This window comes from Phenylobacterium sp. (genome assembly GCF_016124325.1).
In the GTDB taxonomy this organism is placed as follows: Bacteria; Pseudomonadota; Alphaproteobacteria; order Caulobacterales; family Caulobacteraceae; genus Phenylobacterium.
Genome location: NZ_WGNY01000036.1, coordinates 1 through 54,859, shown reverse-complemented (window position 1 = coordinate 54,859; position 54,859 = coordinate 1). Strand labels below are relative to the sequence as shown.

Here is a 54,859-nt window from a genome sequence, read left to right as displayed (position 1 = left end):
GGATCAGAAGGCCTGCAAGTCGAAAGACGTGCTCCAGGCCGGGCTCAGCCCCCGCCGATCTTGGGGATCAGATAGACCTCGCTCTTCGGGCCGATCGGCGAGAACCAGGCGTCCTGGTGAATCTCGCCGTCGATGGCGAAGGCCATGCGCCGGTCGATGAACTCGCCCAGGCCGGGGAAGCGGGCGTCCAGCGCCTGGATCAGGTCGCGGACGGTGGACGCCTCGATGTCGAACTCCGAGGCGCCGCCGGTGAAGGCCCAGCATTCGCTGCCCGCGACCACGTGCGCCATCGGAACCGTCCGGTCAGCCCGCCTTGGCGCCATCCAGGGCGGCCAGCACCTTGGGCGGCGACAGCGGCAGCGCCGGGATGCGCACGCCGGTCGCCCCGCGCAGCGCATTGGCGACGGCCGCCAGCGGCGGCACGATCGGCACCTCGCCCACGCCCTTGGCGCCGTAGGGGTGCCGCGGGTTCGGCACCTCGACGAGGATGGCGTCCAGCATCGGCAGGTCCGAGGCCACGGGCATCCGGTAATCGAGGAAGCCGGGGTTCTCCATCTGGCCCTGGGCGTCGAAGATGTATTCCTCGTTCAGCGCCCAGCCGACGCCCTGGGCGACGCCGCCCTGCACCTGGCCTTCGACGTAGCTGGGGTGGATGGCCCGGCCCACGTCCTGGGCGGCGGTGTAGCGCACGACGCTGACCTGCCCGGTCTCGGGATCGACCTCGACGTCGCACAGGTGCACGCCGAAGCCGGGGCCGGCGCCCTGGGCGTTGATCGAGACCTGGGCCGCGATCGGGCCGCCGGTGCGCGCCGACTGGGCCGCCAGGGTTTCGAGCGTCAGCGGCTTCTTGTCGGCCTTGGGGTCGAGGCAGATGGCCTCGCCGCCGCGCCATTCCACCTGGTCGGCCGGCACGTCCCACAGCTTGGCGGCGCGGGCCTTCAGGTCGGCGATGACCTTCTCCGCCGCCTGGACGACGGCCATGCCGGTGGCGAAGGTCGTGCGGCTGCCGCCGGTCAGCATCGAGTAGCCGATGGAGGCGGTGTCGGCGACCATCGGGCGGACCCGCTCGACCGGGATGCCGAGCGTCTCGGCGGCCATCATGGCCATGGAGGCGCGGCTGCCGCCGATGTCGGGGTTGCCGGTGACGACCACGGCGCTGCCGTCCTCGGCGATGTTGACCGCCGCCGTGCTTTCGCCGCCCACGTTGAACCAGAAGCCCACCGCGACGCCGCGGCCCTGGTTGGGCCCGAGCGGGGCCTTGTAGTGCTCGCTGTCGCGGATGGCGGCGAGCGTCTCGACATAGCCGATGTTCTGGTACGTGGGCCCGTAGGAGGCCTTGGTCCCGTCGCGCACGGCGTTCTTTTCGCGGAGCGCGATCGGGTCCATCGAAAGCGCGCGGGCGAGGTCGTCGATGGCGCTCTCCACGGCGAAGGCGGCGATCGGCGCGCCGGGGGCGCGGTAGGCGGCCACCTTGGGCGTGTTGTTGACCACGTCGTAGCCGGTGATCAGGAAGTTCGGCACGTCGTAGCAGGCGAGCGCGGTCATGCAGGCCGCGCCCACAGGCGAGCCCGGGAAGGCGCCGGCCTGGAACTTCAGCTCCACCTCGGCGGCGGTGATCGTGCCGTCCTTCTTCGCGCCGAAGCGCACGTTCATGACCGAGCCCGAGGTCGGGCCCGTGGCGCGGAACACCTCCTCGCGGGTCATCACCATCTTCACCGGATGGCCGCTGGCGCGCGACAGGGCGAGCGCCAGGGGTTCGAGGTAGACGGTGGTCTTGCCGCCGAAGCCGCCGCCGATCTCGGCGGGGGTCACGCGGATGTCGGAAATCTCGACCCCCAGCACCTTGGCGCAATAGGTGCGGACCATGAACTGGCCCTGGCTGGAGCTCCAGACGTCGCAGCGGCCGTCCTCGGCCCAGGCGGCCACGCAGGCCTGGGGCTCGATGTAGCCCTGGTGGACGGGCGGGGTCACGTAGCGGCCCTCGACCACCACGTCGGCGTCGGCGAAGGCGGCCTCGGGGTCGCCGCGCAGGTTGCGATGGCGGCGGGCGACGTTGGAGGGCTTATCGGGCCGCGCCTCCAGCCCCTCGGTGAAGAGGTGGTCGTGCAGCAGCGGGGCGTCGGGCGCCATGGCGGCCTCGACCTCGGTGACGTGCGGCAGGACCTCGTAGGTCACCTTGATCCGCGAGAGCGCCTCGTCGGCGACCTCGGACGAGATGGCGGCGACGGCGGCCACGGCGTGGCCATGGTAGAGCGCCTTGCCGCGGGCCATGACGTTCAGCGACAGATCGCGCAGGTTCGAGGCCTGTTCGCCGCCCTCCAGCACCTCGGAGGCGAGGTCGGGGAAGTCGGCGGCCGTGACAACCGCCTTCGCGCCGGGCAGGGCCTTGGCCTTGCTGGCGTCGATCGAGACGATGCGGGCGTGGGCGTGCGGGCTGCGCAGCACCTTGCCGACGAGTTGACCCGGCATGTTGAAGTCGGCGCCGTAGGCGGCGCGGCCGGTGACCTTGTCGGCGCCGTCGGGCCGGATCGGGCGGGTGCCGACAACCTGTAGATCGGCCTTGGCGGCGGGGCGTTCGAGGGTCTCGCTCATGCGGGTGTCCTCTCCTGGCGGAGTTCGGCGGCGGCGTCCAAGACGGCGCGGATGACCTTGTCGTAGCCCGTGCAGCGGCAGAGGTTTCCGGCGAGGAAGTAGCGCGCCTCGGTCTCGGTGGGGTCGGGGTTGGAATCGAGCAGGGCCTTGGCGCCCATCAGCAGGCCCGGCGTGCAGAAGCCGCATTGCAGGGCGGCGTGCTCCAGGAACTTCTGCTGCAGCGGATGCAGTTGGCCGTTCTGGGCCATGCCCTCGATGGTCTCGACCCTTTGGCCCTCGGCCTCGGCGGCGAGCATCAGGCAGGAGCAGACGAGGCGGCCGTCGACGATGACGCTGCACGCGCCGCAGTCGCCGGAACCGCAGCCCTCCTTGGCGCCGGTGAGGCCGAGCTCGTCGCGGAGCGCGTCGAGCAGGGTCATGCCCGGCGTGGCCAGGAACTCGGCCGGGTCGCCGTTGACCGTCGTGGTGACGTGGATCTTGCTCAACGCTGTCCTCCCGCCCGTTGGTAGGCGATCACTGCGGCGCGCCGGGCGAGCACGCCGGCGATCCTGGTGCGGTATTCGGCGGTGCCCCGCTTGTCGCTGATGGGTTTGCAGGCGGCCTGGGCGGCGGCGGCGAGCGCGGCCAGCGCCTCGTCCTCCAGCCGCGTTCCGACGAGCGCCGCCCCGGCGGCCTCGACGTGCAACACCGTCGGCGCGACGGCGCCCAGGGCCACATGAGCCTCGGCCACCGTCCCGTCCTCATGCAGCACCAGGTTCACGCCCGCCCCGGCGACGGCGATGTCCATCTCGGTGCGTGGGGTCAGGCGCAGGTAGGCGTCGGAGGCTCGCGGCGGACGGGCCGGCAGGCGGAACTCCAGGATGAACTCGCCGGGCGCCAGGCTGGTCTTGCCGGGGCCGGCAGGGATGGACTCGACCGGCGCCTCGCGGCGGCCGTTCGGGCCCACGATCACGCAGGTCGCGCGGGCTGCGACCAGGGCCGGCACGCCGTCGGCGGCGGGTGAGGCGTTGCAGAGGTTGCCGGCCAGGCTGGCGCGGCCCTGCACCTGGGTGGAGCCGATCAGGTTCGCGCCCTCGACCACGCCGGGCCAAGCGCGCAGCAGGCCGGCGTGTTCGCCCAGCACGGCGCCGGACGTGGAGGCGCCGATGACGAAGCCGCCGGCCTCCTCGCGGATCCCGACCGCGCCCGCGATGCGTTTGAGGTCGACGATCAGGCTGGGGCTGGTCCGGCCCGAGCGCAGCTGGACCAGGAGGTCGGTGCCGCCGGAGAGCGGACGTGCGCCGGACGCGGCCAAGGCTTTGGCGGCCTCTTCCGGACTGGACGGCGCGAGGTAGGCAAGCTGGGACAAGGGGCGCCTCCAGGTGATTGTTTTTCGAAAACCCCGTTACACCCTCAACGATGCGTCGCCGTCTCCGCGGCGGTCAACCGCGCAGATCGCGGACGGCGCCTGGGGCTGACGTGGGGGCATCTGTTGTGGACGTCCCTTAGAGATGGGCGCGGATGTGCGTCGGCGCCAGGGGGCGGCGCGAAACTCCCGGGCTTGCCGCCGGGTCGGAATCGCGATGTTCGGTGATTGTTCCCGTTCGGAGGCGGCGATGGCGCGCTTCAAGCTGATCCCCGAGGTCTATCTGGTGCTCGAGCGCGAGGGCCGGGTGCTGATGAGCCGGCGGTTCAACACCGGCTACGAGGACGGCAAGTACAGCCTGGTCGCCGGACACGTCGACGGCGGCGAGACGTTCCGCGAGGCCATGGCGCGCGAGGCGATGGAGGAGGCCGGCCTGGCCATCGACCCGGACGCGCTCTCGCTGGTCCATGTGATGCACCGCCGCTCCGAGGAGGAGCGGGCGGGCTTCTTCTTCCGCGCGGCGGCCTGGCGCGGCGAGCCGGTCAATCGCGAGCCGGACAAGTGCGACGACCTGGCGTGGTTTCCGGTCGGGGCATGGCCGGACAGCACTATCCCCTATATCCGCGCGGCGCTGGACCACCTGTTCGCCGGGCGCGGCTATTGCGAGTTCGGCTGGGGGTAGGGCGGCCGCAGGAGCCAGGCGGCGAAGGCGACGGCCAGGAGGGTTCCGGCGAGCTGGCCCAACCAGAAGCCGGGCGCGCTGGAGGGCGCGATGCCGGCGAAGGTGTCGGAAAGGCTGCGCGCCAGGGTCACCGCCGGATTGGCGAAGGACGTCGAGGCGGTGAACCAGTAGGCGCTGGTGATGTAGAGGCCCACGGCCGCGGGCGTGAAGTCGGGCCGGAACCGCAGGGTCCCCAGGATGGTCAGCACCAGGCCGAAGGTGGCGATCGCCTCGGCGAACACCTGGGCCGGCCCGCCGCGCAGCTTGGTCGAGACCTGCAGGATCGGCTCGGCGAACATGGCGTGGGCCGCGAACACGCCCAGCACCGCCCCGACGCACTGGGCCACGACATAGAGCGCCGCCGTGCGCCACGGCAGCTCGCGCCGGAGCGCGAAGGCGAGGCTGACGGCGGGGTTGAAGTGGGCGCCCGAGATCGGGCCGAAGACGGTGATCAGCACCACCAGCCCGGCGCCGGTCGATAGCGTATTGCCCAGCAGGGCGACGGCGTCGTTCCCCCCGGCCAGGCGCTCGCCCATGATCCCGGAGCCGACGACGACGGCCAGCAGCAGGGCGGTTCCCAGGGCCTCGGCGGTGATGCGATGGGCGGCGCCGAACGGCTCGAGCGGCGGCTCAAGGCTGGCGCCGGGCTCCTGGCTCACGCCGGATGGTCCGCGTTCTGCCCGATCTCCCTGAGCCGCGCCTGCAAGGTGAGACGGTCGAGCTTCTCGACCGGCAGCTCGACAAGAAGGCTGATGCGGTTGCGCAGCAGCCGGGCGGCCTCGGAGAACGCAAGCGCGATCTGCGCATCGGTTCCGGTCGCGGCGGCCGGATCGGGGATGCCCCAGTGCGCGGTGATCGGTTGGCCCGGCCAGATCGGGCAGACCTCGCCGGCGGCGGAGTCGCAGACGGTGAAGATGAAATCGAGCTGCGGCGCGTCGGGACGGGCGAATTCGTCCCAGGACTTCGAGCGGAAGTCGTCGGGGTCGAAGCCGAGGCTCCTCAGGATCGGATGGGCGTGGGGGTTCACGCGCCCGGTCGGGAAGGAGCCGGCGGAATAGGCCTGGAAACGGCCGCCGCCGAGCCGGTTGAGCAGCGCCTCGGCCATGATCGAGCGGGCGGAGTTGCCCGTGCAGAGGAAGAGCACGTTGTAGGGGCGGTCGCGCACGGTGGGGTCCTCAGCAGGTCCGGCCTTCGGCCGCGCAGGCCCGGCTGGCGACGTCGGCCAGCGGCGCGCAGATCTCGGGCTTGCCGGCGCAGCAGTCCTCCATGAGGAAGGCCAGCAGTTCGCGCATCCGGTCGTAGCCGGCGGTGTAGATGATCGACCGGCCCTCGCGGCGCGAAGCCACCAGGCCGGCGGCGGCCAGGATGCCGAGGTTGGTCGACAGGGTGTTGGCGAGCGAGCCGGTGGCCCGGGCGATATCCCCCGCGGCCATCCCCTCGGTCCCGGCCTGGACCAGCAGGCGGAACACCTCCAGCCGGCCGGGGTGGGCGAGCGCGCCCAGGGCGCTGACGGCGTTCTCCGGTTCCATAGTTCGGGAATGCCAGAAGTCTCGAACGCCGCCAAGCGATGGTTTCATGTCAGCCGCAGCAGCTCGTGGCGGTGGGCTGGGGCTCGGGCGCCGCGGCGGGCGCGCCGCAGCAGGCCGACGCCGGCCGGGTCGCCGCCTCCAGCTCGGCCAGCGCGGGGCTGTCGCCGTAGGTGGTGGCTTCGCCGAAGGTGTAGAACGTCTCCCACCGCAGGCCGGCCGGGTCGCCGACCCAACTCTTGTCCGACTTGGCGTAGCAGCAGGTGGTGGCGGCCTCGTCGAAGGTCTCGGCGCCGGCCGCCTTCAGCCGGCCCGCCAGCTCGCCGAGCTCCTCGGCGGTGTCGACCTGGATGCCCACGTGGTCGAGGCCGGGGGCGCGGTGGGTGGAGATGGCGAAGTTCACCTTCGGATCGTCCAGCATCCACTTGGCGTAGTCGTCCTTCACGACGCTGGGCGCCGCGCCGAACAGGGTTTCGTAGAAGCGGATCGACTGGGCGAGATCCGGGACGCTGACGTGGAGGTGAAGGCGCTTCATCTTGAGCTCCGTGGTTCGATATGAATTCTATATTTCCCGAAATATCGAATCGTCAAGGGGCGGCGAAGAGATTTTCGTGCGCCGGCTCAGGCGCGAGGCTTGCGCATGTTGACCCGGACGCCTCCGTTGGCCGCGTCCTCGCTCTCGATCGCGTAGCCGAGCGAGGCGTAGAGGCGGATGTTCTCGGTGAAGAGCTTGTTCGTGTAGAGCCGCAGGCCCGCAAGGCCGGCTTCGGCGGCGAGATCCTCGGCCAGCCGCAGCAGGCGCACGCCGTGGCCGCGGCCCTGCTGGTCGGGACGGACGGCGACGTTGACGATCAGCAGGTCGCCGCCCTGTGGCGTCGTCTCGATCAGGGCGGCGAGGCGATCGCCGACGAAGAGCAGGTCGAAGCGGTGGGCCTTCACCGCCACGTCGTAGTCCACCGTCATCGGCAGCGGCGGCCGGGCCGCGATCGGCAGCCATTTGGCGTAGGCCGACTGCACAAGTTCGTGGATGGCGGCCGCGTCGGCGGGGCCGGCGGTTCTCAGGGTCGTCGCATCGCTCATGCGGCGACTGTGCGGCAAGCGCGCCGGCCGGCAAGAGCCTGACCTCGCGTCACGGTTTCCAACGATAACCCACGGCGCCATGCTCGCCGAAAATCGGGAGGACGCCATGGCCCTGCACACCAAGCTCTGCGATCTGCTGGGCGTGAAGCACCCCATCATGCTGGCCGGCATGGGCGGGGTCTCGTACGCCGAACTCGCGGCCGCCGTCTCCAACGCGGGCGGCTATGGCGTGCTGGGCATGGCCGGGCGCGGGCCCGACTTCATCGCCGAGCAGATGAAGGCGGTGCGCAAGCTCACCGACAAGCCGTTCGGCGTCGACCTGCTGGCCGCCAGCCCTGAGAGCCTGACCGCCTCGGTGGACGTGATCATCGGCGAGGGAGCGTCGAGCTTCGTCGCCGGCCTGGGCGTGCCGATGCCGATCCTGGAGAAGCTGAAGAAGGCCGGGCTGAAGGTCATGGTGGTCTGCGGGGCCGTGAAGCACGCGGTGAAGGCCGAACAGGCCGGCTGCGACGCGGTGATCTGCCAGGGCGGCGAGGGCGGCGGCCATACCGGGCTGGTGGGCACCCTGCCGCTGGTGGCCCAGGCGGTGGAGCAGGTGAAGATCCCGGTGGTGGCGGCCGGTGGTCTCTACGACGGCCGCGGCCTCGCGGCGGCCTTGAGCCTGGGCGCCGTGGGCGTCTGGATAGGCACGCGCTTCATCGCCTCGGCCGAGGCGCACGCGGGCGAGATGTACCGGGAGACGATCGTCGAGGCGACCGACGAGGATACGGTCCGCACCCGCTGCTACTCCGGCAAGCCGATGCGGGTGAAGAAGAACCCCTATGTCGCCGACTGGGAGCAGCGGCCCGCCGACATCCAGCCCTTCCCGCAGCAGGCCATGCTGTCGAGCCGGGCCGGGGTGATGGGCGGCATCGGCGGCCAGATCGAAGGGCTCGACGCCGACCGTTCGTGCTTCGCCATGGGCCAGTCGGCGGGCGGCGTGAAGGATGTGCTGCCGGCCGGCGAGATCGTGGCGCGGATCATGGCCGAGGCGGAATCCGCCATCGACCGCGTGGCGGCGATCAAGAACGGCGCGGCGGTCCCGGCCTAGAGCTTCCCGGATCGGGCGGCGTGACCTGATCCGGACGAGAGGGCTCTACGATGTCCGCGCGGCCGAAAGCTGCTGGAAGACGCCCAGGCGGTCGGTCACCTGCCAGTGGCCGGTCAGCCGGTCGTCGGCGTCGAATCCGTAGACCGTCGCGCCCGACATGCGGATCTCGCGACCGCTCGCCGGGAAGCCGGGCAGGTCGCCGGCGTGGGTCGCGCGCCAGAGCCAGGTGATGACCACCCCGTCCCCGGCCTCGGACATGTGGCGGATGTCGAACGTCTGATCCGGGAACGGCGCGCGCGAGGCGGTCAGCCGCTCGCAATAGCCGTCGACATCGAGGGTCTGGCCGTCCCATGGATCGCCGGGGTCGTGGCGGATCGTGTAGCGCGGCGCGAGGTAGCCACGGACGGCCGAAACGTCGCCCCGGTTCCACACCTCTTCCATGAAGGCGGCGAGCAGGCGCTGGCGGTGGCTTTCGGGCATGGCGCGCCGCCCTACGCCCCGTCCGTGAGGCTGTCAATTATATCCGGGTAAAATTAGGCCGCTTCGGCCAGGAAGCGAACCGGATCCTTGGCGAAGTCGCGGGCGTCGGCGAGGCATCCCTGCCAGGCGGCGAGGTGCGTGACCGCGTCGGCGCGCGTGGTCGTCCCGAACAGCAGCGTCGAATAGAGGACGTGGGCGCCGCCGGCGCGCGCCTGCACGACCCGGCACATCGCCGAGGCCTGGTTGAAGCCGTTGATCTGGGCGGTGGTGGGCGCCCCCTCCAGCGCGCTGTCGAACAGCACCGCCTTGCACGCGCGGCCCCCGGCGCAGCCGACGAACTGCATGGAGAATGCGGCGACGGCGGAGGTGACCGACACCAGCACCGCGTCGTCGTCGCGCTGGCTGGTCTGGGCCTTGGCGCCGGCTGTGTCGAGGATGCTCATCAGGCCCCTGGGGTCGCGCGCGTCGAAGACCTCGACGGGCGTCTGGGCGGGCTTGGGTTCGGCCTTGGGCGGAGCCTTCGGCGCCGGGGCTGCGGCGATGGCGAGCAGGGCGAACGGCAGGAGGGCGAGGCGATGGCGGCTCATGAGGGATGGCTATCAGACGGGCGAGTGGGGCGCGAGCACGGCGCCGGTTTCGATGGCTAAGCCATCCGGGCCCGGATACTCTCGTTCGACAATTGTGGCGGGAGGGAGTGAGCCGTGGGCTTTTACGTCGCCATCGTGTTCCTGGTGCTGGCGGTCGTGGTCGCGCTGGGCGCGATCAAGATCGTTCCGCAGGGGCGCGAGTACACCGTCGAGCGGTTCGGCCGCTACACTCGCACGCTGAAGCCGGGGATCAGCTTCCTGACGCCGTTCGTCGAGGGCGTCGGCCGCCGGGTGAACATGATGGAGCAGGTGCTGGACGTGGACCGCCAGGAGGTGATCACCAAGGACAACGTCACCGTCCAGGTGGACGCCATCGTCTTCATCCAGGTGATGGACGCGGCCGCGGCGGCATATCGGGTCGACAACCTGCACTATGCGATCGGGCAGCTCACCATGACCAACCTGCGCACGGTGGTGGGCTCGATGGAGCTGGACGAGGTGCTCAGCCAGCGCGACCACATCAACTCGCGCCTGCTCAGCGTGATCGACGAGGCCACCAGCCCGTGGGGCGTCAAGGTGGCGCGGATCGAGATCAAGGACCTGCTGCCGCCGCCCGACATCACCAACGCCATGGCCCGGCAGATGAAGGCCGAGCGCGAGCGGCGCGCGGTGATCACCGAAGCCGACGGCGAGAAGCAGGCCGCCATCGCCCGCGCCGAAGGCAGCAAGCAGTCGGCCATCCTCGAGGCCGAGGGTCGGCGCGAGGCGGCGTTCCGCGACGCCGAGGCGCGCGAGCGCTCGGCGGCCGCCGAGGCCAAGGCCACCGAGATGGTCTCGGACGCCATCGCCAAGGGCGACGTCAACGCGATCAACTACTTCGTGGCCCAGAAGTACGTGGAGGCCTTCGGCAAGCTGGCCGAGAGCCCGCAGCAGAAGACCGTGATCGTGCCGGCCGAGATGGGCGCCCTGGTGGGGACGGTGGGCGGCATCGGCGAACTGGTGAAGGCGATCTCGGCCGATGGACCGCCGCCGTCCCGGCCGTCCGGGCGCGGGCGCGGCGCGGTTCCGCAAACGGGAGCCTAGGCGATGGCCTGGATCGGCGACTTCTACGGCGCCCAGCCGTTCTGGGTGTGGGCCGCTCTGGCGGCGGGCCTGCTGGCGGTGGAGGTGGTCACGGGGTCGGGCTGGCTGCTCTGGGCCGCCGCCTCCGCGGCGGTCACCGGCGTGGTCGCCGCGCTGTTCGGCCCCCCGCTCGCGGTGGCGCTGCTGGTCTATGCGGTCCTGACCATCGCCTCGACGCTGCTGGCGCGCCGCTACCTGCCGAGCAACGTTCCGGCCCATGCCGGCGACATCAACGACAACATCGCCCGCCTGGTGGGGCATCATGGTTCGGCCGCGCAGGCGTTCGTGCGCGGCGCCGGCCGCGTGTTCATCGACGGCAAGGAGTGGGCCGCCGAGCTGGACGATGGCGAGGCGCTGGAAGCCGGCGCCGAAATCCAGGTCACCGGCGTGGAAGGCGCGCGGCTGAAGGTGCGCCGCGCCTGAATCTTCGTGCCGCGAGATACCCCCAATAGGCGGAACGCGGTTCTCAAAGGTCAAGCTAAGTGACTGGAAATCCGTCACACTTTGGCCGAGTTCGACGGGTAGCTTGACCCCGTGACGGTGACAGCGCTTATCTGCGCCCAAAATCACGACCCAAGACCACGACCCAGGAGACGACAAAGGTGAAAACGCCCAGAGCCCTCGGGCTGGTGATGGCGCTGTTGGCGGCCCTCATGGTCCCCGCCGCGGCGATGTCGAAAGGCAAGGAGGAGGTGTCCGCCCAGGCCCGCAAGGCCGGGATGGAGAAGGCGCCCGCGATCGTGCAGGCCGCCGGCCTGCCCTGCCAGCTTTCCGACGCCCGCCTGATCGGCGAGGACAAGAAAGCCAAGAAGTCCTACTTCGAAGTCGCCTGCGCGGCCGGGGCCATGGGCTATGTGCTGGAGGTGCCCGCCGAGGGAACCCCCACCTCGTTCAGCTGCATCGAAGCGAACACCCCGCCCGAGCCGGGCAAGCCGCCGTCGGCGCCCTGCATGCTGCCGGGCAACTCCGATCCCAAGATGGTGCTCCAGCCGATGCTGAAGCAGGCTGGCGTCGACTGCGCGCCGACGGCCGCTCGCGGCGTCGGTCAGACCAAGACCAGCACCTATATCGAAGTCGCCTGCGAGCGCGGGTTTGGCTACATCGTCGTCGCCAGCGCGCCGTTCGACAACGCCAAGCCGATCCAGGCGCAGAACTGCCTCATGTACGACGACTCCGAGAGCAACATTAAGTGCATCCTGGCCGACAAGGCCTCGCGGCTCGCGGTGATCGACACCTACGTCCAGGCGGCGAACAACGGCTGCGTGGTCAAGGACCGGCGCTGGGTCGGCATGGCCCGCGACAACTCCAGCTTCTACGAAGCCTCCTGCCAGGACGGGAAGGGCTACATCTACAAGGTCAGCGCGACCGGACAGCTCGCCGAGACCTACGACTGCGCCAAGGCCAGCCAGATCCTGGGCGGCTGCACCCTGACCGACGCCCGCCAGGCCCAGACCGAGCAGGCTGCGCTCTACACGCGCCTCGCCAACGAAGCCGGCCAGAAGTGCGACGTGGACAAGTACGCCCTCTTCCCCGCCAAGCCGGGCGAAGAAGTGGCCGAGCTGGTCTGCAAGAACGGCAAGGGCGCGATCCTGATGTCGAAGGGCGCGGACACGACGGCCCTCGACTGCGGCCATGCGCCGATCGCCGGCTACAAGTGCTCGATGAGCGACGACAACGGCTATGCGAACCTCACGGCCGACCTGAAGAAGTACAAGCCCGACACCACCTGCGAAGTCTCGAACAGCCGGGTGGTCGGCAAGACCGACAAGGGCACGACCTACATGGAAGTCGCCTGCTCGGATGGCCTGAAGGGCTATGTGATCGAGTTCCAGAGCCAGCCCAAGATCTCCGCGATCGAGGTCGTGGGCTGCGCGCTCGCCGGCAACTGCAAGCTGCCCGGCAACACCTGATCCCGGCCATCCAAGGCTGAGATGACGAGGCCCGCGGAGCGATCCGCGGGCCTTTTCTCTGGCGGGTCCCGGGCGACGGGCCTTGCCGGACGCTACGGTAGGCTTTCCAGCTTGCCGCGCCGAACCCAGGAGAGTCTCGCGATGCCCGCCTACGCCATCTTCATCAAGAACAAGACGCTCAACGCCGACGAGCTGAAGACCTACAGCCAGAAGGCCGCAGCGGCGCGCGGCGATCACCCGATCAAGCCCTTGGCCTACTACGGTCCGCTGGAGACCCTGGAGGGGGATCCGGCCGAGGGCGTGGTCCTGATCGAGTTCCCCGACATGGCCGCGGCGAAGGCCTGGTACGACAGCCCCGCCTACCAGGAGGCCAAGCAACACCGGCTGAAGGGCGCCGACTACCGCGTGATCCTGGCGGAGGGGCTGGGGGGCTGACGGCCCCGGCGGGTCAGATCCGCGCTTCGATGAACATCGGGCCCTTCTGGGCCATCGCCCCGGCGAAGGCCTTCTCGAAGTCTTCGCCGGTGGAGCAGCTGACGGCCGGAAGGCCCAGGCCCTTGGCCAGCGGGACCCAGTCGATGTTGGGGTCGCCGAGGTCGAGCAGCTTGCGGGCCGAGGGGCCGGCCTCGCCCGCGCCGGTGCGCATCATCTCGATGTTGAGGATGCGGTAGGTGTAGTTGGCGAAGACCACGACGGTGACGTCGAGGTTCTCCCGCGCCATCGTCCACAGGGCCTGCACCGTGTACATCGCCGCCCCGTCGCCGTTCAGGCTCAGCACCTTGCGATCGGGGGCCGCGACGGCGGCGCCGATGGCCAGCGGCAGGCCGATGCCGATGGCCCCGCCGGTCAGCGCCAGCACCTCGTGCGGCCGGGCCGTGGCGGCCGCGGCGGCGACCCCGGCGCCGGAGGTGACCGCGTCGTCGCAGACGATGGCGCCTTCGGGCATGTGGCGCGCGATCGAAGCCCCCACGTGATAGGCGTTCAACTGGCCGCTGGGCGCGGCGTCGGGCAGCGTCTGGGGCTGGACGGGGCCTTCCTTGGGCGCGCCCAGCGCGTCGGCGAGGGCGTCGAGCCCGAGGGCCGAATCCTCGGAGCGCTCCGACAGGGTGAGCGTGCTGCAGCCCTCGGGGACCAGCACGCTGGGCCGGTCGGGGTAGGCGAAGAACGCCACGGGCATGGCCGTGCCGGCGAAGACCATCAGGTCGACGCCCGCCAGTTCGGCCAGGGCCGCTTCGCCGAAGTACTGCATCCGCTTGGGCGCGAACGCGCCGGCGCCACGCTGCTGGCGGGCCACGAAGGTGTCGGCGTAGACGGTGACGCCGGCGGCCTGCAGGCGGGCGGGCGCCTTCAGCGCGGGCGCGAGGCAAGCCTGGCCGCCGATCAGCACGACCGGGTTCTTGGCCGCCTTGATGGCCTTGGCGGCGGCCTCGATCGCCGAGCCGGCCGGGGCCGGGCGGACCGGCTTCTGCGCGATGACGGGTTCGCCCTTGGCCGGCAGCCAGGCGGAGTCGGCGGGCAGGATCAGGCTGACCGGGCCGCCCGGCGGGCCGTAGCTGGCCGCCACCGCCTCGGCGGCGAGTCCGGCGACGGCGTCGGGGCTGTCGGCCGACTTGGCCCAGATGGAGTTGGGCTTCACTAGGGTGGCGATATCGGAGTTCAGCGGCGCGTCGTACTGGCGGTGATAGGTGGCGTGGTCGCCGATGACGTTGACGATCGGCGTGAAGGCGCGCCGGGCGTTGTGCAGGTTGGCCACGCCGTTGCCATAGCCGGGGCCCAGGTGCAGCAGGGTGCAGGCGGGCTTCTCGGCGATGCGGCCGTAGCCGTCGGCCGCGCCGGTGGCCACGCCCTCGAATTGGCAGAGCACGGGCCGCATGGCGGGCACGCCATCGAGGGCGGCGACGAATTGCATCTCGCTGGTGCCGGGGTTGGCGAAGCAGGCGGTGACCTCGTTGGCCACCAGGGTCGAGATCAGGGCGTCGGCGCCGTTCATTCAGAACACCATCACGTCTGGAGGAGGAGGGTCGGCGAACAGCCGCTCGATGGCGGCGGCGCGGCGGGTCCGCGCGAGGCTCTGGGCGATGTAGCCCTTGTCGGTGATCTCGCCGGCGGCGGCGTCGGGCCCGTCGGGCAGCACCAGCGCGCGGGCGATGCGGCCGCCGGAGCCCTTGGCGCGGGCGTTGAAGGCGGCGAGCCCAGCGCGCACGGCCGCCTCGATGGCGGCGCGATCGTGTTTCGGGCTGGGGTAGAGCAACAGGCCCAGGGCCTCCTGGCCCTCGCCGCAGACCACGGCGTCGGTGACGGCGTCGCCGATGGCCCCAATCGCGCCGATGCGTAGTTCGCCGACGCCGACGAAGGTGCCGGACGCCAGCTTGAAGTTCTCCGACAGGCGGCCGTCGAAGATCATCCCCGCCAGCGGTTCGCCCGGCTCGACGAAGCGGGCGGCGTCGCCCAGCCGATAGAAGCCTTCCTCGTCGAACGAGGCCGCCGAGCGTTCCGGCTGGCCGAGATAGCCCTCGGTGACCTGCGGGCCCTTGACCCGGAAGTCGAGCTTGCCGGCTTCGGGGACCAGCCGCACCGAGGTGCCGGGGATCGGCAGGCCGATCATGCCCATCCGCAGGTTGGGCCAGTGGACGTTGCACGCGGTGGGGCCGGTCTCGGTGGCGCCGTAGCCTGAGCCGAAGCTGATGCGCTCGCCCACGGTGCGCACGGCCACGGCCTGGATGCGGTCGGCGGTGGCCTGGCCCAGCGCGGCGCCGCCGTACTGCAACAGCCGCACGCGGGAGAAGAAGTTGCGGGCCAGTTCGTCGTCGGTCTCCAGGGCGTCGGCGAACAGCATCCAGGCCGCCGGCACCATGTTCTGGTAGGTGGGCGCGACGTCGCGAAGGTTGCGGATCGTCTCGCCGAAGCGGGCGCCCGTGGGCTGGCCCTCGTCGATGTAGAGCGTGCCCCCGCGCCAGGCGCCGTAGTTGAGGATCGAATTGGCGCCCAGGCTGTGGCTCCACGGGGCGGAGTGGACCATCACCAGCGGCTCGGGATCGTCGAAGCAGGCGGCGATCTGGGCGGCGTTGAGGCTCATGTTGCGGTGGGTGCAGATCACCGCCTTGGGCAGGCCGGTAGAGCCGGAGGTCAGCAGGTACTTGGCGTGCTGGTCGGGGGTCGCGATCGGATCGGCCGATCCGGCCCGGTACAGCGACTCCAGGGGCGCGTCGCCGGGCCGCGGGTTCGTCGCGGCGATCACCGGCAGGCCGGCCAGGCAGTCGGCGCCCAGGCCCGCGGCGAAGGCCGCCGCGTCGTCGGTGAAGACGGCGGCGGGGTTCAGCACCTCGCAGGCGTGGGTCAGGCGCGCGAGATTGGCCCCGGCCAGGCCGTACTGCGGCGACACCGGCGCGACCGGCAGGCCCTGGCTCATGGCGGCGTAGGCGATCAGCGCGTGGTCGATCCCGTTGCGGGCGAGGATGAGCAGCGGCCGCTCGCCGACCACGCCCAGGTCTCGCAGGCCCGCGGCCAGGGCTCGGATCCGCTGCCACGCCTCGCGGTAGGTGAGCGTACGCCAGCCGTCGCCGGACCGTTGCGCCAGCCAGACGCGGTCGGGGATCGCGCCCGCCCAGTGCGCAAGCGGCGCCGTCACGGTGAGGAAACGGTCGGAATAGGGGGTCGTGTTGGTGAGGATCAATTCGCCGCCAGGCCGCTCCACCACCTCGAGGCGGCGCGGCGCATAGCGCGGGTCCCGGATCGGGGATGTATCGGCGCGAAGCTCGGCGTCCATGCCGGGAGGGTTACGGGGGCCGGGCCGGAAAGGGAAGCCCGAAGGCGGCGGAACCTTAACCCGGGGCGTAGGTCACCATGCTCGCGGCGGCCCAGACGGTGCGATAGACCTCGCCTTCGATCGAGCGGCCCCGCTCCTGATCGGTCCGCAGGCTGGCAAGCAGCGGGAATGGGATGACGGCGACCTGGCCGACGTAGCCAGACGATCCCTTGACGAACAGCGCCCCGTTGGCTTCCGGCGCCTTCGACACCAGGAGCGCGCAGTACCACTCGGCGATGTCGCGCCGGTCGTACTCGAGCCGCGGATGCTTGGCGTACAGCACCTCGCCGGCTTCGAGGACCGCCTTCGGGGAGGCGCGCTTCAGGTGCGCGAGTTCGCGCGGCAGATGCACCGTTTCAGGGAGCTTGAGCACAACGGCGTTCAACAGGAACAGCATCTCTCACCTTGTCGGGGCAGGGTCGTTCCCAGCGGTCTGCCCCGGCGATCCCGCAGCCTACCGGCTGATGGTTAGGAGATGCCTTCCGCGCGCCCCGGTCCGGCAAATATTTTCAGGGTTCCAGCCGGCGGCGGCAGGTTTCCAGGTAAAGCCGCTCGGCCGGGGCCGGATCGAGCGCGAGGGCGGCGGCGTAGGCGCGGTCGGCGGCCGCCTTGCGCCCGGCCCGGGCCGAAAGCCCAGCGAGCGCCGCCTGATAGGGCAGCCAGTCCTCCACGCCCTCGACGCGGGCCAGTTCGGCGAGGCCGGCTTCGGCCCCATGCGCTTCGCCGACGGCCACCGCGCGGTTCACCGCCGTTGCGGCATGTGGCCGGATCGCGGCCAGGACGTCGTAGAGCGCGGCGATGTCGGCCCAGGGCGTGATCCCGGTCTCGGCGCGGGCGCAGTGGGCGGCGTGGATCGCTGCGAGGATCTGCCGCGGCCCGCTCGCCCCGAAGGCCGCGGCCCGGTCCAGCAGCGACGCGCCCTCGCCGATCAGGTCGCGTCGCCACAGCGCCATGTCCTGTTCGCCCGGCGGGACCATGGCGCCGGCTTCGTCCAGCCGGGCCGGGCGGCGAGCCTCGGCGAAGCGCACCAGGGCCGCCAGGCCCAGCACCTCGGGCTCCTCGGGCATGAGTTCGGCCAGCAGGCCCGACAGGCGCAGCACTTCGGCGGCGAAGGGCGCGGATTCGCCCGCCAGGGCGGCGTCCTCGTAGGCCTGGGCGTAGGCGACCTCCAGCGTCGTCAGCACCGCCTCCAGGCGCTCGGGCCAGGCCTGCCGGTCGGGGACCTCGAAGGGCACGCCGGCAGCGGCGATCTTCTTCTTGGCCCGGGTGATCCGCTGGAGCATCGCCGGTTCCGCGACGAAGAAGGCTCGCGCCAAGCGCGGCGTGGAGAGGCCGCAGACGACCTTCAGCGTCAGCGCCGCGCGGGACTCGGGCGCCAGCGCCGGGTGGCAGCACACGAAGATCAGCCGCAGGCGTTCGTCGGGAATGGGTTCGTCCGCGGCCATCAGCGCCTCCTCGGGCGTGGGCGGAGGGGCCGGCGTGTCGAGCACCGCGCGGTCGCGCACGGCGGCCCGGCGCCGGGCGTCGATCGCCCGCCTCAGCGCCGCGCGCCACAGCCAGGCGGCCGGATCGCGCGGCGCGGCGCTGGGCCAGGCGACCAGCGCGGTCGCCGAGGCCTCGGCGAAGGCGTCCTCCGCCTGGTCCAGGTCGCGCAGGCGCGCGGCCAGGGCCGCCACGACCCGGGGCCGGGCCGCGGCGATCGCCTCGCCGAAGCGTTTCACTGGTCGTGGACGATGAGGGGGCGGATCTCGACCTTGCCCCCGTCCATCACCGGCACGCGGCGGGCGATGGAGATGGCGTCGTCCAGGTTGGGGACGTCGATCAGGTAGTAGCCGCCCAGGTGCTCGCGGGTCTCGGCGAAGGGGCCGTCGTGGATGGTCTGCCGGCCGCCCTCGGTGACGACGGTGGTGGCGGTCTCGACGCCCTGCAGGCCGGCGCCGTCCTTCTGGATTCCCTTGGCGCGCAGCTCGCCGGCCAGCGCCATGTGCTTGGCGACGATATCCTGCAGGGCCGCCTGGCCCGCCTCGCCGTCGTAGCAGCCTTCGGGCTCGTAGATCAGGATCATGTATTGCATCGGAGGGGTCTCCCGCTGGGGTCAGATTGCGTGACGCGGAAGCATGCGTCACCGGGGAGACGCGCGAGGCGGGCGGGATTCGACAGGCGCTGACAGAAAGGTTCAGGCGGCCAGGGTTTCCCGGAACCGCACGGGCTCGCCCTGCGACGGCGCGACGATCTCGCCATCGCGCATCACCACCTTGCCGCGGATGATGGTGGCCATCGGCCAGCCCCTGGCCTCCATGCCGTCGAACGGCGTCCAGCCCGAACGGGTCGCCATCATGTCGTGGCGGATCGTGCGCCGCGCCTTCAGGTCGACGATGGTGAGGTCGGCGTCGTAGCCGACGGCCAGGCGGCCCTTGTCGGCCAGGTCGAAGATGCGGTTGGCGCCGTGGCTGGTGAGGTCGACCAGCCGCTCCAGCGAAAGCCGGCCCTCGGCCACGTGGGTCAGCATGATCGGCAGCAGGGTCTGCACGCCCGGCATCCCCGACGGCGAGGCGGGGTAGGGCCGCGCCTTCTCCTCGCGGGTGTGGGGCGCGTGGTCCGAGCCCAGCACGTCGGCCACCCCGTTGGCGACGCCGGCCCAGACGCCCATGCGGTGATAGTGGTCGCGGATCGGCGGGTTCATCTGGGCGAAGCCCTTCAGCCGCTCGTAGGCCTCGGGCCCCTCCAGGGTCAGGTGCTGGGGCGTCACCTCCACCGAGGCCACGTCCTTGTGGTCGGCGAGGTATTCGATCTCTTCCTTGGTGGTCACGTGCAGCACGTGGATGCGCTTGCCCAGCTTCTGGGCCAGGCGCACGAGGCGATGGGTGGACTGGATGGCGGACTGGGCGTCGCGCACCTCGGGGTGGCTGGTCCAGTCGCCGGTGCGCGCCAGCGGGCGCCGCTCGGCCAGGCGGTACTCGTCCTCGGAGTGGAAGGCGGCGCGGCGGTTGATGTGGCGCAGCACCTGTTCCACGCCCTCGTCGTCCTGCACCAGCAGGGTGCCGGTGGACGCGCCCATGAACACCTTCACCCCGCAGCAGCCGGGCAGGCGCTCCAGCTCGCCCAGGTGGGCGGCGTTCTCGTGGGTGCCGCCCACGTAGAAGGCGTGGTCGCAGTGCATCCGGCCCCTGGCGCGGGCCAGCTTGTCGGCCAGGGCGTCGGGATCGGTGGTGGTGGGCTCGGTGTTCGGCATCTCGAACACCGCCACCACGCCGCCCAGCACCGCGCACTGCGAGCCGGTCTCCAGGTCTTCCTTCCACTCCAGGCCGGGCTCACGGAAATGCACCTGGGTGTCGATGACGCCGGGCATCACCGTCAGGCCGGCCGCGTCGAAGGTCTCGCCCGCCGAGGCCTGGGAAAGGTCGCCGACGGCGGCGATCTTGCCGCCGCGCACGCCCACGTCGGCGGCTCCGCGGCCGGCATGGTTCACCACCTCGCCGCCGCGCACGATCAGGTCGTAGGTGTCAGGCATCTTGCGTCCCGGCCTCCTCGTGTTCGGTGTCGTGCAACAGGCCGTGGGCGGCCGCGATCACGGCTTCCACCGACAGGTCCATCATGTGACAGAGCTCCTGGGTGAAGCCGGGGTCAACCGCGCGGATTTCCTCGAAGCTGCGCGGGCCGCGCACCACGCGGGCGTTGTCGCCCCAGGGCGCGTAGAGCCGCTCGTCCGAGGGGCCAAACAAGCCGAGGGTGGGGCAGCCGGCGGCCGCGGCCAGGTGCATGGCCCCCGAATCGTTGCCGATGAACAGGCGCGCGCGCTTGAGGCAGGCGAAGGCGGTGAGCAGGTCGACCTTGCCCGACAGGTCGATGAAGCGGTGCAGGGCCACGTCGCGCAGCTGGCGCGCCAGCTTCTCGTCGCCGGGCCCGCCCAGCACCATCAGCCGCCCGCCCTGCAGCGGTCCGGGCTCGCGCAGCAGGCGCATGGCCACGCGGCTGAAGCGCTCGACGGGCCAGGTCTTGCCGATCCAGTTGGCGGCCGGCGCCATGGCCAGGATCGGGCCTTCGCCGGCGGTCAGCTCGGCGGCGTAGGCCTCGACGTCGGGCGAGGTGAAGATGTGGGGCGCGGCCGGCTCGTCCTCGATCCGCAGGGTGCGGGCCGCCTCCATCACCTTGTGGACCGGCAGCGGGCTCTTGCGGTGGATCGCCCGCCGCCTGGTCGACAGGAAGCGCGAGATGCCCGAACCGCGCAGGTCGACGATCAGGCCCCAGCGGGTGGTGCGCACCTTGCGCCACAGCTCGAACCAGTGGGCCCCTGACTTGGCCTTCTCGAAGACGATGATGCGGTCGAGGTTCGGAACCTGGCTGAACAGCGGGGCCGCCAGCGGCCCGGCGACGACGGTGAAGCGCGCCTCGGGAATCTCGTCGGCCAGGCGCTTGATCAGGCCCGAAGACAGCACGGCGTCGCCAATCCGCGTGGCGGTGATGAACAGGATGGGGAAACCAGGGGCGCGCGCCATGAGCGCCTCTCTATAGGCGCGCCCGGGCTGGCGCTCCACCGCCCGCGGGCCCAAATTGCTGGAATGTCCCCACCGATCTTCGCCGTCCTGACGAGCCGCGCCCTGATCTCCGTCGGCGGACCCGACTGGCGCACGTTCCTGCAAGGCCTGATCACCCAGGATGTCGAATCCGTGGCGGAGGGCCAGGCGCGGTTCGGCGCCCTGCTGACGCCGCAGGGCCGGCTGCTCTACGACCTGTTCGTGGTCGAGCGCGGCGACGGGACGGCCTGGCTGGACGTGGAGGCCGAACATCGCGAGGCCCTGCTCCAGCGGCTGATGATCTATCGCCTCAGGGCCAAGGTGGAGCTGGCGGCCGACGAGACGCCGGTGTCGATCCTGTTCTCGCCCGACCCGGGCGCGATCCCGCCAAAGCCGGCCGAGGGCCTGTGGGTCGCCGATGGCCGTCTGGCCGAACTGGGCTGGCGCGGCTACGGCGCGGCGGCTCCGGCGGGCGCGACGACCGCCGACGAGACGGCGCGCGAAGCCCAAAAGCTGAGGCTGGGCGTACCGGGGCCGGCCGACTGGGGCGTCGAGCGCACCTATCCCATCGAGGCCAACTTCGACCTGCTGGACGGGATCGACTTCAAGAAGGGCTGCTTCGTCGGCCAGGAGACCACCTCGCGCATGAAGCGGCGCGGCGCCATCAAGAGCCGCATGCTGCCCATCGCCTTCGACGGTCCGGCGCCGCCTCCCGGAACCGAGGTGCTCGCCGGTGACCTGCGGGCCGGCCAGGTGCTGTCGGGCGCCGAGGGCCGCGCCATCGCCCTGCTGCGGCTCGACCGGGCGCTGGGCGCCGACCTCACGGTCGATGGCCGGCCGGCGCGAGCCGAGGTTCCGGGGTGGCTGGCGCAGGCCGTGGGCGAAGCCGCCTAGCGAACCCCTTGTCTCGCCCGCCCGCCTGCGCTCTGACTGCGGCATGACGGCGACCCTGACTCGGTGCGAGTGGCGCGGCATGGCCGGCGATCCGCTCTATGAGGCCTACCACGACACCGAATGGGGCGTGCCGGAGTACGACAGCCGCGCGCTCTGGGAGAAACTGGTGCTCGACGGCTTCCAGGCGGGGCTGGCCTGGATCACCATCCTGCGCAAGCGCGAGGCCTTCCGCGCGGCTTTCGACGGCTTCGATCCCGAGAAGGTGGCCCGCTATGGCGAGGCCGACCGGACCCGGCTGATGGCCGACGCCGGAATCGTGCGCTCGAACGCCAAGATCGATGCGGCCATCAACGGGGCGAAGATCTTCCTGGAGATGCGCGACCGCGGCGAGGATTTCTCCGCGTTCTGCTGGGGCTTCACCGGCGGCAAGCCGGTGCAGAACACCTGGACCGCCTTCGGCCAGGTGCCGGCCCAGACGGAGCTGGCGGTGGAGGTCTCCAAGGCGCTGAAGGCCAAGGGCTTCAAGTTCGTCGGGCCGGTGATCGTCTACGCCTGGATGCAGGCCGTCGGCATGGTCAACGACCACCTCACCGGCTGCTTCTGCCACGACCGCGTGAAGGAGCTGGCGCGCTAGTGGCCAAGGGGCCGACCTTCATCCTCGAACGCGCCATCGTCGGCGGGCCGGTCTGCGGCGTGGACGAGGCGGGGCGCGGTCCCTGGGCGGGGCCGGTCTATGCGGGCGCGGTGATCCTTTCCGACAATCCGCGCAAGGTCCCCAAGGGCCTGGACGACTCCAAGAAGCTGACGGCCCGGGCGCGCGAGGCGCTGGAGCTGGAGATCAAGGACCGGGCCGTGGCCTGGGGCGTGGGCTTCGCCAGCGTCGAGGAGATCTTCGAACTCAACATCATCGGCGCCACAGGCCTGGCCATGCGAAGGGCGGTGGCGGCGCTGGGCGTGGCGCCGGCGCATGCCCTGGTGGATGGGAACTACCGCTTCGACCTGCCCTGCGAGGTGCAGACCGTGGTCGGCGGCGACGGCAAGTCGAAGTCGATCGCCGCCGCCTCGATCCTGGCCAAGACGGCCCGCGACCGACTGATGGTGGAGATGGACGCGCGATATCCCGGCTACGGCTTCGCCAGCCACAAGGGCTACAACGCGCCGGGCCACGTCGAGGCCCTGGTCAGCCTGGGCCCTTGCGAGATCCACCGCCGCGCCTGGCGGCCGGTGAAGATGGTGCTGGCCGGCCTCGATCCCCGGACCGAGGGCGCCGCTCAGGAGGAGTTGCCGTTCTGATGCATGCGCTGAGAACCCTGGTCCTGGCCCTCGTGGCCGCCTTCGGCCTGCTGGCGCACGGGGCGCTGGCGGCGGCCCGTCAGCCGCTGGTCGACGCGGCCTGGCTGCAGGCGCATGCGTCCGACGCGGGCGTTGTCGTCATCGACGTCCGCCCGGCCGAGGCCTATGCGGCCGGGCACGTGAAGGGCGCCCTGAGCGCGCCCTATGCCAGCTTCGGCTGGCGCGGGACCGTCGACGGCGTGCCTGAACAGCTGCCGCCGCCGGCGCAGATCCAGGGCCTGATCCGCGGCCTGGGCGTGAACGGCGCGAGCCACGTGGTGATCGTCACGGCCGGCGCCAACGCCACCGACTTCGGCGCGGCGACGCGCGTCTACTGGACCTTCCGGGTGCTGGGCCACGACGAGGTGTCGGTGCTCGACGGCGGCCAGCGGGCCTGGACCGGGGCCGGCCTGCCGCTGGACACGGCCACGCCGCCGCCGCCCGCCGCCGGGGATTTCACGGCACGGCTGAACCCGGCGCTGCTGGCCGACACGGCCGAGGTCGAGGCGGCGATGAAGGCCGGCGTGCGCCTGATCGACGCCCGGCCGCCCGACCAGTTCTCGGGCGCGAAGAAGAGCCCCATCGCCCGCGTCGGCGGCGCGATCCCCGGCGCGGTCGACGCCCCGCTCACCGAGTTCTACGACGCCGAGGCCGGACGGTTCGCCGACAAGGCGGCGGTGGAGGCGGCGGCCAAGGCGCACGGCGTCGATCCGGACAAGCCCGCCATCGCCTACTGCAACTCGGGCCACATGAGTTCGGTGGACTGGTTCGGGCTCTCCGAGGTGCTGGGGCAGAAGGACGTGAAGCTCTACGACGGCTCGATGGCGGCCTGGACCGCCGACCCCGCCCGCCCGGTCAGCGCGACTGCCGAGCCGGCCCATTGACCCGCTGAATCAAGATTGACCCCGGCCGGCCGAGACGGCCCGCTGCGGGCATGAGCGACGACCCCATCCCCGGCGCGCTGCGGCTCCAGGCCGGCATCTGCAAAGCCTTCGGCGCGCCCTTCCACGCCGCCATGATGGAGCGCCTGGCCGCCGACTACGAGCAGGGCGGGCCCACGCGCGGCCTTGTCGAGCCGTGGATCGGCGCCTCGGCGCGCAAGCTGTTCGACGACGCCGTGCCGATCCGCCTTGCCAACGCCTTCACCCATCTGGCCATGAGCGGCGAGGCGCCGGCGCTGGCGGCGGCCTATCCCACCGAGGCGAACCCCGCGGGCGACCCGGACGCGGCCTGGGGCGCGGCGCGGTCGGCGATGACGGCGCATCGCGACCATCTCCTGGCCTTCATGGGCCACGAGCCGCAGACTAACGAGGTGCGCCGCTCGGCCTGCCTGCTGGGCGGCTTCCTGACCGTGGCGGCCGAGACGGGCCTGCCGCTGCGCTGCTTCGAGATCGGGGCCAGCGCCGGGCTCAACGTCCTTTGGGATCGGTTCCACTATCGGCTCGGCGCGGCGGAATGGGGCGATCCGGCCTCGCCGGTGGAGATCCCGACCGACTGGGAAGGTCCGCTTCCGCCGCTGGAGGCGAAGGTCGAGGTGGCCGAACGCGCCGCCTGCGATCGGCGCCCGACCGAGCTGACCGACCCGGCCCAGCGCCGCCGGCTGCTGGCCTGCATCTGGCCGGGCCAGTTCGACCGGCTGGCGCGCAGCCGCGCGGCCATCGACCTGGCGCTGGCGGGCGGGACCGTGGTGGACGAAGCCGACGCGCTGGACTGGACGCGGGCGAAGGTGCGGCCCGAAGCCGGGGCGGCCACGGTGCTCTATCACTCGATCTTCTGGCAGTACCTGCCGCACGAGACCCGCGAGGCGCTGGAGGCGGCGATCCTGGAGATCGGCGACGGCGCGACGCCCGAGGCCCCGTTCGCCTGGCTGCGCATGGAGCCGCCGATGAACAACCTGGCCACCGTCGAACTGCGGCTCACCCTATGGCCGGGCGGCGGCGAGCGGGTCCTGGCCGAGGTCCATCCCCACGGCGCCTGGGTGCGCTGGAGCTGAGCCGCGCTCCTCCGCGGGCAGGTGCGACAACATGCACGGCCCCGGCGGGAAGGCAGGCAGTCGTTGTTAACCGCCGCTGCCTAGGGTCGCCGGGTAGCGGTCCGCGGCGGCGAATGTTTTCAGTCCTTTCCTGCATCTACGCCCAACACGACCTGCGGCTTGTCGCGGTCGCGACGCTGATCTGCGCCGCGGCCTGTAGCGCGGCCTTTGGGTTCCATCAGCGCAGCGTCGGAGCGGCCGGCTCCAGCGTCCGGTGGGCCTGGATGGCCCTGACCGGCCTGGTGGCGGGTTCGGGCGTCTGGGCGACCCACTTCATCGCCATGCTCGCCTACCAGCCGACCCTGCCGATCGGCTACGACGTGGCGCTCACCGCCGGATCGCTGGCGACCGCCGTCGTCGGCATGGGGGCCGGCTTCGCGCTTCCGGCCCTGTGGCCGACGCGCGCCGTCGCCCTGGCCGCTGGAGCCCTGACGGGCCTCGCCGTCGCGGCCATGCATTTCATGGGCATCGACGCCATGCGGATGTCGGCGCGCGTCGACTGGGACCACCGCTATGTCACGGCCGCGATCCTCATCGGGACGTTGGGCGCAGCGGGCGCCTTCTACGCCCGTGAGCGGCTTCAGGGCCGGATCGGATGGTTCGCGCCGGCCATGCTGCTGCTCCTGAGCATCGTCGGGCTGCACTTCACCGCAATGACCGCTGTCCGCCTCGTTCCGGACCCGGCCCTTGGGGTCCCGGCCCATCTGGTGGGGCGCGGCGCCCTGGCGCTGGCGACGGTGGCGCTCGCGGGCCTGATCCTGGCCGCCGCGACGAGCCTGATCTGGATGGAGCGGTTCGGGCGCAATTCGACTCTACAAGGGCTGCGCGATGCGCTCGACACCCTGTCGGCCGGCCTGGCCTTCTATGACAACCGCGGGCGATTGGTGGCCTGGAATCGCGCCTACGCCGACCTGTTCGCCGCCGCCGGCCTGGCTCCGACCCAGGGCATGCCCCGCCGCGTGATGATAGAGGCGGCGCTCGCCGCGGGCTGGGCGCCTGAGGGCGGCGGACCCGACCGGCGCCGGGCCTACTACCAGAGCGGCGCGGCCCCGGCGGTGGAGGTCAGGCTGCCCGACGGGCGCTGGCTGCGGCACGAAGCCTTCGCGACCCATGACCGCGGCGGCGTGACGATGCTGACCGACCTGACAGAGCAGCGGGAGACCGCCCGTGCGCTGGGCGAGGCCCGAGACGCGGCCGAGGCGACCAACCGCGCCAAGAGCCAGTTCCTGGCCAATATCAGCCACGAGATCCGGACCCCGCTGAATGGTGTGCTGGGCGTCGCCGACGTGCTGTTCAACACCGGGCTGAACGACCAGCAACGGGACCTGGTGGGCGTGATCCAGACGTCCGGCGCGCTGCTCAACGCCCTGCTGGGGGACCTGCTGGACCTGGCCCGCGCCGAAGCCGGCGCGGCGGAGCTGCGGCCACAGCCCGAGAGCCTCGCCGCGGTCGCGGATTCGGTGCGGCGCCTGCACGCGCCGCGCGCCGAGCAGAAGGGCGTCGGCCTGCGCGTGGAGATCGGCGCGGACGCCGGAGCCTGGGCGGCCTGCGACGGCATGCGCCTGCGCCAGGTGATCGGCAACCTGGTGAGCAACGCCATCAAGTTCACCGACGCCGGCGAGGTGGTGATCGCGCTGGAGCGCTCGGGCGACTCCGTCACCTTCCGTGTACGCGACACGGGCGCCGGCTTCGACGCGGCGACCAAGGCGAGGCTGTTCGGCCGCTTCGAACAGGCCGACGGCAGTTCGACGCGGCGGCACGGCGGCGCGGGCCTGGGCCTGGCCATCTCCCGGGAATACGTGCGCCTGATGGGCGGCGAGCTGGACGGCGACAGCCAGCCGGGCGAGGGCGCCGTCTTCTCGTTCACGCTGGAGCTGCCGGCGCTTGAGCCCCCCGCGCCCGCGGCGGACGAACCGGCCGCCGGCGAACGCGAGGCGGGCCGCTTCCGCGTGCTGATCGTCGACGACAACGAGGTGAACCGTCAGGTGATGGCGATGATCCTGGACTCGATCGGCATCGATCATGCCGAAGCCGCCAACGGTCGCCAGGGACTTGACGCCGCCATGACCTGCGGCTTCGACGCCGTGCTGATGGACATCCAGATGCCCGTGATGGACGGCTTCGAGGCGACGCGCCGCATCCGCGCCTGGGAGGCCGAGACGGGTCAGCCGCGCACGCCGATCCTGATCGTTTCGGCCAACTGCCTGCAGGAGCACATCGACGCCGGCGCGGCGGCCGGCGCCGACGGACATCTCGACAAGCCGGTCTCGGTGGCCCAGCTGCTGGGCGCGCTGGAGCCGTACGCGACCGCGGCGCTGGCGGCTTAAGCTTTCGTTGACCATGGCTGTAAAGACGGCCTTCACCATGTCGGCCTGAGGATTCAAAGTGTGTTTCCACTTTGAGGGCGCGTCATGCGGCTGCCGGTCGACACCATTCTGACAGGCGATTGCCTGGAGGAGCTGGCGAAGCTCCCCGACCGTTCGGTCGATCTCGTGTTCGCCGATCCGCCCTACAACCTCCAGCTCGGCGGCGACCTGCTGCGCCCGGACAACTCCAAGGTCGACGCCGTCGACGACCACTGGGACCAGTTCGAGAGCTTTGAGGCCTACGACCGCTTCACCCGCGCTTGGCTGAAGGAATGCCGGCGGGTCCTGAAGGACGACGGCGCCCTCTGGGTGATCGGCAGCTATCACAACATCTTCCGCGTCGGCGTGGCCGTGCAGGACCTGGGCTTCTGGATCCTCAACGACATCGTCTGGCGCAAGTCGAACCCGATGCCGAACTTCAAGGGCACGCGCTTCACCAACGCCCACGAGACCCTGATCTGGGCGGCCAAGAGCCGGGGCGGGCGGCGCTACACCTTCAACTACGACGCCATGAAGATGGCCAACGACGAGCTGCAGATGCGCTCGGACTGGACCCTGCCGCTGTGCACGGGCGAGGAGCGGCTGAAGGACGACACCGGCGCCAAGGCCCATCCCACCCAGAAGCCCGAGGCCCTGCTGCACCGGGTGATCATGGCGTCCACCAAGCCGGGCGACGTGATCCTGGATCCGTTCTTCGGCACGGGCACCACGGGCGCCGTGGCCCGCCGCCTGGGGCGCAAGTTCATCGGCGTCGAGCGCGAGACCGAATATGCGAAGATCGCCGAGGCGCGGATCGCCCGGGTGATCCCCGCCAGCCCCGAGGAGATGGCCGTCACCGGCTCCAAGAAATCGGAGCCGCGCGTGCCGTTCGGCCAACTGGTCGAGGCCGGGCTGCTGCGGGCCGGCGACGTGCTGTACTGCCCGCAGGGCCGCAACGCCGCCAAGGTGCGCGCCGACGGCAGCCTGATCGTGGGCGAGTTCACGGGCTCGATCCACAAGGTGGGCGCCATGGTCCAGTCGGCGCCGGCCTGCAACGGCTGGACCTACTGGCACTTCAAGACCGACAAGGGCCTGGCCCCCATTGACGTGCTGCGGGCCAAGGTGCGGGCGCAACTGCCCGCATAGGACTCGACCTCGCCGTCCTTCGCCCCCACCTTGTTCGAAAAGACGGTTCGGGGAGGGGCGCAGATGCGCGGGACCGGCGCGTGAATCCGCGCATCTACGTGCTGACGCTGTCGAGCTTCGCGTTCGGCTCGGCGGCCTTCATCTTCGCCGGCCTGCTGGAGCCGATGGCGGCGGATCTCGGCGTCTCGACCGCCGTGGCCGGCCAGTTGCAGACCGCCTACGTCCTCACCTCGGCCTTGCTTGGGCCCGCGGTGGCGCACCTTCTGGGCCGGGTCGACCGGCGGCTGGTGGTGATGGGCGGGCTCGCGCTCGGCCTCTGCCTGCACCTGGCGTGCGCGTTCACGCCCAACTTCATGACCCTGATGGTGCTGCGCGGCCTCGCCGGCCTTGCGGGCGCGATGTCGGGGCCGGCGGCCAGCGTCGCGGCGGCGACCCTGGCCTCGCCCGAGCGGCGCGGGTCGGCCGTGGCCACCGTGGCGGGCGGCATGACGCTGGCCTTCGTCCTGGGCATTCCCCTGGGCAGCGTGGTGGGCGCGGCGTTCGGCTGGCGCGCGACTTTCCTGGTGGCGGCGGGGCTTTCGGCCATCGCGCTGGCCGGGGTGGCGCTCTTCCTGCCCAGCGTGCCGGCCCAGCCGCGGCGGACCGGCGGCCAGGTTCCGATCGGCGAGATCTGGCCCCTCTACCTCACCACCTTCCTGATGTTCGCCGCCAACATGACGCTCAACCTCTACATCGCCCCGATCGTGCGGGTGGGGGCGGGGGTCACCGGCGCGGGCGTCGGCGCGTTCCAGGCGATGATCGGCGTGGGCTCCATCGCCGGGCTGTCGCTGGGCGGGCGGGCGGCCGACCGAGGGGCGGGCAAGGCCTGGATCCTCCAGGGATTCGTGATCCAGGGCGTGGCCATGAGCCTGCACTTCGCCGCCACCCACCATCTGCTCGGGACGGGCTGGTCCAGCAAGGTCCTGGTGGCCTCGGCGATCTTCGTGGCCGCCACGGCGCTGTTTTCGGTGACGCCGGTGATCCAGTCGCGGCTGATCCAGGCCACCGACGGGGCGCCCGTGGCGCTGGCGCTGAACGGCTCGGTGATCGCGCTAGGCCAGGCGCTAGGCTCCACGATGGGCGGGGCGGCGCTGGCGCTCCTGGGCGTGCCGGCGATCCCGGGCGCAGCCCTGGCGATGTCGCTGACCGCCCTCGCCATCCTCGCCTTCGCCTTCCCGCGGGCGCGGCCCGCGACGGTCTAAAGCAGGTTCGTGAGCCCCGCGCGAGCGGCCTTCAGGAACACGCTGGGCAGGGCGTCGAGATCGCGGCGCGGGCTCCAGATCACGCCGTCGGCGTCCCCTTCGGCCCGCAGCAGGCGCAGGGTCAGCGTGAAGTGGGTGAAGCCGTGCTCCACCTCGCCCACGCCCCGCCAGTCGGCCTCGGCCGGCGCGGCGGCCAGCGCCTCGGCGTCGCTCCAGCGCTGGGCCCGCCACGCGCTGGTGGGCAGGGCCAGCATGCCGCCCAGAAGGCCCTTCGGCGGCCGGCGCACCAGCGCGATCCGGTCGCCGCGGGTCAGCACATAGGCGACGCCATGGCGGTGCGGCCGTTCGGCCTTGGCCGTCTTGCGCGGGTAGGTCTCGGGCGCGCCGCCGGCCAGGGCGGCGCAGTGGGCGGTCAGCGGGCAGCGGTCGCACAGGGGCGCCTTGGGCCGACAGACCGTTGCGCCCAGGTCCATCAGCGCCTGGGCCCAGTCGCCCGGACGATGCTCGGCGACGAGGCCGGCGGCCAGCCGCTTCAGTTCGGGCTTGGCGTCGGGCAGGGGCGCCTCCACCGCGAACAGCCGCGCCATCACCCGTTCCACATTGCCGTCGACCACATTGGCCGGGCGATCGAAGGCGATGGCCGCCACCGCCGCGGCGGTGTAGGGGCCGAGGCCGGGCAGGGCGCGCAGGCCCTCCTCGGTGTCGGGGAACACGCCGCCATGGTCGGCCGCGACAGCGCGGGCGCAGGCCAGCAGGTTGCGGGCGCGGGCGTAGTAGCCGAGGCCCGCCCAGGCGGCCATCACCTCGCCGTCGGGCGCGGCGGCCAGGTCGCCCACCGTGGGCCAGCGGGCGGTGAACTTCAGGAAATAGGGCGTGGCGTGCGGCACGGTGGTCTGCTGCAGCATCACTTCCGACAGCCACACCCGGTAGGGGTCGGCCCGCGCGCCGGCGGCGTGGTCGGCCGGCCCCACCCGCCAGGCCAGGTCGCGGGCGTTGGCGTCGTACCAGTCGAGCAGGCGGGCGCGGAGCGTTTCGGAAGCCACGCCTGCGCCTAACATCCGCCGGCCGTCCGGCGAAGCCTTGTCGTCCCCAAGGGCAGCTTGGCGATATTGAGCACTGGCGCAACGACGCCACGAGGAGGGAACGACGCCGTGGGAGAACACCTTCCGGGACTCTCGCCCGAAGAGGCGGCGCGCGCGATGCAGCCGCTCGAGTCGGCCTGGACGCTGCCGCCGGCCGCCTATCTGCGCGACGACATCTACGCCCTGGAGCTCGAACGGATCTTCCGGCGAAGCTGGCTGGCGGTGGCCCGGCTCGACCAGATCCCCGAGCCCGGCGATTTCCTGACCCTCGATCTCGTCGGCCAGCCGGTGATGGTGGTCCACGGCGTCGACGGCGAGGTGCGGGTGATGTCGGGCGTGTGCCTGCACCGCGCCGCTCTGCTGGCCGAAGGGACGGGGCGGCGCAAGCTGTTCACCTGCCCCTACCATTCGTGGGCCTACGACACGACGGGCGCCCTGGCGGCCGCGCCGTTGATGGAGGGCGCGGAGGGGTTCGAGCCGGGCGCCTGCCGCTTGCCGCAGATCCGCGCCGAGGTCTGGGAGGGCTTCGTCATGGCCAACCTCGACCCCGAGGCGGCGCCTTTCGCCCCGCAGGTCGAGGGCCTGCGCGCCGCCTTCGCCAACTACGACCTCGCCGGCATGGTCGTGGCGCGCACGCTCACCTACGAGAGCGGCTGGAACTGGAAGGTCCTCGTTGAGAACTTCATGGAGGCCTACCACCACATCGGCCCCCATGCGCAGACCTTCGAGCCGGTCTTCCACGCCCGCGATTCCAGCGTGCCCGACGCCGACGGGCCGTGGTCGATCCTGCGCATGCCGCCGGCCGAACCGCACGCGTCGCCCGACGCCCTGGTCCAGGGCCTCGATCCGTCACAGCAGGGCGCCCTGTTCGCCGCCGTCGCCTATCCGCACCTGATGTTCGCGCCGCACGACAACGGCATGGCCTGGTACCAGTTGTTTCCGTCCTCGGCCGGCCGCCTGACGCTGAAGGTCCATGTGTGCCTGCCCGGCCATGCCCGGGCGCTGGACGATTACGAGGCCATCGCCGACGCCGCCGCCGCCTTCACCGACCACATCCATCGCGAGGACATCGCCGCCAACGACCTGGTCTGGCGTGGCCTCACCGCCCCGATGACGCGGCAGGGCCGGCTGTCGCCGCTGGAACGGGCGATCTGGCAGATGAACCAGTGGTGGCTGGGGGCGATGACGGCGCCTCGCTGAGGCGATAGGGTTTCGGCGTGTCCCGCCGCCAGCTCCCGACCACGGAAGAGGCCCTCCGCATCCTGGCGGAGAGGCGCACCCGCCCCCAGCGCCGCGCGCCGCCGCCGGCGGGCCGGGCGCTGAACCGCTACGTGAAGGACCTGGACGCGAAATACGGCCAGGGCGTCGGCGGCCTGTCCGCGCGCTGGCGCGAGATCGTGGGGCCCGAGATCGCCCGGCGCACCGAGCCCGTGAAGCTGGTGAAGGGCCGCGCGGGCGGGCCGTCGTCGCTGGAGATCCGGGTCGCCGGGCCGGCGGCGGCGATCGTGCAGCACCAGGCCCACGACATCCTGGCGCGGGTGAACCTGTTCCTGGGCGCCGAGGCGGTCCAGAAACTGCGCATCGTGCAGGGGCCGCTGCGGCGGACCGAACCGCCGCCTCCGCCGCGCCGCCGGCCCGCGCCGCTCGACGCCGCGCAGGAGGCGGGCCTGGCCGAGGGGCTCGCCGACGTCCCGGACGGCAAGCTCAAGGCGGCCCTGATGGCGCTGGGCCGAGGCGTCCTGCGGCGAAGCGGCCGTTGACACATATCCGTCGCGGTCGCATCGCCAATTGCCGGCGCGGCCGCCTCCCGAGAGAGCGTTTGCGCCTGCGCGCGGGAATCGCGCTTTAATCTTCCGTTCAGAACCTCGCGAAAGGTCGCCGATGGTCCGTCCGAGCCGCCTCCTGATGGCCGCCGCCCTCGCGGGCGCCGTGGTCCTGGCGGGTTGCAGCAAGCCGGCGGGCGATGTCGCGGACGGCGCCATGTCGATGGGCTTCCTCGACGCCAAGGTCCAGATGGACGAGTACGCCTCGACCACCTGCTCCCACTGCGCGCGGTTCAACAACGACGTCTTTCCGGCCTTCAAGGCCAAGTACATCGACACCGGCAAGGTGCGTTACACCCTGCACGAGTTCCTCACCCCGCCCGAGGCCGTGGCTGCGGCCGGCTTCCTGACCGCGCGGTGCGCCGGGCCCGACAAGTACTTCGCCGTGATCGACGACCTCTTCCGAAGCCAGGAGGAGATGTATGCGACCGGCGACGCGCGGGGCGTGCTGGTCAAGGTGGCGCAGGCGGCCGGCCTGACCGAGGACCAGTTCAACAAGTGCGTCGCCGACGAGGCCGCCAACCGGGCGCTGTCCCAGCGCGTCCGCACGGCGATCCGCGACAAGGGCGTGAGTTCCACGCCCACCTTCTTCTTCAACGGCAAGAAGGTGAAGGAGGGCGAGATGACCCTCGATGAATTGGACGCCGCCGTTGCGGAGGCCTCGAAGTAGCCATGCGTTTTCGCCCGACCCTCGTTGCGTTCCTGACCCTGCTGGCGGCCGCGCTCGTCGCGCCGGCTTCCGTCGCGGCCGCGCCCGCCGCGCCCGCCAAGGCGGCGGCCGTCCGCTGGCCCTCCGCCCCGGGCGACATGAACCTGGGCGACCCGAACGCCCCGGTGCGGGTGATCGAATATCTGTCGCTGACCTGTCCGCACTGCGCGCACTTCAACGACGAGGTCTTCCCGCTGTTCCGGAAGAAGTACGTCGACACCGGCCGGGTCTACTACACGGTGCGCGAGCTGCTGACCGCGCCGGCCCAGGTGGCGGCCGCGGGCTTCCTCATGGCCCGCTGCGGCGACGGCTCGAAGTATTTCACGATCGTCGACCAGGTGTTCCGCAGCCAGCCGCGCTGGCAGGCCGGCCAGATCAAGCCGATCTTCCTCGACATCGCCAAGGCCAACGGCTTCACCGAGGCGCAGTTCGAAGCCTGCCTGACCGACGAGAAGGCGCAGGACGCCCTGGAAGCGCGGCTGACCTACGCCAACGAGACCGATCACGTGACCGGCACGCCGACGTTCTTCGTGAACGGCCTGCTGATGCCGAACGACCGTGTGCCGACCCTGGCCGAGCTTGACGCGGCCATCGCCAAGGCCCTCGCCGCGAAGGGAGGGCGCTAGCGCAGGTGCACTTCCAGCGGCTCAAGCTCGCGGGCTTCAAGTCCTTCGTCGATCCGACAGAGTTCCGGATCGAACCGGGACTCACGGGCGTCGTCGGGCCGAACGGCTGCGGCAAGTCGAACCTGTTGGAAGCGCTGCGCTGGGTGATGGGCGCCAATTCCGCCAAGGCCATGCGGGCCGGCGGGATGGACGACGTGATCTTCGCCGGCGCCGCCAACCGGCCCGGGCGCAGCCACGCCGAGGTGGCGCTGACCATTGACAACTCCGCCAGGCGCGCGCCGGCGGCGTTCAACGACCACCCGGTGCTGGAGGTGGTGCGCCGCATCGACAAGGGCGCGGGGTCGACCTACCGGATCAACGGGCGCGAGGTGCGGGCCCGCGACGTCCAGCTCCTGTTCGCCGACGCCTCCACCGGGGCCAGTTCGCCGGCGCTGGTGCGCCAGGGCCAGATCTCCGAGCTGATCGCCGCCAAGCCGCAGAACCGGCGATTGATCCTGGAAGAGGCCGCCGGCGTGTCCGGCCTGCATTCGCGCCGCCACGAGGCCGAGCTTCGCCTGCGCGCCGCCGAGACCAACCTCGAACGCCTGGACGACGTGGCGCGCGAGCTGGAAGCCAATCTCGGCCGCCTGAAGCGCGAGGCGCGCCAGGCCGAGCGCTACAAGAAGCTGTCGGCCGAGATCCGCGCGCTTCAGGGCGCGGTGCTCTACGCCAAGTGGGCCCAGGCCAAGGCCGCCGCCGAGCGATTGGGCGCCGAGGTGCGGGCGGCCGCGGACGCCGTCGAGGCCACCGCACGCGCCGCGGCCCAGGCCACCACGCGCGCCGCCGAGGCCGACGCGGCGCTGAAGCCGCTGCGCGAGGCCGAGACCATCGCCGCGGCGATCCTGCACAAGCTGGAGATCGACAAGGACCGCCTCGAACGCGAGGAGGAGGCCCACGCCGCCGAGCTGGCGCGCCTCACCGGCGAGGTGGAGCGCATCGACGCCGACCGGGCGCGCGAGGCCCACATCACCGAGGACGCCGAGGCCGCGTTGGAGCGCCTGGCCGCCGACCTCGAAGCCCTGCGCGCCCAGATCGCCGCCGCGCCCGAACGCGGACCCGAGCTGGAGGCCGCGGCCAAGGCCGCCGAAGCCGCGCGCGCCGCCGCCGACGCCGAGGTCGAGCGGCTGGCCGCCGAGCTGGCCGCGCGCGAGGCCGAGCGCCGCGCCGCCCGGACCCGGATCGAAGAGGCCCAGTCGCGGGTGTCCCGCACGCGGCGGGCGCTGGACCAGGCGCGCGGCGAGCGCCAGGCGCTCGGCCCGGTGCTCAATCCCCAGGCCGCGGAGATCCAGGCGCGGGCCGAGGCGGCCGAGGCGGCCCTGGCCGCGGCGCGTCAGGCGCTGGAGGCGGCCGAGGAGGCGCGCGCCGAGGCGGTGACCGCCGAAGCGACCGCGCGGGAAGCCGGCCGCAAGGTGGACGAGCAGTTGGGCCGCCTCACGGCCGAGGCCCGGGCGCTGGCCGGGCTGGTGGCGCAGGCCAAGCGCGGCGGCTTCGTTCCGGCGCTCGATTCCGTCACGCCCGACCGCGGCTATGAAGTGGCCCTGGCGGCGGCTCTGGGCGACGACCTCGACGCGGCGCTGGATCCGGCCGCGCCGGCCTACTGGGGCGGGCGCGAAGCCGCCGCGCCGGCCTGGCCTGAGGGCGCGGTCCCGCTTGCGCCGTTGGTGCGGGCGCCGGTGGCGCTGGCCGCGCGTCTGGCCTTCACGGCCCTGGTCGACCGCGCCGACGGCGATCGCTTGCAGAAGGCGGGGCTGCCGCCCGGTGCGCGGCTGGTCTCGCGCGAAGGCGATCTCTGGCGCTGGGACGGCTTCGTCGCGCGGGCCGAGGCGCCCAAGCCCGCCGCCGTCCGCCTGGAGCAGAAGACCCGCTTGGCCGAGATCGAGGCCGAGATCGAGAAGATGGAGCCCCGGGCCAAGGCCGGGCGCGAGGCGGCCGAAGCCGCCGCCCAGCGTCTGCGCGCCGCCGAGGAGGCCCTGCGCGCCACCCGTCGCGAGCTGCCCGGCCTGGAGCAGCAGGCGTCCCAGGCGCGCGCGGCCCTGGAGCGGGTGTCGCGCGAAGCGGCGCTGAAGGAGGCGCGCGCGGCGTCGCTCGACGACCTGATCGGCCGGTTCGAAGCCGAGCTGGCCGAGCACGAAGGCCAGCTCGCCGCCGTCTCCGCCGAGGTGGGAACGGACGGCGCGGCCGAGGCCTTGGCCGAACAGCTCGCCGCGGCGCGCGCCGCCGCCGGGCCGGCCCGCGAGGCCGCCGCCCAGGCCCGCGCGGCCTGCGAATTCGAGGCTCGCGAACGCGGCGGCCGCGCGCGGCGGCTCGAGACCCTGACCGGCGAGCACGAGGACTGGGCCCGCCGCGCCGCCGCCGCCGCCAAGCGGCTGAGCCACCTCGACGCGGCGCGGATCAAGGCCAAGGCCGCGCTCGACGCGGCGCACGACGCGCCTTCCACGCTGGAGGCGCGCAAGGTCGCGCTGCTCGACGAACTGGCCGCCGCCGAGGCCCGCCGCAAGGGCACCTCCGACGCGCTCGCCGCGGGCGAGCGTGAACGCGCCGAGAGCGAGCGGGGCCTTCGCGCCGCCGAGTCCGCCGCCGGCGAGGCCCGCGAGGTGCGCGCCAGCCTGACCGCCCACGCCGAGGCCGCGACCGAACGCCTGGCCGAGGTTTCCGCCAACATCCGCGAGGCCGCCCGGATGGAGCCCGAGGCCCTGGGCCGGAAGCTGGCGGACGAGGCGGTCGCCATCCCGGCCGACGCCGAGGGGACCGAGGCGCACCTCTTCAACCTGGAGCGCCAGCGCGAATCGATCGGGGCGGTGAACCTGCGCGCCGAGGAGGAGGCGGGCGAACTCGCCGCGCGCCTCGAGACCATGAACGCCGAACGCTCCGACCTGACGGGCGCCATCAGCCGGCTGCGCCAGGGGATCGACGAGCTGAACGGCGAGGGCCGCGAGCGCCTGACCGCCGCCTTCGCGGTGATCAACGAGCACTTCAAGACCCTGTTCGAGACCCTGTTCCAGGGTGGCCAGGCCGAGCTGCGCCTCGTGGAATCGGACGACCCGCTGGAGGCCGGCTTGGAGATCTTCGCCTGCCCGCCCGGCAAGCGGCTGGCGACGATGAGCCTGATGAGCGGCGGCGAGCAGGCCCTGACCGCCGCGGCCCTGATCTTCGCCGTGTTCCTGTCCCAGCCCGCGCCCATCTGCGTGCTGGACGAAGTCGACGCCCCGCTCGACGATGCCAACGTCGACCGCTTCTGCAACATGCTGGACGAGATGTGCCGGCGCACCGAGACGCGCTTCATCGTGATCACCCACAACCCGGTCACCATGGCCCGCACTGACCGGCTGTTCGGCGTCACCATGGCCGAGCGCGGGGTGTCGCAACTGGTGTCGGTTGACCTAAGGCAAGCCGAGGCCATGGCGGCGCAATAGCGCCCGTCCGAGTCCGGGCGATCCGTCGCAGGTCTGAAAACCTGCGCAAATTCAGATATTTGGCACTTGATCAGGTGCTATTGACGCACTGCACGGTGACCTTTAGGTTCCGCGCGACCTGAAAGCCCCCCGCCGTGGCGGCGACGTCGCGGTCGAAAGGCCTCCCGACGCATGCCCCGGACGGACGAGTCGCAAGATGAGGCGCTCAAGCGCCTGGATCGGCGGCTCGCCGCATTCGAGGCCGAGCGCCACCCGCAAGCCGGGGGCGCCGCCCAGAAGGCGATGGGGCAGGGTTACCGCTTCCTCGCGGAAGTGGTGGGCGGGGTTCTCGGTGGCCTGGGCTTAGGCTGGCTCGTCGACAGCTTCGCGCATACGACCCCGTTCGGGCTGATCGGCGGCCTGCTGATCGGGATGGGAGTGTCCACCTTCGTCGCCATCCGTGGCGCCGGGGCGTGGGCGAAGAAGGCATCGGAGACGACGGGGCAGGCCCCCGTCATCGACGACGAGGACGATTGAGACGGTAGGATAGATGGCTGCGCCCGCGATCGAACCGATGGAACAGTTCCTGGTCCATCCCATCGTCAAGCTGCCGCCGATCCAGCTCGGCGGCTTCGCCCTGGACATGTCGATCACCAACGCGACGCTCGCGATGGGCTTCGCGGCCCTGGTGATCTGCGGCTTCCTGCTCGCCGCCGGCAAGCGCGAACTGGTGCCCGGCCGCCTGCAGTCGCTGGCCGAGAGCCTGTTCGACCTCATCGACAAGGTGCTGGTGGGCCCGATCATGGGCCATGCCGGCCGCCCCTACGTGCCCTTCGTCTTCACGATCTTCATGCTCGTCCTGACCATGAACATGATGGGCCTGGTGCTCGGCTTCGGGAACCTGGCCCACCAGGAGTGGACGTTCACCGCCACCGCCCAGCTCGCCGTCACCGTGGCGCTGGCGCTCATCACCTTCCTGACGGTCGTGGCGATCGGCTTCATCAAGAACGGCGCCGGCTTCTTCAAGCTGTTCGTCCCCTCCGGCCTGCCCTGGTACATGCTGCTGCTGGTGGCGCCGCTCGAGTTCCTCTCCTTCATGATCCGGCCGGTCACCCTGGCGATGCGTCTGTTCGGCAACATGCTGGGCGGCCACGTGGTCATGTACATGTTCGCCAGCTTCGTGGTCGGCATGGGCCTGTTCGCCCTGAACGGCGGCATCGCCTACCTGGCCTTCGCCGGCTCGGGCGTCTCGTTCGCCATGGTGGTCGCGCTGACGGCCCTGGAGTTCATCGTGGCCTTCCTGCAGGCGTTCGTCTTCGCCGCCCTGGCCACCGTCTATCTCAACGACGTCGTGAACCTCGGTCACGGCCACTAGTCACAACATCCGGTTCTCCAAAGAGGTTAGAAAAATGGATCCTGTTTCCGCCAAGTACATCGGCGCCGGCCTTGCCACCATGGGCCTGATCGGCGCGGGCGTCGGCCTGGGCGTGCTGTTCGGCAACTACCTGGGTTCGGCCATCCGCAACCCGTCGGCCGCCGCCAGCCAACAGCCGATGCTGTTCCTCGGCATGGCGCTGACCGAAGCGCTGGGCATCTTCGCCCTCGTGATGGCCTTCATCATCCTGTTCGTGAACGTCGGCTAACACGCAGATGCAAGAAGGTCCCGTCACCGAGACCCACGAGGAAACCGGCCACCCCGAGGGTGGCTCGGGCGGCCTGCCGCAGTTCGACCTGGCCATGTGGCCGGGCCAGATGGCGTGGCTCGTCGTCTTCTTCGTGATCGTCTTCGTCCTGATGTCGCGGGTGTTCGTGCCGCGCATCGGCGGGACCATCGCCGAGCGCGACGGCAAGATCGAAGGCGACGTGGCCGAGGCCCGCCGCCTGAAGGACGCCGCCGACGCCCAGGCCGCGGCGGCGGCCGCCGAGATGGCCCAGGCCCGCGCCGCCGCCATGAAGGTGGCCTCCGACGCCCGGTCGGCGGCCCAGGCCGAGATCGCGGCGAAGCTGGCGGCCGAGGAGGCCAAGCTGGCCGCCTCCGGCGCCGAGGCCGAGGCGCGTATCGCCAAGGCCCGCGAAACCGCCATGGGCCACGTGGCCACGATCGGGTCCGACACCGCCAAGGCGATCGTCGAGAAGCTGACCGGCAAGACCGCGACCGCCGCCGAACTCGCGGCCGCGGGCCGGGCCTCTTGAGAGGCTCGATGCATGCAATCTTCGAGCGCGATCACTCGGGCCGTCCGCCGCTTTGGCGGATCGCGCTCTAGGGGGTAGACGATGGAATTCCTCTCCGAACTCCTCAGCGACGCCCACTTCTGGGTCGGCGTCGCCCTGGTGATCTTCATCGTCGTGCTGGTCCGCGCCGGGGTTCCCGGCATGGCCGCCAAGGCGCTCGACGCCCGCGGCGCGAAGGTCCAGGCCCAGCTCGACGAGGCCGGCGCCCTGCGCAAGGAGGCCGAGGACCTGCTGGCGCAGATCCAGGCCCAGAAGGCCCAGTCCGACAAGCTGGCGGCCGAGATGCTGGCCAACGCCAAGGAGGAGGCGGTGCGCCTCCAGGCCGAGGCCCAGGCCAAGCTGGCCGAACAGCTCGAGCGCCGCGCCCAGATGGCCGAGCGCAAGATCGCCCAGGCCGAGGCCCAGGCCGAAGCCGAGGTGCGCGCCGCCGCCGCCGACCTGGCGGCGCAGATGGCCGAACAGGTGCTGGTGAGCCGGCTCGCCGGCTCCAAGGCCGACCCGCTGGTCGACAAGGCCATCGCCGAACTGGCCGGCAAGCTGCAGTAGGAAAACGAATTGGCCCGCCCCCCTGAAGGCTCGGTGGGGGTGCGGCTGAGGTCAGGCGCGCCGTTGGGGAACGTCGCGCCTTTGACCGGTCCACGAGCCTCGCGACAGACGTGAGAGATTGGCCGGCCCGTCCGACTGGGGGACTGGGCCAGGCGCGTCGTCGATCGCGAAGGCCGCGAGGCTCGTGGACCTCTCCTCCTATTCGAACCACGAAAACACGAACGACCACGAAAGGGGCGGGGCCTGGCTTTCGTGGCTTTTGGCGTTTTGGGGGCTCTTCGCGCTTCGCGCGGGGTGACGGCCCCGAACTCCCTCCCGTGTCATCCCGGTTTCGGCGCAGCCGAAGACCGGGACCCATGAACGCCGGGCGTCGGCATGGGGGCCGCCGCGTCGCCGCCGCGGATCGTCGTGGCGGGCCGGCGCTGCGGGGTCCCGGTCTTTCGCCTTGCGGCGAAAACCGGGATGACGGCGCGGGGGGAGGGGCGTACTGCGTCCGCACCTGACGTACCGGCGGGGCAGGATGGGGCCATGTTGCCCGACCTGCCGCGCACGCGCGCCCGCAAGTTCAGCCCCGCCCAGCGCGAGGCCGCCATCCGCTGGATCCTCGAACGGCTGGAGGGCGGCTGGCGGCTGCAGGACGCCTGCGCCGAGCCGCGCGCGCCCTCGCGCCAGACGGTGCACGCCTGGACGCTGAAGGACCCGGCCTTACGCGAGCGCCTGGCCCGCGCCCGGGCCTGGGGCGTGCAGTATCGCCCCCGCTATCACCCCGCCCGCTTCGCCTTCGACCCCGCCCGCGCCGAGCGCTTCCTGGCCCGGGTGCGGAGGGGCGAGTCCGTGGCGGCCATGCAGGCGGCGCGCGAGGCTCCTGAGCTGGCGGTGCTGCGCGCCTGGCGCAACGCCCGGCCCGACTTCGACCAGGCCTACCGCGCCGCCAAGCGGGCGGGGACCGAGGCGCGCCGGGGACGGCCCCTGCGCCCGTTCGACCCGGCCGCCGCCGACCGCCTGCTGGCCCGCGTGAACGCCGGCGTGCCCCTGAAGCGGATCGTGCGCGAGCCCGGCATGCCCGGCCGTTGGGCCGTGAAGCAGTGGCGCCGGGCCCGGCCCGACTTCGACTACGCCCTGCGCGTGCTGATGACCGGCGGCCGGCGCAACCGCGACCGGGCCCGCGCCGCCGCCTTCGCCGGCCCCGACCCGAAGCTGACCCGCCGCATCGGCGCCGCCCTGGCCGCCGGCGCCACCATCAGCGGCCTGTGCGCCCGGCCCGACATGCCCAGCCACGACACCTTCTACGCCTGGCGCCGCCGCTTCCCCGCCTTCGCCGAGGAAGTCGCCGAGGCGCTGGATCACCGGGATTGGCTAAGGGCGGAGGAGCGGGAGTGAGGGGTAGGGGTGCTCAGAGGCGGCGTCTGAAAAAGTCCGCTTCGACGAGTATTGCACGGAGCGTTCGACTCTCCCGCCATGTTCTTGCTATGTTCGGGGCAAGCTTGGCAGAGGCGGCAGAGCCATGACGCTCTCTAATGACAGTCCCATCTCGTCGCCGGCTGACGATCTTTGGTGTTGTGATTTTGCGCGCCGATGCATCGGCCCCTACGAGCCTGATGAGTCTGGGAAGCGCAGAGGCGATGTGATCGTCAACGAAGCTGTCGCAAGGGACTTTCAACAACTCGCGCTGGCGCGCGTTCGGGAGGCGGCGACCGATCACAGCTTGGCCGGCAGTCCATCCTTGGGACCGTTGCTCTTCCAATGGAGCAACTGGACCTCGGTCAAGGAGGTTCGCATGTGGACTGATCAAGAGCTTTCGAGCGATCTCTTCGTCATCGCGATGGCCCAGACCACCGCCTCGGTAGCTTGGTCTCAGGGGATGGGCTTTGGCGGCATGGGAGATCGTGTTGCTCGCCCCTCCACACGAATCCACCTGAAACCTTACGCGGACATGGTGGACACGTCGCGGCTTGAAGCGCGGGTTCTCGAGGTCTCGAAGCGTACCGACCTTACCGAGCAACAGCAGCAGATTGTGAGCACATTCCTTTCATCGCCGCGCGGGGGTCATGACGGATGGGGCGACGAAGATGAGGGCGAAGGGCAAGAGCGCGCCGAAATCGAGCGCGAAAGTGACGAGGTATGAGCGAGACCTGGAGCGGTCTAGTGAACTTCAAGTCGTCGGACTTGAAGCGTTCCGTCAAAGCTCGACGCGCGCGTGAGTTGAAGAACTGGAGGGCGCTTGAGATCTCCGCGGTCTTCATGTGGGAGATTCGATCTCCGGAGTTTTCCCGATGACGATGGTCGGGGCGGCCGCCTGTCAAGGCTTTGCAGTGTTGATTAGCGATCGACTGGTCACACTCTCTCGGCAAGGAACCTATGCGGGCCCCCACGACCTGTTGGCGAACAAAACGGTCGTCTACCTTGGCCGAGACTGCGCACTTATCTTCGGCTTCGCTGGCACAGCCTACCTTGCGGGCATCCCAACCGACGAGTGGATTGCTCAGGTGCTCTGGGGCAAGGAGTTCCAGCGCTATCCTGACGGGCGCCTGCCAACGGCGGTCGGCGGCAAGGGAGACGGCCCCCGCGGTTTAAATCAAGTATTGCTGACGTTGCGCAGGAAGTTGTCGGTCACACCGGGCGGTAAAGGTGTAACGCTGCTCGTCTCGGGCTGGTGGTCACGCCGTCGCCGCCGGCTAATCCCAATCCTAGTCAAATTTTCCGGAAACGATGCTGGTTTCGCCAGCCCAACGATGAAATTGCGACCTCCGCGCAGCCGGATCAACTTGGCGCAAGAAGTAATCGGAATTCTGCCAACAGCTGACGTCATCCAGGCGGCTCAAAAAGAGCCAAGGCCGCAACCAAGGAACGGCTTTGAGTACGCTGACTACGTCATTTCGATTTTCACCTCAGTCATCCGTCGAACGGCGGCGAGCGATCCTGGAGTTGGCCCACACGTCACGGCTGTCACCATCCCACACCCAAGCAACCGACGCGTCACCTGCCGGTTCGATCCATTCGCGGAGCATAGCGCTAGGATCGGCTCCGGTAGCCACGAAGCTCGAATTCCTGTGGCGTTCACGCCTTGGGTCGTTTCCGAGCTTGGATTTCAGTCTGCAATGGTTTTGTCAGGCATCCAGTCCTTCAAACGCAAATTCGGCAGCTGGACGATAGAGTATCTAGGATGTCCTCCCCGTGTAGACATTGACACATCAGTCCCGTCTTTCATCGCCGATCAGCAGCGCCGACCAATGCCTGGATAAGCAGGAAGCTGAGCGTTCACCGCTGGGAAAGTTTCGCCGACGTCCCCACCCCCAAATGTCGGCTTCCCCCGACGTCGTTCGTCGTTGCTATGACTGGCCGAGGCGGCCGGCGCGGACAGGAGGCGGACGATGCGGGTGATGGTGTTGGTGAAGGCCACGGCCGACAGCGAGCAGGGGCTCTATCCCGAGCCGCAGCTGAGCCAGATGATGGCCGAGATGGGCGAGTACAACGCCGCCCTGGAGGCGGCCGGCATCCTGAAGATGGCCGATGGGCTGAAGCCCTCGTCGGCGGGCAAGCGGGTGGCGTTCGACGGGCCGCGCCGCATGGTGATCGACGGGCCGTTCGCCGAGACCAAGGAACTGGTGGCCGGCTTCTGGCTCTGGGAGGTCAAGGACATGGACGAGGCGGTGGCCTGGGTGAAGCGCTGCCCCAACCCGATGGCCGGCGAGAGCATGATCGAGATCCGGCCGCTGTACGAGATGTCGGATCTGGAGGCGGGGTGAGGGGGGCTGAGGGGCTGCTCGATCGGCCAAGATTCATCGTCATGGCCCGGCTTGTCCGGGCCATCCATGAACGCCGGGCGGGCAGGCTTGGACGCGCCGGCTACGACGGTGCGACGTCGGCCGGCGTTCGTGTTCATGGGTCGCCCGGACAAGCCGGGCGATGACGTGGGTTGATGGCTTCGGGCCTTTGATTGGAGCTTCGCAGCTCCCGTGAGACACCGGCGACGGTGCGCCCTCCACACTGCCCGGTAGGGCGAATACGCCTGAGGCACGAATAGATCGTAACCCGAGGTTGCTGGTTTCCGGGTGCTCAACATTCGAAGGTGGCTCGCCGCCCCGGGGGACGTGGCGGCGCCGTCTGACACCATCTCGATCCTGGCCAGGAACCCGGTCGGACCAGGGCGATAGCCTTGTGCAAGGGGGACGACCTTGAAGATCGCTGCTGTTGCGTCGCTCGCGGCCGTGCTGGCCGCCGGCGCCGTTTCGACCGCCAACGCCCAGACCGTGCTGAACACCGACCTGGCGAACGCCAGCGGCGTCAGCGGCGACGGGGTGGCGACCACCACCACCAACGCCAACGGCACCACCACCACGGTCGTGGGCTCGGGCGGCGACCCCAACCGCTTCTATCAGTCGCCGGTGTCCGCGACCTGGCAGCAGCAGGCCGTCGGGGGCGGCGGCACGGTGGGCATCACCAACACCTACAGCAACGACGGGAACGGAGCGGCGTTCTTCTCGACGACGAGCGCCGACAGCAAGGCCGACCTGGACTACTACTTCTCGCGGCCGGTCGCCCTGTCGAGCCTGACCAGCCTGTCGTTCGACTTCTATCGCGACAGCGCCCTGAGCGGGCCGAGCGACATCTTCGCGCCCGTGATGCGGCTGATGATCTTCAACGGCAGCACGCCGGCCGGCTATCTGGTCTCGGAATACTACTACCAGAAGAGCAACAACCCGCCGGAGGACACCTGGGTCACCCTGGGCTCGACCCTGACCAACGGCGAGTTCTGGGCGACCAGCAGCGTGCTGGGGCCGACCTTCGCCACCGCCGGCGGGGTCAAGAACCTGCAGTCGTGGATCGATGACAACGCGGGCACGCTGTACGTGGTGGGGGTGAACATCGGCGTCGGCTCGGGCTGGGCCGGGACCTTCACGGGGGCGGTGGACCACGTGCAGTACGCCTTCAGCGGCGGGCCGAGCGCCGACTTCGACTTCGCCGTGGCGCCCGGCGGCGTGCCCGAGCCGGCCGCCTGGGCGATGATGCTGCTGGGCTTCCTGGGCGTGGGCTCGACGCTGCGCGCCTCGCGCCGGCGGGCGATGGCGGCGGCCTAGACCGACGACCCTTCCATATTGAACGTCATCGCCCGGCTCGTCCGGGCGATCCATGCGCGCCGGGGGCAGGAAGGCCCCTCGGCGCCGCTGAACGGCCTGGCCGGCGCATTGTGTTCATGGGTGGCCCGGACGGGCCGGGCCATGACGGTTGTCGGAAGGCTCAGATCGCCGCGGGGCGGCGGCGGCGGGTTAGGCGGCGCAGGGCCTGGACGAAGCGGATGCGGCGCGGCAGCAGGATGCGCTCCACCCGCAGCGTCTGCTGGTAGAACATCAGGATGAACTCGGGATCGCGGCGCAGCAGCCGGCGGATCGGCGAGAGCACGCGCGGGTGGGCCCGCGTCAGCCGCACGAACTGGCGGCGCGCCTTGAACGAGTTGCGCAGCACCACCATCAGCCCGACCACGATGACCGGGATGCCGCCAGGGCCCGGCAGCGGGGCGATCAGGATGCCCGCCACGATGATCGCCAGGCCGAGGAGGACCATCCCGAACCGCTTGATGCGGCCGGCCATCTCGCGCGCGAGATCGTCCGTGGCGCGATAGACGCGCAGAGAGGGCATGGCAAAAGACACGTAAGTCGTCCTGGGGGGTGAACGGCCGGGTGGGGAGGTCCCTGCCGCTGCATCCCTGATATGCGTACGTATCGGAGAATCGTAAAGACGCCGTGCCGTTAAATTTTACTCATGGGCGGGTCGAGGGACGCTATTCCCCTGCCCGTGGCGCGGCCGCAACACTCCCGTGCAGAGCGAACACAGGTTTGCCGCAGAACCGTTGAAAATCCGGCGCCTTAGCGACGCGCTTCCGCCGGATCGCGCGGGAAGGCCGCGCGGGGCGGGGCGGAAACAAGCGTCACTACGCCGCGGAAGATTCCGCTTTCCCCCTCCCGTGTCATCCCGGTTTGGGAGAAGCCCAAGACCGGGACCCATGAACGCGGGCAGGCGGCGACGATCCACGGCGGCGAGGCTGGCGCCTTCACTCGATCCGCCTGTGTTCATGGGTCCCGGTCTTCGCGTTCCGCGAAACCGGGATGACAGACGTTGAGGGAGGGGGCCCTCAGCCGGTCTCCGCTTCCGGGCGCCAGGCCAGCTTGGGTTTGCGGGCGGCCAGGGTCTCGTCGAGGCGGCGCATGGGGGCCAGGACGGGGGCGGCCTTGAAGCGCTCGGCGTCGCCGGCCTTGGCGGCCTGGGCCAGGGCCAGCAGGGCGTCGCAGAAGCGGTCGAGCTCGCGCAGGCTCTCGGTCTCGGTGGGCTCGATCAGCATGGCCCCGTGGACGACCAGCGGGAAGTACATGGTCATCGGGTGGAAGCCCTCGTCGATCATCGCCTTGGCGAAGTCGAGGGTGGTGACGCCCGTGCCCTCCAGCCAGGCGTCGTCGAACAGCGCCTCGTGCATGCAGGGGCCGTCGGGGAAGGCCGGGGTGAGGGCGCCGGAGAGCCGGGCCTTGATGTAGTTGGCGTTGAGCACGGCGTCCTCGGCCACCTGGCGCAGGCCGTCGGCGCCGTGGCTGAGCATGTAGGCGTAGGCGCGCACGAACATGCCCATCTGGCCGTGGAAGGCGCACATGCGGCCGAAGGCCTGGGCGGCCTCGCCGGCCGGCTGTTCGGCGAGCTGGAAGCCGTCGGCGCCGGCGACCACCCAGGGGGCCGGGGCGAAGGGGGCCAGGGCCTCGGACAGCACCACCGGGCCCGCGCCGGGACCGCCGCCGCCGTGCGGGGTGGAGAAGGTCTTGTGCAGGTTGATGTGCATGGCGTCGACGCCGAGGTCGCCCGGCTTCACGCGCCCGACGATGGCGTTGAAGTTGGCGCCGTCGCAGTAGAAGTAGGCCCCGGCCTCGTGGGCGAGGCGGGCGATCTCCATGATGTCGCGCTCGAAGAGGCCGCAGGTGTTGGGGTTGGTCACCATGATGGCGGCGACGTCGGGGCCCAGCTTGGCGGCGAGGTCGGCGAGGTCGACGCGGCCGTCGTCGGTCTGGGCGATCTCGGCGACGGAATAGCCGACGAAGGCGGCGGTGGCCGGGTTGGTGCCGTGCGCGCTGGTGGGGACGAGCACGGTGCGGCGCTGGCCCTGGCCGGCGGCCTCGTGGGCGGCCTTGATGCAGAGCAGGCCGCAGAGCTCGCCGTGGGCGCCGGCCTTGGGCGAGAGCGCCACGGCGGGCATGCCGGTGAGGGTCTTCAGCCAGTGGGCCAGGCGGTCCATCAGCTCCAGCGCGCCCTGGACGGTGGCGGCCGGCTGCAGGGGGTGGAGGTCGGCGAAGCCGGCCATGCGCGCCGCCTTCTCGTTGAGCCGCGGGTTGTGCTTCATGGTGCACGAGCCCAGCGGATAGAGCGCCAGGTCGATGGCGTGGTTCTTCTGGGAGAGGCGCACGTAGTGGCGCAGCGTCTCGGGCTCGGAGAGGCCGGGCAGGGCCACCTCGTCGCGGACGAAGCCGGCGAGGTCGGCGGCGTCATGGGCGGGGGCCGGGAGGTCGACGCCGGTCTTGCCCCAGCCGCCGCGCTCGAAGATCAGCGGCTCGTCCTGGAGGAGGCCCCGGCCGCCGGTGAGCGAGGCGGGGGCGGCGGCGGCTTCGGCGGCGGCGTCGGGACGGGTGGGGCGGCCCACGGTGTTCATGGTCATCGGCCGCTCCTGCGGGCGAGCGCGGCGGCCAGGGCCGCGATGTCTTCGGAGGTGGTGGTTTCGGTGGCGGCGAGCAGCAGGACGTCGTCCAGGCCCGCGGCGGGGTCGAGGCGCGAGAAGGGCACGCCGGCGACGATCCCGTCGGCCAGCAGGGCGTCGACCAGGGCCGCGGCGGGGCCGGGCGTGCGCACCGCGATCTCGTTGAAGAACCGCGGCGTCAGGACCTCGAGACCGGCGCCCTTCACGGCGTCGGCCAGTTCGCGCGCGCGGCTGTGGTTGATCAGGGCGAGCCGGCGCAGGCCCGCGCCGCCCAGCAGCGACAGGTGGATCGAGAAGGCCAGGGCGCAGAGACCGGAGTTGGTGCAGATGTTGGACGTGGCCTTCTCGCGGCGGATGTGCTGCTCGCGGGTCGACAGCGTCAGCACGTAGCCGCGGCGGCCCTCGGCGTCGACGGTCTCGCCGCACAGCCGGCCGGGCATCTGGCGCACCAGCTTCTCGCGGGCGGCGAAGAGGCCGACGTAGGGGCCGCCGAAGTTCAGCGCATTGCCGATCGACTGGCCCTCGGCCACGGCGATGTCGGCGCCCATCTCGCCGGGGGACTTGAGCAGGCCGCACGAGACGGCTTCGGTGGTGACGACCACGAGCAGGGCGCCCTTGGCGTGGGCGGCCTCGGCGATCTTCGACACGTCGGTGACGACGCCGAACACGTTGGGCGTCTGGACGACGACGCAGGCGGTCTGGTCGTCGATGGCGGCGATCACCGTGTCGCCCGGATCGATCGCCGCCGGCTGGCGCACGATCTCCATGCCCTCGGCGTGGGCGATGGTCTGGGTGACCTGGGCGTAGTGGGGATGCAGCCCGCCGCAGAGGATGGCCTTCTCCCGCCGTGTCACGCGCTGGGCCATCATCACGGCTTCGGCGCAGGCGGTGGAGCCGTCGTACATCGAGGCGTTGGCCACCTCGAGGCCGGTCAACGCCGCCACCTGGGTCTGGAACTCGAACAGCACCTGCAGCGTGCCCTGGGCGATCTCGGGCTGGTAGGGCGTGTAGCTGGTGAGGAATTCCGAGCGCTGGATGATGTGGTCGACGCTGGCCGGCACGTGGTGGCGGTAGGCGCCGGCCCCGCAGAAGAACGGCCCGGCCCCGGCGGCGCGGTTCTTGGCGGCCAGGGCGGCGAGCGCGCGCTCCACCTCCATCTCGCCGGCGTGGGGCGGCAGGTCGAAGGCCGCGCCGCGGGCGGCGGCGGGCACGTCAACGAACAGGGCGTCGACGTCGGGCGCGCCGATCACGCCCAGCATCCGGGCCCGGTCGTCGGGCGTGAGGGGAAGGTATCTCATCGGGTCATCCGGCTAGGCGGGGGCGCGCCGCAGGCGCGGGAATCCGGAACCACGGATGACACGGATGGACACGGATTTGGGCTGACTTCGGCCTCGGGCATCCGTGCGATCCGTGTTCATCCGTGGTTCGAACATTCGGCGCTGCGCGCCCTATTGGGTCTGGAGGAAGGCTTCGTAGGCGTCGCGGTCCATCAGGGCCTCGAACTGGGCCGGGTCGGAGACCTTCACCTTGGCGAACCAGCCGCCGGCTTCCGGCGAGGCGTTGACGGTCTCCGGGGCGGAGTCGAGCTCCGGGTTGGCCTCGACCACCTCGCCCGAGATCGGGGCGTAGACGTCGGAGGCGGCCTTGACGCTTTCGACCACCGCGAAGGCGTCGCCGGCCTTCACCTGCTTGCCGACCTCCGGGGTCTCGACGAACACCACGTCGCCCAGTTGCTCGGCGGCGTGGGCGGTGATGCCGATCGTGGCGACGTCGCCGTCGAGCTCGACCCACTCGTGATCCTTGGTGAAGCGCATGGTCCTATCTCTCCGAGGGCCAGGGGGCGGCGAAGCCGCTGTGATTGGGAACCGATGTCATCCCGGTCCTTGGCTTCGCCAAAACCGGGATGACACGGGAGGGGGTGCGCGCCGTCATCACGGCTTCCTCACGTAGCGGTGGGGGACGAAGGGGCTCTTCACGACCTCGGCGGCCTGGGCCTTGCCGCGGACGATGACCTTGAGCGCGGTTCCCTCGGCCTTGAGGGCGGGGGCCACGAAGGCCAGCGCGATGCCGGCCTTCAGGCACGGCGAATAGCCGCCCGAGGTGACGACGCCGATGACATTGCCGTCCGCGTCGGCCACCTCCGCGCCCTCGCGGGCCGGGGCGCCTTCCAGCACGCGCAGGCAGACCTTGAGGCGCGCGGGCCCCTCGGCCAGCTCCTTCACCACACGCGCGGCGCCGGGGAAGTCGCGCTGCTCGCGGCGGTTCTTGTTGACGGCGAAGGTGAGCCCCGCCTCCACCGGGCTGACGGTCTCGTCGAGGTCGTGGCCGTAGAGCGGCAGGCCGGCCTCCAGGCGCAGGCTGTCGCGGGCGCCCAGGCCGATGGGCCGCACGCGCGGGTCTTCCAGCAAGAGGTTCCACACCCGGCTGGCCTCGGCGGCGGGGACCGAGATCTCGTAGCCGTCCTCGCCGGTGTAGCCCGAGCGCGAGACGATGAGGTCGGTTCCGAAGCCCGTGAGCGCGCGGATGTCCATGAACGCCATGGCGGCCGTCTCGGGGACCAGGGCGTTCAGCACCGCGGCGGCCTCGGGGCCCTGGATGGCGATGAGCGCGCGGTCCTCCAGGCGCTTCACCTCCACCTGGCCGGCCAGCTCGTCGTCGATGACCTTGAAGTCGTTGTCCTTGCAGGCGCCGTTGACCACCACGAACAGGCCGTCGGTGAGGGCGCCGTCGGGGGTGGTCGGCCGGCCGGCCATCAGGTCGTCGACGATCCCGCCCTGGCGGTTCATCAGCAGGGAGTACTTCTGCTTGCCGGGCTTGAGGCCGATGAAGTCGCCGGGGACCACCTCCTCGAAGGCCGACAGCGGCGAGACGCCGATCAGCCGCGCCTGGCCCATGTGGGACACGTCGAACAGGCCCGCGTGCTCGCGGGTCCACAGGTGCTCCTTCATCACCCCGTCGGCGTACTGGACGGGCATGGAATAGCCGGCGAACGGCACCATGCGCGCGCCGCGCGCGACGTGGTCGTCGGTGAGGGGCGTGGTCTTGAGGGTTTCGGTATCGGACAAGAGCTCGACTCTGGGCTGACGATGCGGCGCCGCCGCGGGTTCAGCCCCCGAAGCGTCGCGCCCCCGCTGTCCCTTGGCCTGAGAGATTTCCGAACGACCTAGCGGTGGCCGTCCTCTGCTCCTTCGGCGAGCCACCCCGAGGGGCGACTACTTTCCAGCGTTCATCGGCCCTGCGCGGTCCTTTTGCCTGAGCGTTTCCGGGGCGGTTGCGCCTTCGGCGCCGGGTGCGGAGACCCGGCCTCTCCCGCGAGAGTCGAAGCGGTTGTGCGGGACGTCGTGGGGGGAGTCAATCGGGGGCGTGGCGGCGGGGCGTGCGGGGGCGAGATTTGACCACGAACCACACGAACGGGTGGGGGGAGCCGGGCGGGGATGGGAGGGAAGCTGTCATTCACTCCGTGTCCGATAGGATTGGGCACTATGCATACACAGCCCGCACAGCGCCGCTGATCCAATGGAAGTTGAAGCGGCCATACTATCTGCATTTCCGGTCCAACCGATGCCGAAGGCGTTCTTTCGGATCACGAGCGGTCTTGACCAGGACATGCCGAGCGAACTTGCCAATCGCATTCAGGGCAAGCCGTGGCCTTCAGTCTCGTTGATGGATTGGCAAATGGTGGGCTCTGGTCCCGCCTCGTGGCGAGAGTACCTGTGGCCGAAGACGTTCGCGTACTACGTCCCATCCGTTCTTGTCGGGGCTCTCGCGAAGCCAACCTTCCCCGACTTGGCTCTGGAAGCCATCCTTCCATTCAATCGCCAACACCGTCCGCGCGGAGATTGGTGGTTCAGCTTCGCCGGCTCCTTCAGCGACGTGCAAAAGAAAGCGATACGAGGCTTCCTCATTAGTCTACGAGCGATTTCCCCTAAGGACCTCGACTTGCAGGACGACGAGTTGGTCAGTGCTGCCGAAATGATTTGGTTTTAGGTCAGCTCGGGGTGGAAAGCGGAACTACGCCTCTGCGCGCTCAATCCAACTCTCGTGCACGTCGAGAGCTTCGCCGTCTTCGAACTCGACGAGGTAGACAGTTCCGGGCGGGAACTGCTCCCAATGGCCTTCACGCCGCTGCGCAGGCGGCGTGACCCCGCATACTGACGCTAGCGCTCCACGTCGCTCTCGCAGCGGCGCTGTCATTCTGACCCTGACGGTGTCGTCGTAAGTCATCGGCCCCTCTCCGAGGCGATCTAGCCAGTCGTATCCACGTCCGCAATGGGTCGGAAGGCGACCTGGGTTCCGTTTCTGAAAGCGAACGCCGCCAAAGTCAGCAACGAGTCGCTTGCGGCCAATCGCCGGTCAAGCCTCAGGAAGGCTGTGCGCGCGGCTTGCCCTTTCCACCACCGGCTCTTCGGCCTGCGGCCTCGGCCGGCGGTCCCCCTTTCCCGCTTGCGGGAAAGGAAGGGGGGCGACTCCTCTCCCGGACGCGGAGCGTCGCGGGAGAGGTTGGGTGAGGGTGGCGCTGGGGGCAGGATCACGCTCCGGGTTGGACTCGGTGGTGGACAGGTGCGTGCGGGTCCAAGGCTTGGGCGGCGGCTGACGCCTGCGCCGCCCTCACCCCCGCCTCTCCCATCGCGCTTCGCGCGTGGGAGAGGGGCTGTGGAGCGCCCCGGGCTGGCGCCGTCGGCGGCCGGTGCGCATATGGCGGTCGAGACACCAGGGGGAACCGGACATGAGCAACGCCAGATCGCCGGGTGACGCCGGCTCCATCCTTATCGTCGGCGCGTCGCGGGGGCTGGGCTGTGCGATGGCGGCCGAGTTCGCGGGGCGGGGGTGGAGCGTGGTGGGCACGGTGCGGGGCGCCGGAACCCCGCTGCACGCGCTGGCCGCCGAACGCGCCGGCGCCGTCGAGGTGGAGACCCTCGACATGACCGATCACGACGGCATCCGGAGCCTGGGCGAGCGGCTCGCGGGCCGGGCGTTCGACATCGTTTTCGTCAACGCGGGGATCGCCAACCGAAAGCCCTCCGACACCCTGGCGGAGGTTTCCACCGACGAGTTCGTCGAGGTGATGACGACCAACGTGCTGGGCGCCATGCGGGCCGTGGAGGCGCTGGGGCCCCTGGCCAGGCCGGGCGGCGTGATCGGCGTGATGTCGTCGGGCCAGGGCAGCATCGCCAACAACGCCAACGGGACGAACGACGTCTACCGCGCCAGCAAGGCGACCTTGAACCAGGCGATGGCGAGCTATGGCGGCCGGCACCCGGAGCGGCCGATGGTGCTGATGGCGCCGGGCTGGATCCGCACCGAGCTGGGCGGCCCGGGCGCGCCGTTCGGCGTGGAAGAGGCGATGCCGCAGATCGTCGACGTGCTGGTGGCCCAGCAGGACACGCCCGGGCTCCGCTACCTCGACCGGCACGGCAAGAGCGTCCCCTGGTGAGGACAGGCCCCTGAGGCCGGGATGATCCGCGGCGCGGCGATTTGGCGCCTAGGGTCATCGAGCCGGGTTGCGGCTCGCAGGCGTAGGGGATTTCGATGTCTTTCCAAAGCGGGCTCGTGGCGGCGTGCGCCATGGCGATGTTGGCCGCCGGCGGCGCCCAGGCCGCCAATCTGGTCGTCAACGGCGACTTCGAGGCCGGGAACACGAGCTTTTCGTCGGACTACACGTTCACGACCAACGGCTCGCCGCCCAAGACCTACTACATCACGACCAGCCCGAAGAATTTCAACGGGGCGTTCGTGAACGTCGGCGATCACACGAGCGGCAGCGGGCTGATGTTCGTCGGCAACGGCGGCCCGAACGTGGGCGACATCGTGTGGCAGTCGCAATCGATCGCGATCGACGCGGCGCAGGACTATTTCTTCGAGGCGTTCCTGCTGAACGCCTATCCCAGCAACCCGCCAATCCTCACCTTCACCGTGTCGCTGGACGGCGGGGCCGAGGTCGTCCTGGACGCGCCGACGATACCGGAGGGGACCGGCGTGTGGACCGGCCTGTCCACGACGTTCAACAGCGGCGCCGCCACCACCGCGACGCTGTACCTGCGCAACGCCCAGACCGCGTTCGGGGGCAATGACTTCGCGCTGGACGACATCTACCTGGGCACGACTTCCGTGGTGAACCCGGGCGCCGGCGGCGTGCCCGAGCCTGCGAGCTGGGCGCTGATGATCCTGGGTTTCGCGGGCGCGGGAACGGCGCTTCGCCGCCGCGCCGCCGACCGGGTCCGGATCGCGCCCTTCGCCTGAGCTCCGGCGCGCCGCCGCCCGACGGGACGGGGGCGCGCCTCCATCATATGATGGAGGCGCCGGCGGCGGACGCGCGGCAAGGTGCGTGGCGCTGGTTGGGGGGCGTAGCTTTGCGTGTGTGGCTTGCGGCCTTGGCGGCCGTCGCGGTGGGCGCGGGTTCGGCGGCGGCTCAGGCGCCGGCTTCGAAGGCCGAGATCGCCGCGCTGGCGACGCGGACGTTCGCCTGGTCGGACGCGCTGGACACGCGGGGCAACGCCGGGCCGGCGGAGGCGCGGAGCAACATCAGCGCCACGCCCGGCCGCCAGGCGTGGATCGACACCCTGACCGACATGATCAAGCGCAGCTACACGCCCTATGGCGGGCTGCCGCAGGCGTTCCGCAACATCGACCCGCACCGCAAGGGGATGGATGCCTACCGGCCGGTGAACTACGGCGTCACGTTCGTGATCCAGCAGCCGACGATCAAGGCGGGCAAGCTGGCACGCTCGCCGATCCCGTCGGTGACCACGGTCTACGCCTACGCCAACGCCCTGCCCCGTGACCTGCCCCCTTCCTGATCCCTCGGTTTGAGTGAGAGTCCGTCACTTAGAGGAGACGGACGTGAAGAAGAGCAGGTTCAGCGAGGCGCAGATCATCGGCGTGCTGCGAGAGCAGGAGGCCGGAAGCCCGACGGCGGAGG

Annotated in this window: 57 protein-coding genes and 1 riboswitch; of the genes, 33 read left to right on the top strand and 24 right to left on the bottom strand. The window is 71.0% G+C overall.

Annotated elements, in window-relative coordinates; translation table 11 throughout:
* Window positions 1-44 precede the first annotated feature (44 nt).
* The 4 genes from GC203_RS19655 to GC203_RS19640 are packed head-to-tail and all read right to left on the bottom strand — an operon-like array spanning window position 45 to window position 3,940.
* On the bottom strand, window positions 45-290 hold the full coding sequence (locus GC203_RS19655; protein ID WP_293458172.1) for a MoaD/ThiS family protein: 246 nt from the start codon (window positions 288-290) through the stop codon (window positions 45-47).
* A gap of 13 nt (window positions 291-303) precedes the next feature.
* Window positions 304-2,592 (bottom strand): xanthine dehydrogenase family protein molybdopterin-binding subunit, encoded by a 2,289-nt coding sequence (locus tag GC203_RS19650; protein WP_293458170.1) that lies wholly within the window; start codon window positions 2,590-2,592, stop codon window positions 304-306.
* Complete coding sequence (locus GC203_RS19645; RefSeq protein ID WP_293458168.1) at window positions 2,589-3,077, bottom strand: (2Fe-2S)-binding protein; 489 nt, start codon at window positions 3,075-3,077, stop codon at window positions 2,589-2,591. Before GC203_RS19645 ends, GC203_RS19650 begins: the two co-directional genes overlap by 4 nt.
* Window positions 3,074-3,940: a xanthine dehydrogenase family protein subunit M gene (locus GC203_RS19640; RefSeq protein ID WP_293458166.1), complete on the bottom strand. Its 867-nt coding sequence runs from the start codon at window positions 3,938-3,940 to the stop codon at window positions 3,074-3,076. Before GC203_RS19640 ends, GC203_RS19645 begins: the two co-directional genes overlap by 4 nt.
* A 247-nt stretch (window positions 3,941-4,187) precedes the next feature.
* Here GC203_RS19640 and GC203_RS19635 point away from each other — a divergent pair, with 247 nt between their 5' ends.
* Window positions 4,188-4,619, top strand: coding sequence for an NUDIX domain-containing protein (locus GC203_RS19635; RefSeq protein WP_293458164.1), 432 nt, complete (start codon window positions 4,188-4,190; stop codon window positions 4,617-4,619).
* Here the strand turns inward: GC203_RS19635 and GC203_RS19630 are convergent.
* The 5 genes from GC203_RS19630 to GC203_RS19610 form a co-directional block, all read right to left on the bottom strand.
* Window positions 4,595-5,317, bottom strand: a complete 723-nt coding sequence (locus GC203_RS19630; RefSeq protein WP_293458162.1) for an MIP/aquaporin family protein — start codon at window positions 5,315-5,317, stop codon at window positions 4,595-4,597. The two genes, GC203_RS19635 and GC203_RS19630, sit on opposite strands and share 25 nt — an antisense overlap.
* The gene (locus tag GC203_RS19625; RefSeq protein ID WP_293458160.1) at window positions 5,314-5,823 is read right to left on the bottom strand and encodes an arsenate reductase ArsC; all 510 of its coding nucleotides are present in this window, start codon (window positions 5,821-5,823) and stop codon (window positions 5,314-5,316) included. The genes GC203_RS19630 and GC203_RS19625 overlap by 4 nt, the downstream gene beginning before the upstream one ends.
* A 10-nt stretch (window positions 5,824-5,833) precedes the next feature.
* Window positions 5,834-6,187 carry a metalloregulator ArsR/SmtB family transcription factor gene (locus GC203_RS19620; RefSeq protein ID WP_293458158.1) on the bottom strand — a complete coding sequence of 118 codons (354 nt, stop codon included), beginning with the start codon at window positions 6,185-6,187 and terminating at the stop codon, window positions 5,834-5,836.
* Between the two features lie 49 nt (window positions 6,188-6,236).
* Window positions 6,237-6,719, bottom strand: a complete 483-nt coding sequence (locus GC203_RS19615) for an ArsI/CadI family heavy metal resistance metalloenzyme (protein ID WP_293458156.1) — start codon at window positions 6,717-6,719, stop codon at window positions 6,237-6,239.
* An 86-nt stretch (window positions 6,720-6,805) separates the two neighbouring features.
* Window positions 6,806-7,264 (bottom strand): GNAT family N-acetyltransferase, encoded by a 459-nt coding sequence (locus GC203_RS19610; RefSeq protein ID WP_293458154.1) that lies wholly within the window; start codon window positions 7,262-7,264, stop codon window positions 6,806-6,808.
* A 106-nt stretch (window positions 7,265-7,370) separates the two neighbouring features.
* Between GC203_RS19610 and GC203_RS19605 the strand changes: the two genes are divergently transcribed.
* Window positions 7,371-8,354, top strand: a complete 984-nt coding sequence (locus GC203_RS19605) for a nitronate monooxygenase family protein (protein WP_293458268.1) — start codon at window positions 7,371-7,373, stop codon at window positions 8,352-8,354.
* A gap of 45 nt (window positions 8,355-8,399) precedes the next feature.
* On the opposite strand, the gene GC203_RS19600 is transcribed toward GC203_RS19605, so the two are convergent.
* The gene (locus tag GC203_RS19600) at window positions 8,400-8,834 is read right to left on the bottom strand and encodes an ester cyclase (protein WP_293458152.1); all 435 of its coding nucleotides are present in this window, start codon (window positions 8,832-8,834) and stop codon (window positions 8,400-8,402) included.
* Window positions 8,835-8,887: 53 nt separating this feature from the next.
* Window positions 8,888-9,421: a hypothetical protein gene (locus tag GC203_RS19595; RefSeq protein ID WP_293458150.1), complete on the bottom strand. Its 534-nt coding sequence runs from the start codon at window positions 9,419-9,421 to the stop codon at window positions 8,888-8,890.
* A 114-nt stretch (window positions 9,422-9,535) separates the two neighbouring features.
* Between GC203_RS19595 and GC203_RS19590 the strand changes: the two genes are divergently transcribed.
* The 4 genes from GC203_RS19590 (at window position 9,536) to GC203_RS19575 (ending at window position 12,888) form a co-directional block, all read left to right on the top strand.
* Complete coding sequence (locus GC203_RS19590; protein ID WP_293458148.1) at window positions 9,536-10,504, top strand: SPFH domain-containing protein; 969 nt, start codon at window positions 9,536-9,538, stop codon at window positions 10,502-10,504.
* Window positions 10,505-10,507: 3 nt separating this feature from the next.
* Window positions 10,508-10,966, top strand: a complete 459-nt coding sequence (locus GC203_RS19585) for an NfeD family protein (RefSeq protein WP_293458146.1) — start codon at window positions 10,508-10,510, stop codon at window positions 10,964-10,966.
* 179 nt (window positions 10,967-11,145) lie between these two features.
* Window positions 11,146-12,453 (top strand): hypothetical protein, encoded by a 1,308-nt coding sequence (locus tag GC203_RS19580; protein WP_293458144.1) that lies wholly within the window; start codon window positions 11,146-11,148, stop codon window positions 12,451-12,453.
* 141 nt (window positions 12,454-12,594) lie between these two features.
* A complete protein-coding gene (locus GC203_RS19575; protein ID WP_293458142.1) occupies window positions 12,595-12,888 on the top strand; it encodes a DUF1330 domain-containing protein in 294 nt (97 codons plus the stop codon).
* A gap of 13 nt (window positions 12,889-12,901) precedes the next feature.
* Here the strand turns inward: GC203_RS19575 and GC203_RS19570 are convergent, their stop codons facing one another.
* The 7 genes from GC203_RS19570 to GC203_RS19540 all read right to left on the bottom strand — a co-directional run bounded on the left by GC203_RS19570 (window position 12,902) and on the right by GC203_RS19540 (window position 20,754).
* Entirely contained in the window at window positions 12,902-14,443 is a 1,542-nt protein-coding gene (locus tag GC203_RS19570; RefSeq protein WP_293458140.1) for an acetolactate synthase large subunit, read from the bottom strand.
* A complete protein-coding gene (locus GC203_RS19565) occupies window positions 14,444-16,219 on the bottom strand; it encodes a feruloyl-CoA synthase (protein WP_293458138.1) in 1,776 nt (591 codons plus the stop codon).
* Between the two features lie 55 nt (window positions 16,220-16,274).
* Window positions 16,275-16,655, bottom strand: a complete 381-nt coding sequence (locus GC203_RS19560; RefSeq protein WP_293458136.1) for a hypothetical protein — start codon at window positions 16,653-16,655, stop codon at window positions 16,275-16,277.
* A gap of 112 nt (window positions 16,656-16,767) precedes the next feature.
* Complete coding sequence (locus tag GC203_RS19555; protein ID WP_293458134.1) at window positions 16,768-17,979, bottom strand: DUF6596 domain-containing protein; 1,212 nt, start codon at window positions 17,977-17,979, stop codon at window positions 16,768-16,770.
* Complete coding sequence (locus tag GC203_RS19550; RefSeq protein WP_293458132.1) at window positions 17,976-18,332, bottom strand: YciI family protein; 357 nt, start codon at window positions 18,330-18,332, stop codon at window positions 17,976-17,978. Before GC203_RS19550 ends, GC203_RS19555 begins: the two co-directional genes overlap by 4 nt.
* A 102-nt stretch (window positions 18,333-18,434) precedes the next feature.
* Complete coding sequence (locus GC203_RS19545; RefSeq protein WP_293458130.1) at window positions 18,435-19,769, bottom strand: dihydroorotase; 1,335 nt, start codon at window positions 19,767-19,769, stop codon at window positions 18,435-18,437.
* Window positions 19,762-20,754 (bottom strand): glycosyltransferase family 9 protein, encoded by a 993-nt coding sequence (locus GC203_RS19540; protein WP_293458128.1) that lies wholly within the window; start codon window positions 20,752-20,754, stop codon window positions 19,762-19,764. The genes GC203_RS19545 and GC203_RS19540 overlap by 8 nt, the downstream gene beginning before the upstream one ends.
* 63 nt (window positions 20,755-20,817) lie before the next feature.
* Here GC203_RS19540 and GC203_RS19535 point away from each other — a divergent pair, with 63 nt between their 5' ends.
* The 8 genes from GC203_RS19535 to GC203_RS19500 all read left to right on the top strand — a co-directional run bounded on the left by GC203_RS19535 (window position 20,818) and on the right by GC203_RS19500 (window position 29,762).
* Complete coding sequence (locus tag GC203_RS19535) at window positions 20,818-21,666, top strand: folate-binding protein YgfZ (RefSeq protein ID WP_293458126.1); 849 nt, start codon at window positions 20,818-20,820, stop codon at window positions 21,664-21,666.
* 43 nt (window positions 21,667-21,709) lie between these two features.
* Complete coding sequence (locus GC203_RS19530; RefSeq protein WP_293458124.1) at window positions 21,710-22,300, top strand: DNA-3-methyladenine glycosylase I; 591 nt, start codon at window positions 21,710-21,712, stop codon at window positions 22,298-22,300.
* Window positions 22,300-22,959 carry a ribonuclease HII gene (locus GC203_RS19525; protein ID WP_293458122.1) on the top strand — a complete coding sequence of 220 codons (660 nt, stop codon included), beginning with the start codon at window positions 22,300-22,302 and terminating at the stop codon, window positions 22,957-22,959. The genes GC203_RS19530 and GC203_RS19525 overlap by 1 nt, the downstream gene beginning before the upstream one ends.
* Window positions 22,959-23,882: a sulfurtransferase gene (locus GC203_RS19520; RefSeq protein ID WP_293458120.1), complete on the top strand. Its 924-nt coding sequence runs from the start codon at window positions 22,959-22,961 to the stop codon at window positions 23,880-23,882. The genes GC203_RS19525 and GC203_RS19520 overlap by 1 nt, the downstream gene beginning before the upstream one ends.
* Window positions 23,883-23,932: 50 nt before the next feature.
* Window positions 23,933-24,991 (top strand): DUF2332 family protein, encoded by a 1,059-nt coding sequence (locus GC203_RS19515; RefSeq protein ID WP_293458118.1) that lies wholly within the window; start codon window positions 23,933-23,935, stop codon window positions 24,989-24,991.
* A 113-nt stretch (window positions 24,992-25,104) separates the two neighbouring features.
* Window positions 25,105-27,357: an ATP-binding protein gene (locus GC203_RS19510; RefSeq protein ID WP_293458116.1), complete on the top strand. Its 2,253-nt coding sequence runs from the start codon at window positions 25,105-25,107 to the stop codon at window positions 27,355-27,357.
* An 84-nt stretch (window positions 27,358-27,441) separates the two neighbouring features.
* Window positions 27,442-28,521 carry a site-specific DNA-methyltransferase gene (locus GC203_RS19505; protein ID WP_293458114.1) on the top strand — a complete coding sequence of 360 codons (1,080 nt, stop codon included), beginning with the start codon at window positions 27,442-27,444 and terminating at the stop codon, window positions 28,519-28,521.
* A gap of 80 nt (window positions 28,522-28,601) precedes the next feature.
* On the top strand, window positions 28,602-29,762 hold the full coding sequence (locus GC203_RS19500; RefSeq protein WP_293458112.1) for an MFS transporter: 1,161 nt from the start codon (window positions 28,602-28,604) through the stop codon (window positions 29,760-29,762).
* Here GC203_RS19500 and mutY read toward each other — a convergent pair.
* Complete coding sequence (gene mutY, locus GC203_RS19495; RefSeq protein WP_293458110.1) at window positions 29,759-30,805, bottom strand: A/G-specific adenine glycosylase; 1,047 nt, start codon at window positions 30,803-30,805, stop codon at window positions 29,759-29,761. The two genes, GC203_RS19500 and mutY, sit on opposite strands and share 4 nt — an antisense overlap.
* Window positions 30,806-30,913: 108 nt before the next feature.
* On the opposite strand from mutY, the gene GC203_RS19490 reads away from it, so the two are divergent.
* From GC203_RS19490 to GC203_RS19420, 15 genes are all read left to right on the top strand, one after another.
* A complete protein-coding gene (locus tag GC203_RS19490; RefSeq protein ID WP_293458107.1) occupies window positions 30,914-32,044 on the top strand; it encodes an aromatic ring-hydroxylating dioxygenase subunit alpha in 1,131 nt (376 codons plus the stop codon).
* Window positions 32,045-32,061: 17 nt separating this feature from the next.
* Window positions 32,062-32,604: a DciA family protein gene (locus GC203_RS19485; protein ID WP_293458105.1), complete on the top strand. Its 543-nt coding sequence runs from the start codon at window positions 32,062-32,064 to the stop codon at window positions 32,602-32,604.
* Window positions 32,605-32,749: 145 nt separating this feature from the next.
* Window positions 32,750-33,337, top strand: coding sequence for a DsbA family protein (locus tag GC203_RS19480; RefSeq protein ID WP_293458103.1), 588 nt, complete (start codon window positions 32,750-32,752; stop codon window positions 33,335-33,337).
* A gap of 2 nt (window positions 33,338-33,339) precedes the next feature.
* Window positions 33,340-34,002 carry a DsbA family protein gene (locus GC203_RS19475; protein ID WP_293458101.1) on the top strand — a complete coding sequence of 221 codons (663 nt, stop codon included), beginning with the start codon at window positions 33,340-33,342 and terminating at the stop codon, window positions 34,000-34,002.
* A gap of 5 nt (window positions 34,003-34,007) precedes the next feature.
* A complete protein-coding gene (locus GC203_RS19470) occupies window positions 34,008-37,454 on the top strand; it encodes an AAA family ATPase (RefSeq protein WP_293458099.1) in 3,447 nt (1,148 codons plus the stop codon).
* A gap of 171 nt (window positions 37,455-37,625) precedes the next feature.
* Entirely contained in the window at window positions 37,626-37,970 is a 345-nt protein-coding gene (locus GC203_RS19465) for an AtpZ/AtpI family protein (RefSeq protein WP_293458097.1), read from the top strand.
* Window positions 37,971-37,983: 13 nt separating this feature from the next.
* Complete coding sequence (locus GC203_RS19460; RefSeq protein ID WP_293458095.1) at window positions 37,984-38,808, top strand: F0F1 ATP synthase subunit A; 825 nt, start codon at window positions 37,984-37,986, stop codon at window positions 38,806-38,808.
* A 34-nt stretch (window positions 38,809-38,842) separates the two neighbouring features.
* Complete coding sequence (locus tag GC203_RS19455; RefSeq protein WP_293458093.1) at window positions 38,843-39,076, top strand: F0F1 ATP synthase subunit C; 234 nt, start codon at window positions 38,843-38,845, stop codon at window positions 39,074-39,076.
* Between the two features lie 7 nt (window positions 39,077-39,083).
* Window positions 39,084-39,626, top strand: coding sequence for a hypothetical protein (locus GC203_RS19450; RefSeq protein WP_293458091.1), 543 nt, complete (start codon window positions 39,084-39,086; stop codon window positions 39,624-39,626).
* Window positions 39,627-39,707: 81 nt separating this feature from the next.
* On the top strand, window positions 39,708-40,211 hold the full coding sequence (locus GC203_RS19445; protein WP_293458089.1) for an ATP F0F1 synthase subunit B: 504 nt from the start codon (window positions 39,708-39,710) through the stop codon (window positions 40,209-40,211).
* Between the two features lie 528 nt (window positions 40,212-40,739).
* Window positions 40,740-41,591 (top strand): hypothetical protein, encoded by an 852-nt coding sequence (locus GC203_RS19440; RefSeq protein ID WP_293458087.1) that lies wholly within the window; start codon window positions 40,740-40,742, stop codon window positions 41,589-41,591.
* Window positions 41,592-41,835: 244 nt separating this feature from the next.
* On the top strand, window positions 41,836-42,336 hold the full coding sequence (locus GC203_RS19435; RefSeq protein ID WP_293458085.1) for a hypothetical protein: 501 nt from the start codon (window positions 41,836-41,838) through the stop codon (window positions 42,334-42,336).
* 148 nt (window positions 42,337-42,484) lie between these two features.
* A complete protein-coding gene (locus GC203_RS19430) occupies window positions 42,485-43,453 on the top strand; it encodes a hypothetical protein (RefSeq protein WP_293458083.1) in 969 nt (322 codons plus the stop codon).
* A 129-nt stretch (window positions 43,454-43,582) separates the two neighbouring features.
* A complete protein-coding gene (locus GC203_RS19425; RefSeq protein WP_293458081.1) occupies window positions 43,583-43,957 on the top strand; it encodes a YciI family protein in 375 nt (124 codons plus the stop codon).
* Window positions 43,958-44,386: 429 nt separating this feature from the next.
* The gene (locus GC203_RS19420; RefSeq protein WP_293458080.1) at window positions 44,387-45,289 is read left to right on the top strand and encodes a PEPxxWA-CTERM sorting domain-containing protein; all 903 of its coding nucleotides are present in this window, start codon (window positions 44,387-44,389) and stop codon (window positions 45,287-45,289) included.
* 160 nt (window positions 45,290-45,449) lie between these two features.
* Here the strand turns inward: GC203_RS19420 and GC203_RS19415 are convergent, their stop codons facing one another.
* From GC203_RS19415 to gcvT, 5 genes are all read right to left on the bottom strand, one after another.
* Window positions 45,450-45,848, bottom strand: coding sequence for a PGPGW domain-containing protein (locus GC203_RS19415; RefSeq protein ID WP_293458078.1), 399 nt, complete (start codon window positions 45,846-45,848; stop codon window positions 45,450-45,452).
* A gap of 493 nt (window positions 45,849-46,341) precedes the next feature.
* Window positions 46,342-47,901, bottom strand: coding sequence for an aminomethyl-transferring glycine dehydrogenase subunit GcvPB (gene gcvPB, locus GC203_RS19410; RefSeq protein WP_293458077.1), 1,560 nt, complete (start codon window positions 47,899-47,901; stop codon window positions 46,342-46,344).
* Window positions 47,898-49,238 (bottom strand): aminomethyl-transferring glycine dehydrogenase subunit GcvPA, encoded by a 1,341-nt coding sequence (gene gcvPA / locus GC203_RS19405; RefSeq protein ID WP_293458076.1) that lies wholly within the window; start codon window positions 49,236-49,238, stop codon window positions 47,898-47,900. Before gcvPA ends, gcvPB begins: the two co-directional genes overlap by 4 nt.
* A 150-nt stretch (window positions 49,239-49,388) precedes the next feature.
* Entirely contained in the window at window positions 49,389-49,754 is a 366-nt protein-coding gene (gcvH, locus tag GC203_RS19400) for a glycine cleavage system protein GcvH (protein ID WP_293458075.1), read from the bottom strand.
* A 117-nt stretch (window positions 49,755-49,871) separates the two neighbouring features.
* A complete protein-coding gene (gene gcvT / locus GC203_RS19395; protein ID WP_293458073.1) occupies window positions 49,872-51,005 on the bottom strand; it encodes a glycine cleavage system aminomethyltransferase GcvT in 1,134 nt (377 codons plus the stop codon).
* Window positions 51,006-51,170: 165 nt separating this feature from the next.
* A riboswitch (glycine riboswitch) is annotated at window positions 51,171-51,262 on the bottom strand.
* Window positions 51,263-51,501: 239 nt separating this feature from the next.
* On the opposite strand from gcvT, the gene GC203_RS19390 reads away from it, so the two are divergent.
* From GC203_RS19390 to GC203_RS19375, 4 genes are all read left to right on the top strand, one after another.
* The gene (locus tag GC203_RS19390; protein WP_293458071.1) at window positions 51,502-51,927 is read left to right on the top strand and encodes a hypothetical protein; all 426 of its coding nucleotides are present in this window, start codon (window positions 51,502-51,504) and stop codon (window positions 51,925-51,927) included.
* Window positions 51,928-52,666: 739 nt separating this feature from the next.
* Window positions 52,667-53,374, top strand: a complete 708-nt coding sequence (locus GC203_RS19385; RefSeq protein ID WP_293458069.1) for an SDR family NAD(P)-dependent oxidoreductase — start codon at window positions 52,667-52,669, stop codon at window positions 53,372-53,374.
* A gap of 95 nt (window positions 53,375-53,469) precedes the next feature.
* Complete coding sequence (locus tag GC203_RS19380) at window positions 53,470-54,180, top strand: PEPxxWA-CTERM sorting domain-containing protein (RefSeq protein ID WP_293458068.1); 711 nt, start codon at window positions 53,470-53,472, stop codon at window positions 54,178-54,180.
* Between the two features lie 110 nt (window positions 54,181-54,290).
* On the top strand, window positions 54,291-54,737 hold the full coding sequence (locus tag GC203_RS19375) for a hypothetical protein (protein ID WP_293458067.1): 447 nt from the start codon (window positions 54,291-54,293) through the stop codon (window positions 54,735-54,737).
* The last annotated feature ends 122 nt before the right edge of the window (window positions 54,738-54,859 follow it).

What these genes read in the sequence shown, in the direction of transcription:
- GC203_RS19655 (WP_293458172.1), bottom strand. Translation starts at nt 290, where the DNA reads ATGGCGCACGTGGTCGCGGGCAGCGAATGCTGGGCCTTCACCGGCGGC.
- GC203_RS19650 (WP_293458170.1), bottom strand. Translation starts at nt 2,592, where the DNA reads ATGAGCGAGACCCTCGAACGCCCCGCCGCCAAGGCCGATCTACAGGTT.
- GC203_RS19635 (WP_293458164.1), top strand. Translation starts at nt 4,188, where the DNA reads ATGGCGCGCTTCAAGCTGATCCCCGAGGTCTATCTGGTGCTCGAGCGC.
- GC203_RS19620 (WP_293458158.1), bottom strand. Translation starts at nt 6,187, where the DNA reads ATGGAACCGGAGAACGCCGTCAGCGCCCTGGGCGCGCTCGCCCACCCC.
- GC203_RS19615 (WP_293458156.1), bottom strand. Translation starts at nt 6,719, where the DNA reads ATGAAGCGCCTTCACCTCCACGTCAGCGTCCCGGATCTCGCCCAGTCG.
- GC203_RS19610 (WP_293458154.1), bottom strand. Translation starts at nt 7,264, where the DNA reads ATGAGCGATGCGACGACCCTGAGAACCGCCGGCCCCGCCGACGCGGCC.
- GC203_RS19605 (WP_293458268.1), top strand. Translation starts at nt 7,371, where the DNA reads ATGGCCCTGCACACCAAGCTCTGCGATCTGCTGGGCGTGAAGCACCCC.
- GC203_RS19600 (WP_293458152.1), bottom strand. Translation starts at nt 8,834, where the DNA reads ATGCCCGAAAGCCACCGCCAGCGCCTGCTCGCCGCCTTCATGGAAGAG.
- GC203_RS19595 (WP_293458150.1), bottom strand. Translation starts at nt 9,421, where the DNA reads ATGAGCCGCCATCGCCTCGCCCTCCTGCCGTTCGCCCTGCTCGCCATC.
- GC203_RS19585 (WP_293458146.1), top strand. Translation starts at nt 10,508, where the DNA reads ATGGCCTGGATCGGCGACTTCTACGGCGCCCAGCCGTTCTGGGTGTGG.
- GC203_RS19575 (WP_293458142.1), top strand. Translation starts at nt 12,595, where the DNA reads ATGCCCGCCTACGCCATCTTCATCAAGAACAAGACGCTCAACGCCGAC.
- GC203_RS19570 (WP_293458140.1), bottom strand. Translation starts at nt 14,443, where the DNA reads ATGAACGGCGCCGACGCCCTGATCTCGACCCTGGTGGCCAACGAGGTC.
- GC203_RS19565 (WP_293458138.1), bottom strand. Translation starts at nt 16,219, where the DNA reads ATGGACGCCGAGCTTCGCGCCGATACATCCCCGATCCGGGACCCGCGC.
- GC203_RS19560 (WP_293458136.1), bottom strand. Translation starts at nt 16,655, where the DNA reads ATGCTGTTCCTGTTGAACGCCGTTGTGCTCAAGCTCCCTGAAACGGTG.
- GC203_RS19550 (WP_293458132.1), bottom strand. Translation starts at nt 18,332, where the DNA reads ATGCAATACATGATCCTGATCTACGAGCCCGAAGGCTGCTACGACGGC.
- GC203_RS19545 (WP_293458130.1), bottom strand. Translation starts at nt 19,769, where the DNA reads ATGCCTGACACCTACGACCTGATCGTGCGCGGCGGCGAGGTGGTGAAC.
- GC203_RS19540 (WP_293458128.1), bottom strand. Translation starts at nt 20,754, where the DNA reads ATGGCGCGCGCCCCTGGTTTCCCCATCCTGTTCATCACCGCCACGCGG.
- GC203_RS19535 (WP_293458126.1), top strand. Translation starts at nt 20,818, where the DNA reads ATGTCCCCACCGATCTTCGCCGTCCTGACGAGCCGCGCCCTGATCTCC.
- GC203_RS19530 (WP_293458124.1), top strand. Translation starts at nt 21,710, where the DNA reads ATGACGGCGACCCTGACTCGGTGCGAGTGGCGCGGCATGGCCGGCGAT.
- GC203_RS19520 (WP_293458120.1), top strand. Translation starts at nt 22,959, where the DNA reads ATGCATGCGCTGAGAACCCTGGTCCTGGCCCTCGTGGCCGCCTTCGGC.
- GC203_RS19515 (WP_293458118.1), top strand. Translation starts at nt 23,933, where the DNA reads ATGAGCGACGACCCCATCCCCGGCGCGCTGCGGCTCCAGGCCGGCATC.
- GC203_RS19510 (WP_293458116.1), top strand. Translation starts at nt 25,105, where the DNA reads ATGTTTTCAGTCCTTTCCTGCATCTACGCCCAACACGACCTGCGGCTT.
- GC203_RS19505 (WP_293458114.1), top strand. Translation starts at nt 27,442, where the DNA reads ATGCGGCTGCCGGTCGACACCATTCTGACAGGCGATTGCCTGGAGGAG.
- GC203_RS19480 (WP_293458103.1), top strand. Translation starts at nt 32,750, where the DNA reads ATGGCCGCCGCCCTCGCGGGCGCCGTGGTCCTGGCGGGTTGCAGCAAG.
- GC203_RS19475 (WP_293458101.1), top strand. Translation starts at nt 33,340, where the DNA reads ATGCGTTTTCGCCCGACCCTCGTTGCGTTCCTGACCCTGCTGGCGGCC.
- GC203_RS19465 (WP_293458097.1), top strand. Translation starts at nt 37,626, where the DNA reads ATGCCCCGGACGGACGAGTCGCAAGATGAGGCGCTCAAGCGCCTGGAT.
- GC203_RS19460 (WP_293458095.1), top strand. Translation starts at nt 37,984, where the DNA reads ATGGCTGCGCCCGCGATCGAACCGATGGAACAGTTCCTGGTCCATCCC.
- GC203_RS19455 (WP_293458093.1), top strand. Translation starts at nt 38,843, where the DNA reads ATGGATCCTGTTTCCGCCAAGTACATCGGCGCCGGCCTTGCCACCATG.
- GC203_RS19450 (WP_293458091.1), top strand. Translation starts at nt 39,084, where the DNA reads ATGCAAGAAGGTCCCGTCACCGAGACCCACGAGGAAACCGGCCACCCC.
- GC203_RS19445 (WP_293458089.1), top strand. Translation starts at nt 39,708, where the DNA reads ATGGAATTCCTCTCCGAACTCCTCAGCGACGCCCACTTCTGGGTCGGC.
- GC203_RS19440 (WP_293458087.1), top strand. Translation starts at nt 40,740, where the DNA reads ATGTTGCCCGACCTGCCGCGCACGCGCGCCCGCAAGTTCAGCCCCGCC.
- GC203_RS19430 (WP_293458083.1), top strand. Translation starts at nt 42,485, where the DNA reads ATGACGATGGTCGGGGCGGCCGCCTGTCAAGGCTTTGCAGTGTTGATT.
- GC203_RS19425 (WP_293458081.1), top strand. Translation starts at nt 43,583, where the DNA reads ATGCGGGTGATGGTGTTGGTGAAGGCCACGGCCGACAGCGAGCAGGGG.
- GC203_RS19415 (WP_293458078.1), bottom strand. Translation starts at nt 45,848, where the DNA reads ATGCCCTCTCTGCGCGTCTATCGCGCCACGGACGATCTCGCGCGCGAG.
- gcvPB (WP_293458077.1), bottom strand. Translation starts at nt 47,901, where the DNA reads ATGACCATGAACACCGTGGGCCGCCCCACCCGTCCCGACGCCGCCGCC.
- gcvPA (WP_293458076.1), bottom strand. Translation starts at nt 49,238, where the DNA reads ATGAGATACCTTCCCCTCACGCCCGACGACCGGGCCCGGATGCTGGGC.
- gcvH (WP_293458075.1), bottom strand. Translation starts at nt 49,754, where the DNA reads ATGCGCTTCACCAAGGATCACGAGTGGGTCGAGCTCGACGGCGACGTC.
- GC203_RS19390 (WP_293458071.1), top strand. Translation starts at nt 51,502, where the DNA reads ATGCCGAAGGCGTTCTTTCGGATCACGAGCGGTCTTGACCAGGACATG.
- GC203_RS19385 (WP_293458069.1), top strand. Translation starts at nt 52,667, where the DNA reads ATGAGCAACGCCAGATCGCCGGGTGACGCCGGCTCCATCCTTATCGTC.
- GC203_RS19380 (WP_293458068.1), top strand. Translation starts at nt 53,470, where the DNA reads ATGTCTTTCCAAAGCGGGCTCGTGGCGGCGTGCGCCATGGCGATGTTG.